Here is a 55,282-nt window from a genome sequence, read left to right on the forward strand (position 1 = left end):
TCCGACAGCACGGCATAGCGGTGGAAATAGGAGCGCGGGTCGTGGAACGCGGTGTCGCGCAGGGCAAGGAAACGCTTGACGTACCACTCGCGCAACACCGGCTCATCGGCATCGATATAGACAGAGAAATCGAAGAAGTCGGAAACCACCGGCACCGCCTTGCCGTCGCGCGGCAAGCGGCTCGTCTGCAGCACATTGACACCTTCGACGATCAGGATGTCGGGACGATCGATCTCGATGAATTGGTTCGGAACGATGTCGTAGGTCAGGTGCGAATAAACCGGCGCGCGCACCGGCCGCCGTCCGGCCTTGATGTCGCTCACGAACGAGAGCAGCAATTGCTGGTCGTAGCTTTCCGGAAAGCCCTTCTTCTGCATCAATCCCAGACGCTCGAGCACGGCGTTGGGATAGAGGAAGCCGTCTGTGGTGACGAGATCGACCTTGGGTCGCGGCGACCAGCGCGCGAGCAGCGCCTGCAGCACGCGAGCCGTGGTGGACTTGCCGACCGCGACCGATCCCGCGACGCCGATGATATAGGGCATCTTGCGGTCCTGGATGCCGAGGAATTGGCGCTGCGCGTAATAGAGCCGCTGCGTGGAGTCGACATAGATCGACAGCAGCCGCGACAGCGGCAGATAGATGTCCTCGACCTCGTGGATGTCGAGCCGATCATGCATCGAGCGCAGCCGCTCGAATTCGCCTGGCTCCAGCGTCATCGGCGTATCGTCGCGCAATTTCGCCCATTGCTCGCGCGAGAAGATCCGGTACGGATTATATTGCTGGTCGGGTGCCTGAATATCCATGGCCGTGCCCTAACTGAACTATTGCTTGGGCATGATCTTTTCGGAAAACCGGTGCCCACTTTTCCGGATCATGCCCTAGATTCTTCTTTTGACGCGTTTTCTTCACGCGAACCGGTGTCCACTTCGCTCGAAAACGCTTTAGTCACGCTTGCGCGCCGCTTTCTCTTCCAAGCCGGACATGGATGTGCGCTGCGCCAGCGCCGCCTCGACGTCCTCGAGCTTCACGCCGCGGGCCTTCAGCAGCACCAGCAGGTGAAACACCAGATCGGCACTTTCGGCGATGAGATGATTGCGATCGTTCTCGATCGCGGCGATCACGGTCTCGACCGCTTCCTCGCCGAGCTTCTTGGCACAATGCTCTGCGCCCTTGTCGAGCAGCTTCTTGGTATAGGACGCCTCTCCCCCCGACGCTGCGCGGGCATCGATGATGGCGGCCAGATCGTGGACCGTGAAACGCGACATACTCAAGCACCCAGACCGGCCGGACGCCGGCAATTTCCCCCGGAGGGGACTTAGCACTTTTGTGACGGCGAGTCCTAGGGATCGAGACGCATGGGCAGCCCTGCACGCACCATGTGCTCCTTGGCTTGGCGAATGGTAAATTCGCCGAAATGGAATATCGACGCGGCCAGGACCGCGGTGGCGTGACCCTTCCTGATCCCGTCGACGAGATGGTCGAGGTTGCCGACCCCGCCGGACGCGATGACAGGTACGGGGACACTGTCAGCGATCGCCTGCGTCAGCTCAAGGTCGAAGCCCTGCCTTGTGCCGTCCCGATCCATCGACGTCAGCAGGATCTCGCCGGCGCCGAGCGAGACCACCTCCTGGGCATATTCGATCGCCTCGATGCCGGTGGGCTTGCGCCCGCCATGGGTGAAGATTTCCCAGCGGTCGGAACCGCCGGCACGATTGACCCGCTTGGCGTCGATCGCGACCACGATGCACTGCTCGCCGAACTTTTCGGCACCCTCTTTCACGAATTCGCGACGGCTGACCGCCGCGGAATTGATCGACACCTTGTCCGCACCGGAGCGCAGCAGCGTGCGGATGTCGTCGATGGTGCGGACGCCGCCGCCGACGGTGAGCGGCATGAAGCAGGCCTCGGCGGTCCGCCGTACCACGTCCAGCATGGTGCCGCGATTTTCATGGGTCGCGGTGATGTCGAGGAAGCAGAGCTCGTCGGCGCCGGCGGCATCATAGGCGATCGCCGCCTCCACGGGGTCGCCGGCGTCGCGCAGATCGACGAAATTGACGCCCTTGACCACACGGCCGTCCTTGACGTCGAGGCAGGGAATGACGCGGACTTTGAACATGTCGTCTCCTAAGCCGCGGCGCTGGCGCTGCGGATCAGTTTTAGCGCGGCGTCGGGATCGAGTCGGCCGTCATAGAGCGCGCGGCCAACAATGGCGCCGGCGAGTTTCTTGGCGCGTGGCTCCAGCAATCCCTTCACATCATCGATCGAAGCAAAGCCGCCGGACGCGATCACGGGGATCGAGATGCTCTCGGCAAGGGCGATCGTGGCCTCGAGGTTGAGGCCCTTCAAAAGACCGTCGCGGGCGATGTCGGTGAAGATGATCGCGGCAACGCCGGCATCCTCGAAACGCCGGGCGATCTCGAGCGCCGTCACCTCAGAGGTCTCCGCCCAGCCCTGAACCGCGACCTTGCCGTCGCGCGCGTCGAGGCCGACGGCGACGCGGCCGGGATACTTCTTCGCGGCGCCCCTGACGAGCTCGGGGTCACGTACCGCCGCGGTGCCGATGATGACGCGCGCCACGCCCTTATCGAGCCAGGCTTCCACGGTCCGGAGATCGCGGATGCCGCCGCCAAGCTGCACCGGCATCGTCACCGCCTTCAGCATCGCCTCGACGGCCCGCGCATTCATCGGCTTGCCGGCGAAGGCGCCGTCGAGATCGACGACATGCAGATATTCGAATCCCTGCTCGGCGAAGGCACGCGCCTGCGCCGCCGGATCGAGATTGAACACGGTGGCGCGCGCCATGTCGCCCTGCTCCAGGCGCACGCACTGTCCGTTCTTGAGGTCTATGGCAGGAAAGAGGATCACGGCTTCCACTTCAGGAAATTCGAGATCAGCGCCAGCCCGAAGCGCTGGCTCTTCTCGGGGTGAAACTGTGTGCCGATCGCGGTGTCTTTTGCAACGACGGCTGTGACCGGCCCGCCGTAATCGGCGCGCGCCAGCACGTCCTGCTCATTGGCCGCGTTAAGGTGATAGGAGTGCACGAAGTAAGCGTGGCGGCCGTCCGGCCCAAGGGGCAGGCGCTCCAGCACGGGATGCTCGCGCAGCACTTCGAGCGTGTTCCAGCCCATGTGCGGGATCTTCAGGTTCTCCTCGCGGGGCTGGATCTTCTCGACGTCGCCGGCGACCCAGTTGAAGCCGTCGGTCGTCACATGCTCCTTGCCGCGCGTCGCCATCAACTGCATGCCGACGCAGATGCCGAAGAACGGCCGCGCCTTGACCCGCACAGCTTCCGTCAAGGCCTCGAGCATGCCGTCGAGCGCATCGAGGCCTTTGCGGCAATCGGCGAAGGCGCCGACGCCCGGCAGCACGATGCGGTCGGCGCGGAACACCGCATCGGGATCGCGCGTCACCATGATCTTCTGCGGATCTTCCATGCTGCGCGCGGCGCGCTCGAACGCTTTCGCCGCGGAGTGCAGGTTGCCCGAGCCATAATCGATGATGGCAACCGTCATCGCGATCCTCCCGGCTCTGGAAACAACCCGATAATGCCGCCCTGCGGCAGCGGCGGCGGCTTGGAGAACGGCTGGCCCGGGCTGTTCCGCGTCGGCGGCGGGCCACCGCGGTCGACCGACCATTGGTCGTTGACGACGCCGCGATGCGCTGCGGTCCAGCGATCGAAAAAGCGGCGCTCGGCGGATTCCTCGTCATCGGCCACAACGATGTCGAGCTGGCGCCATCTGCCGCGCGACAACGTCCAGCGCTTCAGGCTTGCCGCCTCGAATCCCAAGAGCAGCGCCAGCACGACATCGACGGCCAGGATCGTGCCGCGGCCGATGCCGAGCTTTGCCAGGCCGTAATCGACGGCCGCCATCAGCACGACCCAGCCGATCAGCGCCAGCCACAGCCGGTGCCAAGCCAGCCAGATCACGCTCGCAACCGCCGCCCAGAAATGAAAGCCGTCGCGCACGAAAGTGAACTTGTCGGTTGCCGCAAGATCGGCATTGTTCCCTACGGGGGCATGCACTGTGTAGACCGGCATCAAAACTCTCCGCCGCGAAGTTTTGGTTTGGCATGATCTCCGCGCAAACGCTTGGCGTTTGTCGCGAGGGAAAGCCGGGACCGAGTTTTCCGGGCCACGCCCGAAAGATCAGCCGCCGAGCTTGCCCTTGGTGGAGGGCACTTCGCCCGCGGCCTGCGGATCGATCGCGACAGCCGCGCGAAGCGCTCTCGCAAGACCCTTGAAACAGGATTCGGCGATATGATGGCTGTTCTCGCCATATAGGGTCTCGACGTGCAAAGTCACGCCGGCGTTCATCGCAAACGCATTGAACCATTCGCGCACCAGCTCGGTGTCGAACTCGCCGATCTTGTCGCGGGGGAAGGCGACCTTGAACACCAGCACCGGACGGCCCGAAATGTCGATCACCACGCGCGACAGCGTTTCGTCCATCGGCATGTGGATCGAGGCATAGCGGGTGATGCCCGCCATGTTGCCGAGCGCCTGTTTCACAGCCTGTCCGAGCGCAATCCCGACATCCTCGGTGGTGTGGTGGTAATCGACGTGGAGATCGCCCTCTGCCCTGACCGTGATATCGATGCGCGAATGCCGCGCCAGGAGGTCGAGCATATGGTCAAAGAAGCCGATCCCAGTCGAAACCTGGGACACACCCGACCCGTCGAGGTTGACCGCCACCTCGATGTCGGTCTCCTTGGTCTTGCGCTTGATCGTCGCCGTGCGCATGAAAATTGAGCTTTCCCGTGCCGAAAAACGGGCGTCTTTTAACAGGCCGATGACCCCTTCGCTACTGCGGGATGACACCAAAAACGGCCAAGTTGCGGCCATGGTGACCAAACCGGCCTCAAATGACCCGATTGTAAGCCACTGGCCGACCGCCTAAATCTGCTCGGACAATGAGGTACCCCATGCAAGCATCCCCAAACGAGCCGACCGTCTGGCACGGCACCACGATCGTCACCGTCCGCAAGGGCGGCAAGGTGGTGATCGGCGGCGACGGACAGGTCTCGATCGGCCAGACCGTGATCAAGGCCAATGCCAAGAAAGTGCGCAGGATCGGCAAGGGCGACGTGATCGGCGGCTTTGCCGGCGCCACTGCCGATGCCTTCACGCTGTTCGAGCGGCTGGAAAGCAAGCTCGAGCAATATCCGGGGCAACTGACCCGGGCGGCTGTGGAGCTGGCCAAGGACTGGCGGACCGACCGCTATCTGCGGCGGCTGGAGGCGATGATGATCGTGGCCGACAAGGACGTCTCGCTCGTCCTCACCGGAACCGGCGACGTGCTGGAGCCGGAAGCCGGCGTCATGGCGATCGGCTCGGGCGGCAATTACGCATTGGCCGCGGCGCGCGCCTTGATCGACAGCGACAAGGATGCCGAGGCGATCGTGCGCCGCTCGCTCGATATCGCAGCCGACATCTGCGTCTATACCAACCGTAACGTGACGATCGAGACGCTGGGCGGCTGAAGCATGATCCGCAAAAGTGGGAACCGGTTTTCCTCGCGACAAGCGCGAAGCGTTTGCGCGGAGATCATGCTCGGACAAAGAAATGAGATCATGATCCGATTCAACCCAACCGGATCATGATCTCATGGGACTCTACACCTTCCGGGAAATGACGACGGCCGACCTTGCGCTGATCGAGCGCTGGCTGGCGCTACCGCATGTCCGGGAATGGTGGGGCGATCCATCCGAGCAATATGCGCTGGTGAGTGGCGATCTCGATGAGCCGGCAATGGACCAGTTCATCATCTCCGCCGATGGCAACGATTTCGCTTACCTGCAGTGCTACGCGCTGACGGCCTGGAATGAAGGCTTCGGAGCACATCCCGAAGGCACGCGCGGCATCGATCTCTTCATCGGCGAGCCCGACATGATCGGGCGCGGACACGGCTCGGCATTAATCCGCCGCTTCGTCATCGAGCGGTTGGGGCAGGGCGCGCCGCGCATCGTCACCGATCCCGATCCGAACAATGCTCGCGCCGTGCGCGCCTATGAAAAAGCCGGATTTGAGAAAGTCCGCATGATCCACACGCCCGACGGCCCGGCGCTCCTGATGGTCTGTGACGCATGACCGCAGATTACGAACTCGACATGATTTCCAGCCCGACGGCGATCTAACCTCAGCTTGCTCTCGCAGCCTTGAACCCCTAGCTAGGTGACATGACCGACTTCTCCCCCCGCGAAATCGTTTCCGAACTCGACCGTTTCATCGTCGGCCAGACCGACGCCAAGCGTGCGGTCTCCATTGCCTTGCGTAACCGCTGGCGGCGACTGCAGCTTTCCGGTTCCCTGCGCGAGGAAGTGCTGCCGAAGAACATCCTGATGATCGGGCCGACCGGCGTCGGCAAGACGGAAATAGCGCGACGACTGGCAAAGCTTGCCGGCGCGCCGTTCCTCAAGGTCGAAGCCACCAAATTCACCGAGGTCGGTTATGTCGGCCGCGATGTCGAGCAGATCGTGCGCGATCTCGTCGAGGTCGCGATTGCGCTGATCCGGGAGCGCAAGCGGAAGGACGTGCATGCGCGGGCGCAACTTGCCGCCGAGGAGCGCGTGCTGGACGCCCTGGTCGGACCGGGCTCGAGCCCGGCGACGCGCGAATCCTTCCGCAAGAAATTGCGCGCCGGCGAATTGAACGACAAGGAGATCGAGATCGAGACGCAGTCCTCCGGCGGCTTCCCGATGTTCGAGATTCCGGGCATGCCGGGCGCGCAAATGGGCGCGATTTCAATCGGCGACATCTTCGGCAAGATGGGTGGCCGCACCAAGACCCGGCGTCTGACGGTGGCGGGCTCGCACGAAATCCTCGTCAACGAGGAATCCGACAAGCTGCTCGACACCGACCAACTGGTGCAGGAAGCGATCAATGCGGTCGAGAACAACGGCATCGTGTTCCTCGACGAGATCGACAAGATCTGCGTGCGCGAAAATCGCGCCGGCGGCGACGTCTCGCGCGAAGGCGTGCAGCGCGACCTGCTGCCGCTGATCGAGGGCACTACTGTTACAACCAAGCACGGCCCGGTGAAGACCGATCACATCCTGTTCATCGCCTCCGGCGCATTCCATATCGCAAAACCCTCTGACCTGCTGCCGGAGCTGCAGGGGCGCCTGCCGATCCGCGTCGAATTGCAGGCGCTGACGCGCGACGACATGCGCCGCATCCTGACCGAGCCTGAGGCGTCGCTGATCAAGCAATATGTCGCGCTGATGCAGACCGAAGGCGTGAAACTCGAGATTACCGACTCCGCGATCGACGAGCTCGCCGACGTCGCCGTGGCCGTCAACTCCACCGTCGAGAATATCGGCGCGCGGCGGCTGCAGACGGTGATGGAGCGGGTGCTGGACGAAATCTCCTTCACCGCGCCCGATCGCCACGGCGACACCATCACGGTCGATGCCGATTATGTGCGCAAGCATGTCGGCGACCTCGCCAAGAACGCCGATTTGAGCCGGTTCATTTTGTAAGACCAACCGTCATTGCGAGCGAAGCGAAGCAATCCATCTCTCCACTTGCGGAGAGATGGATTGCTTCGTCGCTTCGCTCCTCGCAATGACGGATCGACTAGACCCTCGCGCGCCGCACGCGCACGTAGAGCGCGCCCTCGCCACCGTGGCCGATATGGGCTTCCTCGAAACCGACGACGAGCGCGCGGAATTCGGGCAGGCTCAGCCATTGCGGCACCTGGCGGCGCAGCACGCCACGCTCGGAATCGCCGCCGCCGGCTTTGCCCTTGCCGGTGATGACGAGCACGAAAGTCAGCCCGTCGCTGTGCGCGCGTTGCAAGAACGTGAGCAGCACGCGATGCGCGCGCGTCTGCGTCATGCCGTGCAGGTCGAGCCGGGCGTCGATCTCCTTCTTGCCGCGCGACAGTTGCGCGCGCTCGCGGCGGCCAATCGGTGCCAGTGGCGGCGGCGTCTGCGGACGCGGCGCCGGTGCTGATTTGACTGGGATCGGTTTCGCCGGCGCTGCAGTTTTGGCGGCGGCCTTGGTCTCCGCTTCGGGTCCGGCATGCGTCTTCACAGCGGGTTGGCGTTTGCGCAGCGGCTTGACCTGCTTCGCGACGCTTTCCCACAGCGCACGCTCTTCTTCACTGAGCGCGCGCCTTCGCCGCGGCGGCGCCGGATCTGCAATCGGAACGGGACGCTTCATCTGTAGGTGCGGTAATGGCGGTAGTGCCGATGACGCCGCGGCTCATCAGTCTTGATGGCGGGCCGCGGCTCCGGCATCGGCACCGCGCTGGTCGACGCGGATGCATCCGCGGGCTTCGCCGCGCTCTTTTCCTTCTGCGGATCAGCTTGCGGAAACAGCTTTGCGATCTTTTCCGACGGCCGCTCATCCGGCACCGGCATTTTGCGCCCGCGGGCGACGGGATCGAGGCTCCTCGGCACCAGCATCACGAAGCGCATATTGTGCCGCAGCCGGCCCGACACTTTTCCGGCATCGGCTCCGGCACCGAAATAAAGGTCTGCGCGGGCCGGGCCGACGATCGCCGAGCCGGTATCCTGCGCGATCATCAGGCGGCGGAACGGCGTCTTCGATTGCTCTGACTCGATCGGCAATTCGCCTTCGATGAAGAACGGCGTGCCATAGACGTGCAGCGCCTTGTCGACCGCGATCGAACGGCCGGGCGTCAGCGGCACGCCCTGCGCGCCGACTGCCTCGTCCTTGTCAGAGAGCTGCACCTCACGGAAGAAGACATAGGAGCGGTTCTGCCGCCGCAATTCCTTGGCTCCGTCAGGGTTCTGCGCCATCCAGTCCCTGATCTTCTGCATCGACATCTGCTCTTTCGGGATGATGCCGCGGTCGATCAGGATGCGGCCCACCGGCGTGTAGGGATAGCCGTTGTGGGCATCATAGTTGATGCGCAATGTCGAGCCGTCCTCGAAGCGCACCCGCGCCGAGCCCTGGATCTGCGCGAATAGCAAATCGGTCTGCTCCTTGAGCCAGCAGATCTCGAGGCCGCGGCCGGTGATCGCACCGTCCTCGATCTCGGCGCGATCATAGTAGGGCACGAGCTTGCGGCGGCCGATCTTGCGGAATACCTGGCCCTTGTTCGGCAGGCCGCTCGAACTCTGCTTGGCGCCACGGACGAACAGGTTCGACGGCCGGCGGTAGACCGGCACGTTGTAGACGTCGGTCTGGGTCCGCGACCCATCCAGCACCGGCTCGTAATAGCCGGTGACGAAACCCTCGCCCTCGCCGAGCCGCGAGATGCGCAAGGGCAGGAAATGCTCCTCGAAGAAGGCTTTCGCCTTGGCTTCGTCGGTGAGCTCCGGCCCCTTGGCGATGCGGCAGGGATCGCGCAACGAGGTGCCGAGCGCCTTCGATTCCGAAGGCAGCCCGTGCTCGGCGGCGATAGGCCGGCAGCTCGCGCGAAAGGCCTTATAGGCCGCAAGGTGATCGTCATCGCTCCAGCCCGGCATGTCGGTCCAGGCCAGCGGTTCATACTGGCTGCTGCTGATCTGCAGCGGCAACTCCAGGTTCGGATAGGGGAGGTGACGGGTGTGCTGGACGGCCGAATGCCTGGTCGCCTTCGCTGGCGACCTTGGGCGCGCCTCTAGCGCGGCCGTCGAGCATAGAAGAGCGATTGCGCAGCACGCGGCCGTGGGACGCGCAAGGCGAAGCCGATCAGTGGGCGCTTCCAGTGCCAACCAGTTTCCAGTTCGGATCGCGCGACGCCGTATCGCGGGCGAATGTCCAGACATCGGTGATATCGGCGACCTTTTCCGGGTTGCCGTCGACGATGGTACCGGCCTTGTCGCGGGTGACGGAAATCATCTGCGACACAAAGCGGACCGTGACCTGTGCCGCACGGTCGCGTGCTTCCGCGCTGACAATCTCGGCCTTGTCTATCGAGACGAAGCGGGTTTCGGTCTTCTGCTCGTGCTTCTCGCGATCCTTGATCGCGGCATCGAAGCTGTCATAGACCTCACTCGACAGCAGGTCGCGCAAGGCGCGGCGATCGCCGTTGGCAAAGGCCAGCACGATCATCTCGTAGGCGCTTCGCGCACCCGAGATGAAATGGCGTGGATCGAACGAGGAGTCCTGGGCGACAATGGCGTCCAGCCCCTGCGCCAGCGCCGTACCGGGTTCCGCAATTCCCTTCCAGCGGTCGGACGGCGGCGTCACGTCCTTGCTCGGCAGCGGAGGCGGCTGGTCGATCACCGAGCCCGGCATCGGGACGACATTATTGTCCCGCTGCAGCACATTCGGGGCCGCACGGTCATAGGGGGGCCGCTCGCTGCCGGTGCGCTGTCCGAGGACACTCCGCAGGCGCAGGAAAATGAAGACGGCCAGCGCCAGGAAAATGATGGTGTAGATATCCACGTCGTGTTCGCTTTCTGATCTGCACCGGCAACGGTCCGCCCCCAGCGGGCGTTCCGCTCAGGAAACGGCGGAGATTACCTCGCCAATTGAGTCCGCAGCATGTAGGCACGAAACTCCGCTCGGCCAATGGCGCGTTTTGGCGCGGCCATTCTAGCGCGTTTTGGCCGCGAGGGGAAATCCGATGATGCCTGGAAATCACGCATCTTCAAACATTTAGGGCGCAAATGGTGCCGCCTTTCAGCCGCGATTGACGATCTCGGCGCCAAATCGGCGAAGGTTTGGCAATCAAGGACTGTCGCCTTGTGGTGCAGTGTGGGGCTATGATAGCCACTCGCCCGGCACCAGCATTTCCAAAACCTTAACTGCGGCTTCGGACGTCAGACCGTCTCCGATCGCCAGTGCTCAGGAGAGCTTCCCATGACCAACGGCAACGGCGCACCCCCCGAGCAGGCCCCGCCCCAGCTCAACGTGCTGGCGCAATACACCAAGGATCTCTCGTTCGAGAACCCGAACGCGCCGGCCTCGCTCGGGCCGCAGGAGCAGCAACCGGCGATCAATATCCAGATCAATGTTTCGGCCAGGAATCTCGCCGAGAGCGAATATGAAGTGACGCTGTCGGTCGAAGGCAAGGCCGAGAGTGCCGGCAAGGTGATGTTCAGCTTCGATCTGCAATATGCCGGCGTGTTCCGGATCCTGAATGTGCCGCAGGAGAACCTGCACCCGCTGGTGATGATCGAATGCCCGCGGCTGCTGTTCCCGTTTGCGCGCGAGATCATCGCCACCGCCGTGCGCGATGGCGGCTTCCCGCCCTTGATGCTGGATCCCGTCGATTTCGTCGGCCTGTACCGCCAGAACATGGAGCGGCAGGCAGCGACACAAGCCGCCCCGGCACCCGGCGTGAAACCGAGCTGATCTTAAGGAATCTACGCGGCGGCTTCGGCCGCCGCCGGCAGGTACTCGTTCCAGATCGGCTTGTCGCCGAGGGTCGCGATGAAGGCGCGGTGTGCCTCGCGCTCCGCGTCGGTCACCCGCGGCACCAGCGGAATCTCGCGCTGCCGCCGCGGCATATCGCCATGGCCGACCTGGGTGATCTCGGCTTCCGAGGCCAGGATGAGCTGCGATTGCCGCGCCCCGATCAGGTCGACATAAACCTCCGCCAGCAACTCGGCATCGAGCAACGCGCCGTGCTTGGTGCGGCGGGAATTATCGATCGAATAGCGCGAGCAGAGATCGTCGAGCCGATTCGACACCCCCGGATGTTTCCGGCGTGCCAGGAGCAGGGTGTCGACCAGCCGATCCTTGGCGATCACCGGCCGCTTGATTCGATCGAGTTCGGCATTGATGAAGCTGATGTCGAACGAAGCGTTATGGATCACCAGCGGAGTGTCGGCGATGAACGCCAGGAATTCGTCGACAACTTCGGTGAACACCGGCTTGCTGGCCAGGAATTCGGTCGAGAGGCCGTGAACGGCGAAAGCCTCGGCCGGCATGTCCCGCTCGGGATTGATGTAGACGTGGTAGGTTTGCCCGGTCGGCATGCGGTTGAAGATCTCGACGCAACCGATCTCGACCAGCCGATCGCCGCGCAGCGGATCAAGGCCGGTGGTTTCGGTATCGAGAACGATTTCGCGCATGGATTTTTAGGACCGCAGAATACCAGGCGAATCAGATTCGCCGCTTCGGCATCTTAACGACCTCAGCCAGAATGTCCTTGATTTGCGCGCGCACGGGATCAAGGCCGTGTGAGGTATCCACCACAAAATCCGCCCGCTTGCGTTTCTCGGCATCGGGCAATTGTCGCGCCAGAATCGCATCGAGTTTCTCGTCGTCCATCGTGCCCCGTGCCAGCACGCGCTCGCGCTGTATTTCCGGCGAGGTCGTCACGACGACCACCGCATCGACCCGTTTCTCTCCGCCGGTCTCGAACAGCAGCGGCACGTCGACGACCACGACGGGCGCGCCGGAGGCTTCCGCATCCGCAAAGAATTTCTGCCGGGACGCGCCGAGCATCGGGTGGACGATCTGCTCCAGCTGCTTCATCGCCGCTGGATCGTGGACCACGCGCGCGGAGAGCTTTGCACGATCCACCTTGCCATCAGCGGTGGTGCCGGGGAAGGCAGCTTCGATCGCCGGCACCGCTTCGCCTTCGTAGAGTTGGTGCACGGTCGCGTCGGCGTCATAGACGGGGACACCAGCTTCCGCGAACAGTTTCGCGGTGGTGGATTTCCCCATCCCGATCGAGCCGGTCAGTCCCAGGATCAGCATCTTTCAGTCATCACTCGCAAACATGTCAGATTGCCAGCAAATTCTCGCTGCGCAGGAAGGCTAACAGCGACAATAGCGGCAGGCCGAGGATGGTGAAATGGTCACCGTCGATGCGCTCGAACAGATGTACCCCGAGGCTTTCGAGCTGATAGGCGCCGACGCTGGTGGTCACGGCCTCGCCGGCCTGGCCCAGATAGGCGGTGATCTCGTCCTCGCGAAGCGGGCGCATCGACATGCGTGCCACGCTGGTGTCGGCAAACAGTATTTTGCCGTCTTGGGCGACGGCAACGGCGGAATGCAGTTCGTGAACCCGACCCGCGAGCGCACGCAATTGTTCGGCCGCCTGATCGCGGCCAGCGGGTTTGGTGAACAATCGATCGCCGAGCGCCAGGGTCTGGTCGGCGCCGACGACGAATCGTCCCGGCCGCCCGGAGGAAACGAACAAGGCCTTTTCGCGCGCCAGCAGCAACGCGATGTCCGCCGGCGCCGAAAGGCCTGAATTTTCCTGGATCGCCCGTTCGTCGACATCCGCCGGCATCGCCTCGAACGCGATCCCCGCATTGGCCAGCAGCATTTTTCGCGCACGGCTCTGGGAGGCGAGAATCAGCGGACTTTTTCCGCGCCAGATCGTCATCGCCACCGAATCACTCCAGCGGCCGTTGCCGCTGGCGGTCATTATAGAGCTTCATCACCGCTGCGGCCGTCTCCTCGATCGAACGTCGCGTGACGTCCAGCAGCGCCCAGTTGAACTTTGCGCTCAGGCGGCGCGCGAACGCGACTTCATCGGTAACCGCCTGCCTGTCGATATATTCGTCATTGCCGGACGCCGCGCCCATGCTCAAGAGCCGGTTTTGCCGGACCTGGATCAGGCGCTCCGGCGTCGCATGGAGGCTGACCACCAGCGGTTTCTTCAGGTGCTCCAGTTGATGCGGCAGCGGAATGCCGGGTACGAGCGGGACATTTGCGGTGCGGATGCCGCGGTTGGCGAGATAGATCGACGTCGGCGTTTTCGAGGTGCGGGACACCCCGACCAGAACGACATCAGCCTCCTCAAGGCCTTCGACATGCTGGCCGTCGTCATGCATCATCGTGTAGTTCAGCGCATCGATGCGCTTGAAATATTCCGCGTTCAGCACGTGCTGCGCGCCGACCCGACCCGAAGTGGCCGCACCCAGATACGCCTCGAACAACTGCATCACCGGCCCAATGATCGACAGGCTCGGAATGTTGATCTCCCTGCATTTGGCTTCCAGCCGGCTGACGAGATCTTTCTCGAGCAACGTGAACAGCACGATGCCGGGCGATTCCTCGATTTCATCGAGCACGCGGTCGAGCTGCTTCTGGCTGCGCACCAGCGGATAGACGTGTTCGACCGGTGAGACATTGGCGTATTGCGCGGCCACCGCGCGCGCCACCGTGATCAGCGTCTCGCCGGTTGAGTCCGACACCAGATGCAGGTGAAAGTAATTGCCTGATGTAGGCACCAGAACCTCTGTCTATCCTGTGAATCCCTGTGGAGGTTGCCTACAACTTTTCAGCTGAGATCGCCGCCTTAGGGATATCTAAACCTTTTCTTCACAGCGCCTCCCGCGAGGACAAGTCCGCCGTGCCGGTGGGATGATAGTGAGAATATGTGAATTTGTCTCTTGATAAGCTGGTCAAGGAACGCCGGAAGCGCTTGAGACCTTGGGCGATATTCCGTTGCGCGACAGTGCGGGCCGAATTGTTGAGCGGTGTGAACAAGCACCCGAGAACGGCGGGATCGCGTTGTGTGAGTCAAATTCACGGTCACTTAGACTCAAACCTAAGATTCTAAAATTAATTTGTTTTAAGAGAGCGGTGCTTGCGGATATGTATCCGTAACCTCGCTGGCGGGCCTTCTTTTGAAACGGCGAGGCTGCCCGAGATGTTCCAGGAGCACGGCGATCACGATGTATGAGTGGATCAAGGCGCTGCACATCATTGCGGTCATCTCCTGGATGGCCGGCATGCTCTATCTGCCACGGCTGTTCGTCTATCACTGCGAGGCCGAGAAAGGCTCCAAGCAGTCCGAGACCTTCAAGGTCATGGAACGGCGCCTTCTGAGGGCGATCATCAATCCGGCCATGATCGTCACCTGGCTCGCCGGCCTCTATCTGGCCTGGACTGGTCACTGGTTCAGCTCCGGCTGGCTGCATGGCAAGCTCTTGCTGGTGCTCGTGCTCTCCGGCGTCCACGGATTTTTTGCCCGCTGGATGAAGGATTTTGCCGCCGACCGGAATACCCGAAGCCAGAAATTTTATCGGATTATCAACGAGGTGCCGACTGTCCTGATGATCGGCATCGTCATTCTTGTGGTGGTCAAGCCGTTCTAGAGGAGCCGTTTGCCCAGGAATCAGGCTTCAGTCCTTCTTGCGGAGCGCAAAGCGATTTTCTATATTCGTCCCAATCCCACCCCACGCAGGCGGATGTGATCGCGTTCCGGTTCCATCAACGGCCGGCCGCCACATCAGGTTTGAAGCCCCACCGGCGCTTTCCTTGCTTAGACCTGCGGACCTTCATTTTTGCGTCCGCTTTTTCTCAAAGCCACCTCGCAAGACCCTTCTCAAAAAATGCTCCACAGGACCACCCCCATGCGGGAAATCAAACTTCAAGACCTCAAGTCCAAGACGCCGGCCGAGCTTGTCTCGTTTGCCGAGGAAAATGGGGTCGAAAACGCCAGCACCATGCGCAAGCAGGAGCTGATGTTCGCCATCCTCAAACAGCTCGCGATCCAGGAAACCGACATTATCGGTGAAGGTGTCGTCGAGGTGTTGTCGGACGGTTTCGGCTTCCTCCGTTCGCCCGATGCCAATTATCTGCCGGGCCCTGACGACATCTACGTTTCGCCCTCGCAGATCCGCCGCTTCGGCCTGCGCACCGGCGATACGATCGAAGGCCACATCCGCAGCCCGAAAGAGGGCGAGCGCTATTTTGCGTTGTTGAAGGTCAATTCGCTCAATTTCGAGGACCCTGAGAAGTCCAAGCACAAGGTCAATTTCGACAACCTGACGCCGCTGTTTCCTAATCAGCGGTTTCGGATGGAAATCGATGACCCGACGCGAAAAGACCTTTCTGCAAGGGTGATCGACATCGTTGCGCCGATCGGCAAGGGCCAGCGCGCCTTGATCGTGGCGCCGCCGCGCACGGGTAAGACCGTGCTAATGCAGAACATCGCGCATTCGATCACGCACAATCACCCCGAATGCTATCTGATTGTGCTTCTGATTGACGAGCGTCCGGAAGAAGTCACCGACATGCAGCGCTCGGTGAAGGGTGAGGTGGTGTCCTCGACCTTCGACGAACCGGCCGTGCGTCACGTCCAGGTGGCCGAGATGGTGATCGAGAAGGCCAAGCGCTTGGTCGAGCATGGCCGCGACGTGGTTATCCTGCTCGACTCGATCACGCGCCTGGGCCGCGCCTACAACACGGTGGTGCCGTCATCCGGCAAGGTGCTGACCGGCGGTGTCGACGCCAACGCGCTGCAGCGACCGAAGCGCTTCTTCGGTGCCGCCCGCAACATCGAGGAGGGCGGCTCGCTCACCATCATCGCCACCGCGCTGGTCGATACCGGCAGCCGCATGGACGAAGTGATCTTCGAAGAGTTCAAGGGAACCGGTAACTCCGAATTGATCCTCGACCGCAAGGTCTCCGACAAGCGGACCTTCCCGGCGATCGACATCTCGCGCTCCGGTACGCGCAAGGAAGAGCTGATCACCGATCCGCAGCTCCTGAAGAAGATGTACGTGCTGCGCCGGATCCTCAATCCGATGGGCACGATGGACGCCATCGACTTCCTGCTCGACAAGCTCCGGAACACCAAGAGCAACTCCGAGTTCTTCGATTCGATGAACACGTAAGCGCCGGCCGATAGGTCCGCTTATGTTGCGGTGCAATATATCTGGTTATGCTGCGGTATAGCTGCAGCATAACTGCATGGTTCCAGAATTCCGTTATGTAAGTATTTGATAATTATTATACTTCTTCAATTCGCGGATCTGCCGATGATGGGGCGCCGCCGATCTCGTAGCAAATTGCTGCACGATTGCTGCAGCAAGATTGGCTGATTGTTGCGATGCAGCGTAGGCGCGAATGATGAGACGCGCGAATTGTGCGTTGCCTTCCCGGCCGTTCGCTAACAAATAAGCGATGCATCCGCGCGACCAGACCATCTTTGCACTTTCCTCCGGGCGACCGCCAAGTGCGATCGCTATCGTCCGGGTGTCGGGGCCGCAAGCTGGTCCGGCATTGGTGAAGTTGGCCGGCAAGATTCCATCGGCGCGGATGGCGACCAGAACGCTGCTGAAGGATGCCACCGGCCAGCCGATCGACGATGCGGTGGTCCTCTGGTTCCCAGCGCCCGCGAGTGCCACGGGCGAGGACGTCGCCGAATTTCATGTCCATGGTGGGCGGGCCGTGCTCGGCGCGGTGTTCAATGCGCTCGCTGGCGTTGATGACGTTCGGCCTGCCGAGGCCGGCGAATTCACCCGCCGCGCCTTCGAGAACGGCAAGCTCGATCTGACCGAGGCCGAGGGCCTCGACGACCTCATTCATGCCGACACCGATCGGCAGCGCCGCCAGGCGCTGCGCCAGTTGAAGGGCCTGCTCGGCGATCGTGCCCGCGACTGGCGTGCACAGATCATCGAGGCGTCGGCATTGATAGAGGCTGGTATCGATTTTTCCGACGAAGGCGACGTGCCGGCGGAATTGATCGCGCCGGCGCTCAAGAAGGTCAAAGTGCTGCTGACCGAAATTCAGCAGGTGCTGGCGGCCCAGGCGCAGAGCGAACGACTTCGCGACGGTTTGGTGGTCGCAATCGCGGGTCCGCCTAATGTCGGCAAGTCGACCCTGATCAACCAGCTTGCGCGGCGCGACGTCGCGATCGTCTCGCCGCACGCCGGCACCACCCGCGACGCCATCGAAGTGCAGCTCGATCTCGACGGTTACCCGGTGACGGTGATCGATACTGCCGGGATCCGCGAGACCGACGATCCGGTCGAGCAGGAGGGGGTGCGCCGTGCGCGTGCCCGCGCCGAGGAAGCCGACCTGGTTTTGTGGCTCACCGATAGGACGAGCGCGACAGTTTCAAACGACGGCTCCGCGCCCGTCTGGTTAGTGCGTAACAAGATCGATCTGGATGCTTCGGCATCGGAGCTACAAGGATCTGAACCAGTGTCCGCCACGTTCAGGATCTCTGCTCGGAGCGGGGAAGGGATTTCGGAACTGATCGCGGCCCTTGTCGGCTTTGCGCACGACTGCTTCGGATCTGGCGAGGGCGGTCTGATTACCCGGGCGCGGCAGCGCAAGCTGTTGCGAGAGACGGCCGAATCGTTGCGGCGGGCGATCGATGTGGTCGGGGCAGGCGAAGAACTTGCCGCGGAGGAACTCCGGGCGGCCGCCTATAGTCTCGGACGGCTTCTCGGCCGCGTGGATGTCGAGGACATCCTCGACGTGATCTTTCGGGAATTCTGCGTCGGGAAGTAGGTCGCTGGATCACTAGGCCACTGAGTCAGGGAAGCCGATCCGGAAAACGACACCGTACTCACTCCTCAGGTCCCGCAAATCCTGAACGAGTCTTAACTAAACTGCATCATGTCCGCCCTGGTTATCCATTGTGCTGCCGAACCGTTGGCGGCCGATCGCTCCTCGCACATGCTGGAGAACGGCCATGGCAAAACAGCTAATAGGGCGCACGGAACTTCCACCGGACAGGCCTTCCGGATTCCATCCGCTGGTCTACAAGGCCGCTATCGGGCTCGTCGCAATTCTTCGTTCTGGCGGCCTGGATATTGTTTGATTGTCAGAACGACACCGAACTTCCTCTCGCAATCCGTCAATCTGTTCCTGCTGGTGGCCGTGATGCTGCCTTATCTGCTGTGGCGGACTTGGCACCATCAACGACTGCCACCTTCACTGACGGCTAACAGCGGCTTCCGTAAGTGGACCAATGAATCGGTCGAGGTCTGGCAGAGCCGGCTTAAGGGCTCGGATGCCGCAATCGACATGTTGCTGTCGCTGGCCTCCGTGGCGTTCGGCTTGCTCGCTTTGGGTATCGTCTTCAACCTGAGCTGACGATCCGACCGCGCAGCATCGGCGCCGCGCTTCTCGACGTGAGTTCTCGACCTTCGCCCTGTGCCGGCACTGTTTCATGTGAAACACCCGGCCGCGGGGGTCGGTTGAACACAGGACCGCACCCTGTTTCACGTGAAACAGCGGATCAGGCTCGTTGAAACTTGTCTTTCGACTTTCACCGCTCCGCGCTAGAAGTTTGCGCATGTCTACCCAATCGCTTTCATTCGACGTCATCGTCATCGGTGGCGGCCATGCCGGCTGCGAGGCCGCCAGTGCGGCTGCCCGGATGGGCGCGAAGACCGCGCTGGTGACGCATCGTTTTTCGACGATCGGCGCCATGTCCTGCAACCCCGCGATTGGAGGGCTCGGCAAGGGTCATCTGGTCCGCGAAGTTGACGCTCTCGACGGCCTGATGGGCCGGGTCGCGGATGCCGGCGGCATTCAGTTTCGGATGCTGAACCGCCGCAAGGGTCCTGCCGTCCGTGGGCCGCGCGCTCAGGCCGACCGCAAGCTCTATGCCGCTGCGATGCAGGCCGCGATCCTTGAGACCGTCAACCTGACCGTGGTCGAGGGCGAGGCGGATGATCTCCTGACCTCCAATGGCCGCATCAATGGAATTCGCCTCGGAGGCGGGCGGATGCTCTCTGCCGGCGCCGTTGTGATCACGACCGGCACCTTCCTGCGCGGTTTGATCCATCTCGGCGAGAAGAATTGGCCAGCGGGCCGGGTCGGTGAGGCTCCGGCCATGGGGCTTTCAGCTTCGTTCGAGCGTCTGGGCTTTACGCTTGGCCGGTTGAAGACCGGGACGCCTCCGCGCCTGGATGGCACCACGATCGACTGGTCTGCAGTCGAGATGCAGCCAGGCGATGATCCACCTGAGCCGTTCTCCATCATGACGGACCGGATCACGACGCCCCAGATCCAGTGCGGGATCACTCGCACCACGCCCAAGACCCATGAGGTAATCCGGGCCAATGTGCATCTTTCGCCGATGTATTCCGGTCAGATCAAGAGCACTGGGCCGCGCTATTGCCCCTCGATTGAAGATAAGATCGTCCGCTTCGGGGATCGCGATGGCCACCAGATCTTTCTGGAGCCCGAAGGCATCGACGACAATACGGTCTACCCCAACGGCATCTCGACCTCACTTCCGGAAGAGGTCCAGCTCGCGATCCTCGCCTCCATCCCCGGCCTTGAGCGGGTCAAGATGGTCCGGCCGGGCTACGCGATCGAGTACGACCATGTCGACCCGCGCGAGCTCGATCCGACGCTTGAGACCAAGCGATTGCCCGGACTGTTTCTGGCTGGCCAGATCAACGGCACGACCGGATACGAGGAAGCAGCCGGGCAGGGGATCGTCGCTGGCCTGAACGCGGCACTCGCTGCTGGCGGCACTGATCCAATCGTGTTCGACCGCGCCGACGGCTATCTCGGCGTGATGATCGATGACCTGGTCACGCGTGGGATCACCGAGCCCTATCGCATGTTCACCTCGCGGGCCGAATACCGGCTGACGCTGCGGGCCGACAATGCCGACCAGCGGTTGACGGATAAGGGGATTGCGTTGGGGTGCGTCGGCGAAGCCCGCTCCAAGCGCCACACCGCAAAGATGGCGGCGCTGAATGCCGCCAAGGCGCTGGCCAGGTCCCTCTCGATTACGCCCAACGAGGCCATAAGACACGGGCTGGCGCTGAACCGCGATGGCGTCCGCCGCTCCGCCTTTGAATTGCTGTCGTACCCCGAAGTGGAGTGGTCGACGCTCCGAGGCATCTGGCCGGAGCTGTCGGTCATCGATCCATCGACTGCCGTGCACCTGGAGATCGACGCGAAGTACGATGTCTATCTCAAGCGCCAGATCGCAGACGTCGATGCCTTCCGCCGCGACGAGGGACTTGTCCTGACCGCCGTCGACTATGACGATGTACCCGGCCTCTCCAACGAGGCGCGCGCCAAGCTGAAGGCTGCGCTGCCGCGGACCGTGGGTCAGGCAGGGCGGATCGACGGGATGACTCCGGCGGCGCTGGGCATTCTGGCCGCTTACCTGCGTCGGGAGGCACGGCGGAAGAAGGCGACGGCGACCGCGTAAGCGTTTCACGTGAAACGGCGCGCCACGGTCATTGTGAGCGCAGCGAAGCAATCCATTCATCCGAGCACGACGGCGCCAATGGATTGCTTCGCTGCGCTCGCAATGACAACCTGGCTTCCGACTGACATTGCGAATCATGGTCAAAGCATCGCTAAACAGAGCGCTACCGAGCGCAGCTGCCGACAAGAGGGCGGCCCTCGCCCTCGCCCCCGTTTCACGTGAAACGGAAGCCCGGCTCGACCGCTACGTCGCGCTTCTCCTGGAGTGGCAGGCCAAGACCAATCTCGTTGCGCCGTCGACGCTTCCCGAACTCTGGACCCGCCACATCGCTGATTCGCTGCAATTGCTCGACCTCGCTCCAACTGCCAAGGTCTGGGTCGACCTCGGCAGCGGCGGCGGCTTTCCCGGTGTCGTGCTCGCCTGCGCGCTCGCCGATACGCCTAGCACTAGCGTCCACATGGTCGAGCGCAACGCTAAGAAAGCGGCCTTTCTCCGCGAAGCACTGCGGGTGACAGCGGCGCCGGGGACGGTGCATCTGGCTGACATCGGGGATATTGTGGAAAGAATCAGCGGCCCGATCGATTGCGTGACCGCGCGAGCGCTGGCTCCGCTACATCAGCTCATCGGCTTCGCGGAACCGCTGGTGCGAAAGGGTGCAAAAGCGCTGTTTCTCAAAGGCCAAGATGTAGAGGCCGAATTGACCGAAGCCACTAAATATTGGAAAATTGAGCCGCAGCTTCATCCGAGTCGGACCGGCGGACACGGCTGGATTGTCGAGCTTAGCTCCATCGGGCGCCGTTGAGCTTTACGCAGGGGATTATCAGGGCAACGCTATGACCGTAATTGACGAGATTTATCAAGAGGATAGGGCGCCACAACCGGCTGGCCATCCACGCATCTTGTCGCTTGCCAACCAAAAAGGGGGCGTCGGCAAGACAACCACAGCGATCAATCTCGGGACGGCACTCGCAGCCATCGGCGAGCGGGTCCTGGTCGTTGATCTCGATCCGCAGGGCAACGCATCGACCGGCCTCGGCATCGACCGGCGCAATCGGGGCTGCTCGACCTATGACGTTCTGATCGGCGAGGCGCCGCTGCGCGAGGCGGTCGTGGCGACCGCGGTGCCACGGCTTCACATAGCGCCCTCGACCATGGATCTCTCCGGCCTCGAGCTTGAACTCGGCACGACGCCGGGCCGCGCGTTCCGCCTGCGCGACGCGATCGCGGGGCTCAACAACAACACCTCGCCGGATGCCGATTACACTTATGTGCTGATCGACTGTCCGCCGTCGCTCAACCTGCTGACCGTGAACGCGATGGCGGCGTCGGACGCGATCCTGGTGCCGCTGCAGTGCGAGTTCTTCGCGCTCGAAGGTCTGTCGCAGCTCTTGCAGACGGTCGAGCAGGTGCGCTCGACGCTCAACCCGAACCTGTCGATCCACGGCATCGTGCTGACGATGTTCGACTCCCGCAACAATCTGTCGAACCAGGTCGTCGCCGACGTCCGGCAGTTCATGGGCAGCAAGGTCTACAACACCATGATCCCGCGCAACGTGCGCATCTCCGAGGCGCCGTCCTACGGCAAGCCGGTGCTGGTCTACGACCTCAAATGCGTCGGCAGCGAAGCCTATCTGAAGCTCGCCACCGAAGTGATCCAGCGCGAACGCGAGTTGCGCACGAATTAAGGACCATTCGTAGGATGGGTAGCGCGCGGCGAAACCCATCATCTTTCCATGCGAGGAGCGCGATGGGTTTCGCGGCGCTCTACCCATCCTACGATCCGACCGATCTGAAATTCGAATTCCGGAGTTTGCTACGTGAATCCAAGGGAGCTGGCGACAATGGCCGACGAAGCGCGTTCGCGACTGGGCCGTGGGCTTGCAAGTCTGATCGGGGACGTCGGCGGCGAGGCCGCGCATGTCGAGCGGCCGCGCACGCAGCGCAAGGTGCCGATCGAATTCCTCAAGGCCAACCCACGCAATCCGCGCCGCAGCTTCGCCGATGCCGAGCTCCGTGAGCTCGCCGATTCGATCAAGCAGCGCGGCGTGATCCAGCCGATCGTGGTGCGGCCGGTCAAGGGCGCGCAGGACCGGTACGAAATCATCGCCGGCGAGCGGCGCTGGCGCGCCTCCCAGCTCGCCGGCCTGCACGAGGTGCCGATCGTCCCGATCGAGGTCAACGATAGTGACGCGCTCGAGATGATGATCATCGAGAACGTGCAGCGCGAAGACCTCAACCCGATGGAAGAGGCGCAGGGCTATCATGCGCTCGCCAACGAGTTCAAGCGCAGTCAGGAAGATATCGCGCGGGATGTCGGCAAGAGCCGCAGCCATGTCGCCAACATGATGCGGCTGACGAAGCTGCCCGCCGAGGTGCAGGCCTTCATCGCCAGCGGCGAATTGTCCGCAGGCCATGCGCGAGCGCTGATCGGCGTGCCCGATCCGCTCGCAGCCGCCAAGCGCATCGTCGCCGAAGGTCTCAACGTGCGCCAGGCCGAAGCGCTGGCACATGACGAGGGCGTGCCGGTGCGCAAGCCTCAGAAGGCGCGCGGCGGCGCCGCCGGCAACGAGAAGGACCCGGACACGCTCGCGCTAGAGAAGCGCGTCTCCGATGCGCTGGGCCTGACCGTCAGTGTCAACCACCGCGACCCCGGCGGCTCCGTGCAGATCAGCTACCGCAGTCTCGAGCAGCTAGACGAGGTGATGCGGCGGCTCGAGGGCGGTTAGTCTCGTCATTGCGAGGAGCGATAGCGACGAAGCAATCCATCTCTCCGCATGGGAAAATATGGATTGCTTCGCTTCGCTCGCAATGACGCCTTGGGGTGCATCGCGTCTCATCCCCGCCGTCGCGCATTCGCGGCGATCGAGAGCAAGGTGCGTTGCGCGATCACGGCGGCAAGCGAATTCTGCTTGCGCATATCGAGCGCCGCGGTGCCGAGCTGCTCGATGATGCCGACCAGCCGCTGCGGGCTGAAATTGCGGAGTGCGATTTCGACGGCACCTTTCCGCGAGAAATGCAATCGCGGGTATCCGCCCTCCAGTACCGACGCGGCCGGCGCACCATCGGCAATCGCCAGCGCCGATTTGTGCAGCCAGGCCGCCTGGCGCTGCGCGGCAGCGATGATGACGCCGGGATAGGTGCCGGCGACCATCGCTTTCGCAAACTCCGTCTCGACCGCGGCGGCATTGCCGGCGAAGGCACTGTCCACGATCGGATCGAGTTTCAGCTCGGACGCGTCGGACACCACGGTCATCACGTCCTCAAGCGTGACCTCGCCTTTGCCGTGGGCGTAGAGCGTGAGCTTGCGCACTTCGTTGCGCGAAGCCTGGCGGTCGCCGCCGAGCAATGACATCAGCACGGCACGGGCATCTTGCGCGATGCGCAGGCCGGATGCCTTGAGTTCGTCGTCGATCAGCTTGGCGAGATCGCGCTCAGTGTCGGGATAGCAGCCGATCGCTACCGCATTCTTGGCGCGCTCGCAGATCTTGCGCAGCGGCGAATCCGGCCTGATGTCGCCGGCCTCGATCACGATGCGGCAGTCGTTCACCGGCGAATCCGTCAGCGTCTCGACGCCGCTGGCAAAATTGCGCGAGCCGGCGCGAACGCGGATCGCGCGCCGTCCGCCGAACAGCGGCACCGTCATCGCTTCATCCACCAAACGCGAAGGCTCGGCGGCGAGGTCGTCGCCGTCGAGGCGGACCAGAGAGAACGGATCGTTGGGGTCGTCGACCGCGGATGCCATCAGCGCGTCGGCGCGCTCGCGCACCAGGCCGGCATCGGGGCCGTAGAGCAGGATGATCGGACGGCCGGGATCGGGCCGGGCGAGGAAGGCGTCGATCTCTTTTCCGCGGAGCGCGACCAACGGCGATCAGGTCCCGGCGGTGAAGAAGGACGCCAGCCGGGTATTGATGTTGTCCGCGATCTCCTGCGCGGCGCGATCTTCGGCGTCGCGCAACGCGCGCGTGCGGGTGAAGCGCTGGTAGGAGCCCGGCATGTCGTAGGACACCCGCGAGAAGGTGGAGCCCGTCATCACCGACTTGTTGGAGGCGATCTCGACCAGGTTGTATTGCGCGTCGATGCCAAAATTCTCGCCGGTCGGCAGCGCCGTGTTCGGATCGATCATCAGCGAGGAGCGGCTGGTCGTGAAGCGGATCACCAACCGATGGGTCGGCGGCATGCCGGTGGCGTTGCCATAGAGTTTGAACGCCAGCGCATTGCGGACTTCCACGCCGATGCGGGCCTCGCGGGACGCGTTCGGCTTGTCGTTGATTGGCGGGAGCTCGACGCCCATCAGCTTCTCGCGCAACGCCGGCGTGCCGTCGGTATGCTCGGCATACATCGGCTGGAAACAACCTGCCGTCACCGCAGCCAAAGCGGCCACCGCGACGAGCCGGAGAGCGATCCGGATCCTAGCCGACGACATTCACGATCCTCATGGGCACCACGATCACCTTGCGGACGGGCTTGCCGTCCAAGGCGGCTTTTACCGCATCAAGCGCCAGAACGGCAGCCTCGATCTCAGCATTTTCCGCCGCCCGTGGCACGGTAACATCACCCCGCTTCTTGCCGTTGACCTGGACCACCAGGGTCACGCTGTCTTCAACCAGCAAATCGCGTTCGATTTGCGGCCAGGAAGCCTCCGAAATCAGCCCCTCCTGGCCCAGAACCTGCCAGCATTCCTCGGCGAGGTGCGGCATCATGGGCGCGAACAGTTGAACAAGGATGACCGCGGCCTCCCGGACCGCCCAGGCGACGTCGGGGGCAGGCTTGCCGCCCTTGGCCAGGGTCTCGGCGAGCGCATTGGCGAATTCCCGGATATGGGCGAGGCAGACATTGAAATGCAGCCGCTCGATCCCGGAGGACACCTTGTCCAGCGCGCCATGGGCGGCCTTGCGCAAGACGAGCGCCTCGGGGGTGAATGACGCCGGCCGGGCCACTGGGGCACCCTTCGCGATCTCGGCGGATTCATTCACCAGCCGCCACAGCCGCTGCACGAAGCGTGCCGCGCCTTGCACCCGCTCGTCGCTCCAGATCACATCGCGATCCGGCGGGGAGTCCGACAGCATGAACCAGCGCGCGACGTCGGCGCCATAGGTCGCGATAATGTCGTCGGGGTCGACCGTGTTCTTCTTCGACTTCGACATCTTCTCGATCGGGCCGATCGTGATCGCCTCACCGGTGTCGATCGTCGTCGCGCGCCGCTCGCTGCCGACGACCTCGATCTTCACGTCCGCCGGCATCACGTAGGTACCGTCGGCCTTCTGGTAGGTCTCGTGCACCACCATCCCTTGCGTGAACATGCCGGCGAACGGCTCATCCATCGCGATGTGGCCCGTCGCCTTCATCGCGCGGGTGAAAAAGCGGCTGTAGAGCAGATGCAGGATCGCGTGCTCGACGCCGCCGATATACTGATCGACCGGCATCATCCGGTTGGCGACTTCAGGCGTGGTCGGCGATGTCTCGTTCCAGGGATCGGTGAAGCGCGCGAAGTACCAGGACGAATCCACGAAGGTGTCCATGGTGTCGGTCTCACGCTGTGCCGGCCCGCCGCATTGCGGGCAGGTGACGTGCTTCCAGCTCGGATGGTGGTCGAGCGCATTGCCAGGCTTGTCGAAGGTCGCGTCCTCCGGCAGCGTTACCGGCAGCGCGCTGTCGGGCACGAGCACGACGTCGCATTTCGGGCAATGGATGATCGGGATCGGGCAGCCCCAATAGCGCTGGCGCGAAATGCCCCAGTCGCGCAGGCGGAAGTTCACCTGGCGCTCGCCGACGGGCGCGTTGCCGCGAATCTCGCTCTCCAGCCGCTTCGCGACTTCTTCCTTCGCCTGCTCGATGGTCATGCCGTCCAGAAAGCGCGAATTGATCATGCGGCCGTCACCGTCATAGGCGGTGTCGGTGATCACGAACGTCTTCGGATCCTGCCCCTCCGGACAGACAACAGGCGTGTTGCCGAGATCGTATTTGTTGACGAAGTCGAGGTCGCGCTGGTCGTGCGCCGGGCAGCCGAAGATGGCGCCGGTGCCGTATTCCATCAGCACGAAATTCGCGACATAGACCGGCAATTTCCAGTTCGGATCGAACGGATGGATCGCCTTGATGCCGGTGTCAAAACCCTGCTTCTCGGCGGTGTCGATGACTTCCTGCGCGGTGCCGATCCGTTTGACCTCCGTGATGAACTCGGCAAGCTTCGGATTCTTTGCCGCCGCGGCCTGCGCCAGCGGATGGTTCGCCGAGATCGCCATGAACTTGGCGCCGAACAACGTGTCGGGCCGCGTCGTGAAAATCTTCAATTCGCGCTCGCCGTCCGGCGTGGTTGTGGGATCCAGCGCGAAGCGGATCAAGAGTCCCTCGGAGCGGCCGATCCAATTGCGCTGCATCAGCCGCACCTTGTCGGGCCAGCGATCCAGCCCGTCCAGCGCGTCCAAGAGCTCCTGCGAGTACTTCGTGATCTTGAAGACCCACTGGTTCATCTCGCGCTGCTCGACGACAGCGCCCGAGCGCCAGCCGCGGCCGTCGATCACCTGCTCGTTCGCGAGCACGGTCATGTCGACTGGGTCCCAGTTGACCTTGCGCTTCTCGCGCTCGACGAGGCCGGCGCGCAGGAAATCCAGGAACATCTTCTGCTGATGCTTGTAGTAGCTGGGGTCGCAGGTCGCGAACTCGCGTGACCAGTCCAGCGACAGCCCGATCGAGCGAAGCTGCTTCTTCATCGCCGCGATGTTGTCGTAGGTCCACGCCTTCGGCGCCACCTTGCGCTCGATCGCGGCGTTCTCCGCCGGCAGGCCGAACGCGTCCCAGCCCATCGGGTGCAGCACGTTGAGCCCCTTGGCGCGCATGTAGCGGGCCAGCACGTCGCCGAGCGTGTAGTTCCGGACATGGCCGATATGAATGCGCCCGGAAGGGTACGGGAACATCTCGAGCACATAGTATTTCGGCCGCGGATCGTCGTTTTTCGACGCAAAGATCGCCCTCTCGTCCCACTGGCGCTGCCAGCGCGGCTCGGTTTCACGGGCGTTGTAACGTTCGGAGGTCATGGAGCAGGGCTCTTGAGGGGCTTTTCGGCCGTTTAGAAGACGGCGGACTAGGCCATAGAATTGGCTGCGGGGTCAACGGGTTGGGGCACTCGTGACGGCCCTTGACGGTACGGCATAACGTGCCGGCTCAGCAGATATAGGTCTGCATTCTCGCGGCAGGAGATGCCCGAGCTTTGTTTCACTTTTCGCCCTCGCATCGAATAGAGGGCGCAGGGAAAGCCGGGTGCTGGTTGCACCCGTGGGTCCCGTGCAACAAAAAGCACGGGGTTAGGACCACAGGTTCAACCGAAGCATTCCGGCTTTCCCTGCGCGATGGTTTTAACGGTTTCCTTCGTGCTCTCCTCGGTGACCGGGCTTTCTTGCCACCGTCACCTCTCGCGCGAAGTTGTTCGCGCAAGAGATTTAGCGCCAGCGTCGGGGCGCCAGGACCACACGACTTCGCCGTCCGTGAATGCCACGCTCGTCAGTCGTGACACCCGCGTCCACCGCATCTCACCGCAACGTTCGTGACGATCGCGACCCGCCCCTCATCCGCCGTGAGACGCGCGCAGTCATAGTGCTGATTTGCCCGACGGCGGAAGCGGAATGTTTTTTGTGCGAGGGCTGGACGAGACAAATCAGGTTGGAATTGCTTGCGAATTTTTCTCCGCCGTCATTCCGGGGCGTCCGAAGGACGAACCCGGAATCCATCCAGCCAGGAAGGATGCGGCGAAATGGATTCCGAGCTCGCGCCAAGAGGCGCGCCCCGGAATGACAGAGGATGTGGTGACGTCGTCGCGCCCGAATGACAGCAGCGAAGTTAGCTCGCCATCGCCATCGCTGCCGCACCCTTCGAGCCTCGCACCAGGCCGTGTTCGACGACGGTGTTGCGGCCGAGATGTTTGGCGGCGTAGAGGGCGGCGTCGGCGGCTTCGATCAGGTCACCGGGGAGGAGCGCCGGGCCTGGCTTGGTGCAGGCGACGCCGACGCTGGCGGTGACGATCTGGTAGCTGGAGGTTGCGTGCGGCAGGCGGAGATCCTGCACCGTGGCGCGCACGATCTCGCCGATCTCTTTTGCGCGTGCGGCACCGGTGTTCGGCAACAGCAGGCAGAATTCCTCGCCGCCATAGCGGCAGGCGAAGCCCAGCGTATTGGCGGCGATGCCGGAGAGCGTCTCGCCGAGCCTGGTCAGGCAGGCATCGCCTTCGGGATGGCCGTAGGTGTCGTTGTAGAGCTTGAAATGATCGACATCGATCATCAGGAGCGACAGCTCGCAATCATATTGCTGCGCCTTCATCCACTCGAAATCGAGCCGGCTCTGGAAGCCCCGGCGGTTGGCGAGCCCCGAGAGCATGTCGATCGAGGCCATCACCGTCAGGCGGTCGTTGGTCGCGACCAGGTCGCGTTCGCGCTGGCTGAGCTGCGCGGCCATCGCATTGAAGGCGCGGGCCAGCGGAACGAACTCCGCGGGCAGCTTGTTCTTGGCGACGCGGACCGACCAGTCGCCCTCGCCGAAGCGCTTGGCCGTGCGGGTCATCACGTCGATCGGATGGATGATCAATTTTTCCGCGCCGACCAGCGCACCGAACAGCACGAGCAGGCAGACGAAGCCGAGCTGCAGATAGGCGGTGCGGATATCGCGATCGATCGCCGCCGTCACCTTGGCTTCGTCGATGCTGACGATCAGCCGCGAGCGTGTGCCGGGAATGCGGGCAAAGCTGATCGTGCGGTTCGTGCCATCCGCCGCGGTAAAGGACATCGAGCCGGAGGACTCACCATAACTAAGCGCCTTGTCCGCGACCGCGGACATCAGCGGCACGGTGTCCAGCGAGCGGCCGATCATGCTTGCCTGATCCAGCGGTGCCGCGAGAACCGTGCCAGTGCTGTCGACCAAGACGGAGGAAACACCGGCACGTCCGCCGTAATTGCTCATGATCTTGGACATCCAGTCCAGATTGATCGCGGCCAGAACCACCGAGTCGGTTTCACTGTTGACGGCCGCCACCGGGTAAGCGGCCATCACGACCGGTGTATTGGTGGGGCGGCTCACGATCAAATCGCTCAAGACAAATTCCCGGCGCCTTCTCGCTTCGGTCACATAGGGCCGGTCGCTGAGATCGATGCCGACATAGGCGTTGTCGGTCGAGCACTGGATCCGGTTGTCGCTGCCGAGAAACATCAGGCTGCGGATCCATGGCATGTTGGCGGGCACGCTGGCGCGCAGGATCTCGCAGCTCTTGCCGATGCCGCCGGCGGAGGCACGGATATAGGCGGCGGATTTCAGCACCGTCTCGACCGAGGAGATGACCTCGCGCTGGGCGTCGGCGCTGTGTGCGGCGAGCGCGGCGAATTCCTCGGCGGCGTGTGCGATCTGCTTGGCCCGCGAATCCTCCAGGGTGCGGACGCGGTCCAGCATCATGGGCGCCACCAGCAACAGCGCAAGCAGCGCCAGCCGCCCGCGGATACCCAGAAGAGTCTTGAGTTTGGCGCGGTGGCGGTTGAAATTAATTTTAGACATTAATGTCCCCTAGCCCCACTGGTGAAGGTAGAACGAAGGGTTCAAGAAGGCTTTCCCGGATTTGATAAAATTCGAGGGAACCTCCGCTAAAGCGTTTTCGAGCGGAGTGGATACCGGTTCGCGTAGCAATCAAGTTTACGCAGATTGCGTAGACTTATCTGCGTAGAAAACGCGTCAAATCAAGAATCTAGAGCTTCGGTTCTGATTCAATCAGAACCGAAAATGCTCTAGCCTGCGTTGGTAGATGACATGACACCGGAAAACACAGCGGCGCTAACCGCGCATTCACCAAACGGTCTCGCAGAAGTCGAGGAGGAAATCGCGCGCGCCTGCAAGGATGCGCGTCGCGATCGTGGCTCGGTGACGTTGATCGCGGTGTCGAAAACATTCAATGCGGATGCGATTTCGCCCGTCATCGCGGCCGGACAGCGCGTTTTCGGCGAGAATCGCGTGCAGGAAGCCAAGACGAAGTGGCCTGCCTTGATGCAGGCCCATCCCGACATCGTGCTGCATCTGATCGGACCGTTGCAATCCAACAAGGCGAAGGAGGCGGTGGCGCTGTTCGATGCCATCCATTCGGTGGACCGCCCCAGCATTTGCGAAGCGTTAGCCAAGGAAATCAAAAACCAGAACCGGCAGCCGCAATTGTTCATCCAGATCAATACCGGCGAGGAGCCGCAGAAGGCCGGCATTTCCCCGTCCGAGGCCGATGCCTTCATCGCGCGCTGCCGCGAGCATTACGGGCTTTCGATCTCGGGCCTGATGTGCATCCCGCCGGTGAACGACCCCCCTGCCCCGCACTTCGCGCTGACGGCCAAGATCGCCGCGCGCAACGGCCTGACGAATCTCTCGATGGGCATGAGCGCCGATTTCGCCACAGCGATCCAGATGGGCGCGACCCATGTGCGCGTGGGGTCTGCGATTTTTGGGGCAAGATAGCTGCGTGGTTGCATTGCGTTCGCGCGCAATAATGCGAAGAGGGCCGTGAGCTCCAATCTATCTCCTTACCCTGAGGAGGCCGCGAAGCGGCCGTCTCGAAGGGCGAGGCCACCGGCGGGGCCCCATGGTTCTCCGAGCGATGCGCAGCATCGTCCGGGAGACGCGCTGCGCGCTCCTCACCATGAGGGTCTAAGAGCGGGCCGCGGGTCACAGATCTACCTGCCCTCTAACCAATCACGATCCGCGTCTGCGGGCTCATTCGCCGTAATAGCCGCAGCATCGAGGATTTGGTCATCGAGACGCAGCCGGCGGTCGGCGCGAAATTTGGACGGGCCAGATGCAGGAACACCGCGCTGCCGCGGCCGGCGATGCGCGGGGTGGTGTTGTGGTCGATCTCGATGATGAAGTCGTAGAGACGATCCTCGCGCGTCAGCCGGTCGCCGTTCTGCTCGCGGGTCAGCCGCACCGGCCGGTTGTAATGGCGGTCCCGCGGGTCCTCGCACCAGGCGTCCTCGGGCCGAATGGCACGGGTGGGCAGGAAGCTCGCCGGTCGCGGGGAGCGGTCCGCCCGCCACCATAATTGTCGGGGGCGGAAGACACCCCTAGGGGTGCCGCCGTCGCCCTCGCGCTTATTCGCGAGGATGCCGCCCCGGCCAAGTGCAACCGGTACCGACCAACCGTCGGCGGTCAGCCACCCCCGGCACGGGTTACCGGCGGCGGGTTGGACGCGGACCAGGGACAACGGCCGATCACGCGCGGTTGTCTCATAAGTGATTGAAAAACTGGAACTTCTCATGTGAATCAAAAAGCCCGCGCCTTGCCTGCCCGGCCCCGATTGTTCTATCTGGCGGGATTACAGCACATTCATCCAATCGGCTGCTGATTTGGGATAGACTGTGATCGGCTTGTGAATCGGTAATGAACGACTACCTACACAGCGAGTCTCGCCATCAAGTCTCGGCCAAAGCGCTGTCCGCTTGTGTCCGCTGCTGCCTGCCTCCAAGAGGATCGTTCCTATGGCCAATGCCCGCAAGATTTTGATCGTGGATGACGACACCGACCTGCGTGACACGCTGGTCGAGCAACTTTCCCTTCACGAGGAATTCGAAGCCTCCGCAGTCGATACCGGCGCCAAGGGCGCCAGCGCCGCCAAGACCAACTCTCCCGATCTGGTCCTGATGGATGTGGGCCTTCCCGATACCGATGGCCGCGAGGTGGTGCGGTCCTTGCGCAAAGGCGGCTTCAAGGCGCCGATCATCATGCTGACCGGCCATGACACCGATTCGGACACCATCCTTGGCCTCGAATCCGGCGCCAATGATTATGTGGCAAAGCCCTTCCGCTTCGCGGTGCTGCTGGCCCGGATCCGCGCGCAGCTCCGCCAGCACGAGGCGAGCGAAGACGCGGTGTTCTCCGTCGGTCCCTACAGCTTTCGGCCCGGCTCGAAGATGCTGACCGCCGCCAATGCGCGGAAAGTGCGGCTGACCGAGAAGGAGACCGCGATCCTGCGCTTCCTCTACCGCGCCGGCCAGATGCCGGTGTCGCGCGAGACGCTGCTGCAGGAGGTCTGGGGCTACAATTCGGGCGTCACCACCCATACGCTGGAAACGCATATTTACCGGCTCCGGCAGAAGATCGAGAAAGATGCCGCCAATCCCGAGATCCTGGTGACGGAAGCCGGTGGCTACAAACTGGTGCCGTGATACGATTCGCGACCGAATCGTATCCCCGGTCACCGGCCTGAATGTCGATCGAAGATGACGTAGCGCTGCTCGAACGCGTCTCCACCTTGCGCCTGCTGGGGGATACTGCTTTGCGCATGCTTGCGATCGGCTCCGAACAGCGAAATTTCGAACCCGGCGACGTTATTTTCCATGCCGGCGACCAGGCGGATGCGGGTTATGTCGTGCAGCGCGGCGCTTTCCGCGTGGAAGATGGCGGTGCCGAGATCATCGCAGGCCCCGGCGCGCTGATCGGCGAGCTCGCGCTGATCGTGCCGATGAAGCGGCCGTCGACCGCGACCGCGCTGGAGCGCGCCACCTGTGTTCGAATTTCGCGCAGCCTGTTTCAACGCGTGCTGGAAAGCGATCCCGCCGCGGCGCGAAGGCTGCGCGACGAATTCGCCACCCGCACCAGCCAGCTTGCCAGCGATATCGTGGTGGCGGGCGGGAAGTTGAGTTCGTAGCTCCCTGTCGTCCTCGCGAAAGCGAGGACCCATAACCACAGGCAGCCGTTGTGGCGGAAGCAAGTGGTTGCGGCGGAGCACACCACAAAAGCCTGTGGTTATGGGTCCCGGGTCAAGCCCGGGACGACGGTCAGCTACACCTCCAACGTCACCGTCACCGGCACGTGGTCCGACGGACGCTCCCAGCCGCGCGCGTCGCGGGTGATCCTGAAATCCGTGACGCTGTCCTTCAGCGCGCGCGAGACCCAGATGTGGTCGAGCCGGCGGCCGCGGTCGCCGACGGTCCAGTCGGCGGCGCGATAGCTCCACCAGGTGTAGACTTTCTCCGACAGTGGAATGCGCTCGCGTGCGACGTCGAACCATTCGCCATGCACCTGCGCTGCGAGCAGCTTCTCGGTTTCGATCGGGGTGTGCGAGACGACCTTCAGGAGCTGCTTGTGCGACCACACGTCGTTCTCGTGCGGGGCCACGTTGAGATCGCCGACCAGGACGTGACGGTCGTCGCCGCGCGGATGCAAGGGCTCGCAGGCTTTCATCTCGTCGAGGAATTGCAGCTTGTGCTCGAATTTCGGATTGAGTGCGGGATCGGGGATGTCGCCGCCGGCCGGCACATAGAAATTATGCAGCACCAGCGGCTTTGACAATTGTGCCTTGTCGCCGAACTCGACCGAGATGTGGCGGGAATCGATCTTGTCGCAGAAGGTGCGGATGTCGGTCTTCTCGAACGGCACTTTCGAGATGATGGCGACGCCGTGATAGCCCTTTTGCCCGTTCAGCGCGACATGCTCATAGCCAAGCCGTTTGAACCGCTTCAACGGAAAGGCGTCGTCGATGCATTTGGTCTCTTGCAGGCAGAGCACGTCCGGCCGCGCCTGCTTGATGAACTTGGCGACGAGATCGATGCGCAGGCGCACCGAATTGATGTTCCAGGTTGTGAGGGAGAGACGCATGGGAACTGCGTCTTAGCATGGATTGCGGCGGTGGATAGGATTGTCCACAGGGGACGCGTAGGGTGGGCAAAGCGAAGCGTGCCCACCATTTACGTCGGCGTGTTGATGGTGGGCACGCTGCGCTTTGCCCACCCTACAATCCAGCGAACTCGCTAGCCCGGCGGGGTCGCGTAGTTGGTAAAATCGATCTTGAACAGGCCCGGATCGATCTTCCTGGTGGAATCGAGATTGTAGACGGCGACGGTGGTGTCGTAGCCCTGCGGATCGGTGATGGTCCATTGCTTGAGCTGGCCGTCCTTGGCGCCGACCATCAGCATCAACCGGCTGGTGCCGATCAGCGCCTGCTTCTCCTCGATGATGATCGAGACGAAGACATCGTCGGCGGTGACGCTGACGACGTTGGTGTCCTTCATCAGGTCGATGCGGTCGGATAACAGATAGCGCAGCGGCGTCTGCGACAGCGGATAGATATCCTGCGTGGCGAGCTTGCGGTCGCGCACCGCGACCGAGGAGCCGTCGGCGACGATGTCGATCGGGCTTGGCGGCTCATATTCGAAGCGCACCTTGCCGGGCTTCTGGATATAGAAATCGCCCTTGGTCTTGGAGCCGTCGGGGCCGACCTGCACGAAACTGCCGGCGAGCGATTGCAGCGAGGAGAGATAGCTGCTGATCCTCGCGGCCTGCGCCTTCTGGTTGGCATCGAACGTCGTGAAGATGCTGGCGGGAACGTTGCGGCGCGGATCGGGGATGACAGGGGTCGGCGGCGTCTGTGTCGAGCCTGTCGTCGCGGGGCCTCTCTGTTCCTGCGCGCTCATCTGCGTGCCATCGCGGCCCTTCGGCGCGGGCTTCGGCACCGGCACGTTCTGCGCCGATGAGGGCGCGGCGCCGGCGATCGACGTGGCGATCAGGATCGCCAATCCGGAATGGATGGCGCGATGGACGTGCTGTTTGGCCATTCGGTATTTCGGATTCTGATGCAACGCGTGTTCCGACTTTAGGGGCATGATCTTTTCGGAAAACCGGTGCCCACTTTTCCGGATCATGCCTGAGTTTACCGTGGGTAATGCCGCGGGGATATCGCTTTTCCGTGAAATTCTCGGGGCAGGATCACATGCTGCCTTCTTCTTCGATCAGGACCTCGCGCTTGCCGGCATGATTGGCCTGGCCGACAACGCCCTCGAGTTCCATCCGCTCCATCAATGAGGCGGCGCGGTTGTAGCCGATCTGCAGCCGCCGTTGAATATAGGATGTCGAGGCCTTGCGGTCGCGTTTCACGATCGCCACCGCCTGCGCATAGAGGTCGCCGCCGCCGCCGTCCCCGCCCATGCCGGTGGAGTCGAATACCGCGCCGTCCTCGTCGGTCGGCTCTTCGGCGGTAACGGCTTCCAGATACTCCGGGGCGCCCTGCGTCTTCAGGTGGCGCACCACCTTCTCGACTTCGTCGTCGGAGGCAAACGGGCCGTGCACGCGGCTGATGCGGCCGCCGCCGGCCATGTAGAGCATGTCGCCCTGCCCCAGCAGTTGCTCGGCGCCCATCTCGCCCAGGATCGTGCGGCTGTCGATCTTCGAGGTGACCTGGAAGGCGATGCGGGTCGGGAAGTTGGCCTTGATGGTGCCGGTAATGACGTCGACCGAAGGACGCTGCGTGGCGAGGATCACATGCAGGCCGGCGGCGCGCGCCATCTGCGCCAGGCGCTGCACCGCGCCTTCGATGTCCTTGCCGGCGACCATCATCAGGTCGGCCATCTCGTCGACGATGATGACGATGTAGGGCAACGGATCGAGGTCGAGCTTCTCCTCCTCGTAGATCGCCTTGCCGGTCTCCTTGTCGAAACCGGTGTGCACGGTGCGCGTCAGCTCTTCGCCCTTGCCCTTTGCCTCGACCAGGCGCGCATTGTAGCCGTCGATGTTGCGCACACCGAGCTTGGCCATCTTCTTGTAGCGCTCCTCCATCTCGCGCACGGCCCATTTCAGCGCGACCACCGCTTTCTTGGGATCGGTGACGACCGGCGTCAAAAGATGCGGGATGCCGTCATAGACGGAGAGTTCGAGCATCTTGGGATCGACCATGATCAGGCGGCACTGGTCGGGGCGCAGCCGATACACCAGGCTCAGGATCATGGTGTTGATCGCGACCGATTTGCCGGAGCCGGTGGTGCCGGCGATCAGCATATGCGGCGTGCGCGCGAGATCGATGATGACGGGTTCGCCGCCGATGCTCTTGCCGAGGCAGAGCGGCAGCTTTGCCACCGAGTCGATAGCTTCCTTCGCGACCAGGAGTTCGCGCAGGTAAACCTTTTCGCGATGCAGGTTCGGCAATTCGATGCCGATGGCGTTGCGGCCGGCGACGACGGCGACGCGAGCCGACAGCGCGCTCATCGAGCGGGCGATGTCGTCGGCGAGGCCGATCACGCGCGACGACTTGATGCCGGGCGCTGGCTCGAGCTCGTACAGCGTCACGACCGGACCCGGATTGGCTTTGACGATCTCGCCACGCACGCCGAAATCCTGCAGCACGCCTTCGAGCGCGCGCGAATTGGCTTCGAGCTCGGCCTTGCTCTGCGGCTGGCGGTCGGCGGCTTTCGGCGCTGACAGCACCGAGACCGAGGGCAGCTCGAACTTGTCGGACGATTTCTTCTTCGCGCGCGGCTCGGCCTTCTTGCGCGGGGCGCGGGCGACGGGCGCTTCCTCGGCTTCTTCCTCCTCGTCTTGTTCCTCTTCCTCTTCGATCTCCTCGTCGAATTCCTCGCTCGCCTCCGGCACCACGGACGGCGCGGCACGGCCGCCGAGACTGGGCTCCTGCCGCTCGAACGCGGCTGCGCTGCGTTGTGGCGCGCTCGAGACCAGCGACCGATAGGCGGTGCCGAAGAGCCAGCCGAGCCGCGCCTTCGCGCTCATGACAGCGTGGAACAGCCAGCCGAGCGAGATCGAACTGCGGTCTTCCTCATCGTCTTCTTCGACGAACGGCTCGTCACGATCCTCGATCGCCGTCAGCTCTTCTTCGCTCTCCCTTGCGCCCCAGCCGCTCGCGAACAGGAAGCTCGCGGTCATCGCGACGAACAGGATGGTGCCGAGCACCAGGCGATAGATCATGCCGGCCGGGCCGAACACCACCGCCGGCGCGCGAACCAGCGCATCGCCGACCACGCCGCCGAGCCCGGTCGGCAATGGCCAGGCGCCATTATGCGGGAAGCAGCTCGCAAAGCCCGCGGCGATCACGGTGGTGAGGATCCAGCATGCCAGCCGCAGCGCCTCGCGGTCGAAGGCGCGATGCGTCAGCATGCGCCAGCCCCACACCGCGATGGGGAGGATCAGCATGATGGCGCCGAGGCCCAGGATCTGCATCAACAGATCGGCGCCGATCGCGCCGGGATAGCCGAGGATGTTGCGGATCGGGCGCGAGGTGGCGTGGCTGAGACTCGGGTCCTGCACCGACCACGTCATCAGCGCCGCGGCGGCGACGCCGGCAAGCGTGATCAGGCACAGCCCGCCGAATTCTCGCACCCGCCGCTCCAAGGCTTCGCGGATCGGGACCGGCAGATGGCCGACCAGGGGAATGACACGTTCGATCGCTGGCATACGCTTCCAAAGCCTTGCGATTAACTTAAGGTTTCGACCAGGCGGTGCAGCGCCTCGGCCGTTGATTCACTGTCGGAGACCAACGCGAGCCGGATATAGCCCGCGCCCGGATTGGAGCCGTCGGCCTGCGGCCGCGCCAAATAGCTGCCCGGGATCACGCGCACGCCGGCATCGCGATAGAGTTTCACCGTCGCCGCCTCATCGCCGCCGCGCTCGGAGACGTCGAGCCAGACGCAGAAGCCGCCGGCCGGACGCTGATAGCCGTAGCGGCTGCCGAGGATCTGGTCGGCGAGATCGAACTTGATCCGGTAGAGCCTGCGGTTCTCCTCGACATGCGCCTCGTCGCTATAGGCGGCGACCGCGACATGCTGCAGCGGCACCGGCACTTGCGGCGCCGCCACGTTGCGTAGCTCGTGGAAGGCGGCGAGGAACTTCTTGTCGCCGGCGGCAAAGCCGACGCGCATGCCCGGCAGGTTCGAACGCTTCGAGAGCGACTGGAACACGACCACATTGGTGAAGTCGGGGCCGGCATGTTCCAGCGCGCTGCCGGGAGCTTCCCGGGTGTAGATCTCCGAATAGCATTCGTCGCTCAAAATGATGAAGCCGAAACGAGCGGCGAGCGCCTTCAGACGCGCGAAATAATCGCGCGAGGCGACCGAGCCTTGCGGGTTTGCGGGCGAAGCGATGTAGAACGCCACCGTGCGCGCCAGCAGCGCGTCATCGAGCGCGTCGAGATCGGGCAGGAATCCGTTGGCCGGCGTGGTCGGCAGATAGACCTGCTCGCAGCCGGACGCGCGGGCGCCGGCGCCATAGGCCGGATAGAACGGGTTCGGCATCAAGATTGCCGGCGTCCCCGAGCGCGCGCCGACATAGCGGGCGGCGGTGATGGCGGCGAAGAACAGGCCCTCGCGGCTGCCGTTCAGCACCAGCACTTCGCTCTCGGGATCGACCGGCCGCGGCAGGCGGAACCGGGTCGACAGCCAGTTCGCCGCCGCGCGGCGGAACGGCTCGATACCCTTGGCGAGCGGATAGCGGCCGAACTCGGCCGTGTGCTTGGCCAGCACCGGCCCGACAAAGGCGGGAACCGGGTGCTGCGGCTCGCCCAACGACAGCGTAATCAATGGCTTGCCGGGTTGGTACGGTGCCAGCAGCTCGGCCGTGCGCGCAAAGGGGGAACGTTCGGCCTGACCGGCCGGCATTACACTGCCGGCGTCTTGCGCCACGCCGGAGGGAGCGGTCATTGCCATGTCTAAACGCCAGCACTTTCAACGCGGTCGAGGGGAATCCAGCTCGACCGTAAATTGATCAAGTCACCATAGATACGGCGAGGTTAAGACGCGATTAACCATCGGTGTCGCTGGACAATTTGCGTGGTATTACCATATTTTCTCTGAGTATTACCGGGCAATTGGAGATCAGCGATGACAACGACTGTCACCCGCAAGGGCCAGGTGACAATCCCAAAGCCGCTTCGCGATTACCTGGGTATTGGTCCGGGCAGCGAGGTCAATATTCGCCGTAGCGACGACGGCAGCGTTCTGATCGAGAGAGCGGATGGACCGCGGCCTGCCAGCCGATTTGCCAAGGCGCGTGGCTCCGCGGGGCGGGGCATGACGACTGACGAACTGATGGCCCTTCTGCGTGATGAGCCGGAATGACCCTCGTCGATTCGAATGTCCTTCTCGACCTCGCGACCGACGACGAGAAATGGGCCGACTGGTCGCAGGTGCAGCTCGAACGGGCGGCATCGGCTGGGCCATTGTTCATCAACAATGTCATCTACGCAGAAGTCTCGATACGCTACGACAAGGTCGAAACCGTCGACGCCACACTCTGCGACTTGAAAATCGAGCTGGCAGAGATCCCGCGCGCCGCGCTCTTTCTTGCCGGCAAGGCCTATCTCCAATATCGCGCCGCCGGTGGCAGCCGCACAGGGGCACTATCTGATTTCTTCATCGGAGCCCATGCTGCGGTGGAGCAGCTGCCACTCTTGACCCACGACGTGCGGCGCTATCGCACCTATTTTCCGACTGTCGCGCTGATTGCGCCGGAAGGCGAACGGTAGCACCTCGAGCAGCCCTGCCGCGTCGGCAGCCGTTAGAAGGCCGGCATGCCCTCTCCTTTCTTCGGGCCGCGGTCAAAAAGAAAGGGGCTCCAACTTGCGCTGGAGCCCCTCAACGGTCAGGGCATTGCCGGGTATGTGCCCGAACCGTAGTTCTGGGTGTGATCCCGGGAGAGATCACACCCCGGGAGAACTCACATGTTGTAAGCGCGCTCGGTGTGCTCGGTGATGTCGAGGCCTTCGCGCTCGGTCTCGACGTTCGCGCGCAGGCCGACGATCACGTCGACGACCTTGTAGAGGATGGCCGAGCCGATGCCGGACCACACCAGCGTGGTGCAGACGCCCCAGAGCTGGGAGGTCATCTGGGCGACGAAGTCGTAGTCGCCGATCTTGCCGGCGACATAGTCCATCACGCCGGTGCCGCCGAGCGCCGGGTTCACCAGGATGCCGGTGCCGATCGCGCCGACGATGCCGCCGACGCAGTGGACGCCGAACACGTCGAGCGAGTCGTCGTAGCCGAGCGCATTCTTCACCACGGTGCAGAAGAACAGGCAGACCACGCCGACCACGAGGCCGAGCACGATCGCGCCCATCGGGCCGGCGAAGCCGGCGGCCGGGGTGACCGCCACGAGGCCTGCGACCGCGCCCGAGATGGCGCCGAGCACCGACGGATGGCCCTTGATGATCCATTCCGCGAACATCCAGGACAACGCCGCCGCCGCGGTCGCGACGAAGGAGTTGGTCATGGCGAGCGCGGCGCCACCAGAAGCCTCGAGGTTCGAACCGGCGTTGAAGCCGAACCAGCCGACCCAGAGCAGCGAGGCGCCGATCATGGACATCGTGAGCGAGTGCGGAGCCATCAGCTCCTTGCCGTAGCCCGTGCGCTTGCCGATCAGGATCGCGCCGACCAGGCCGGCGATGCCGGCGTTGATATGCACGACGGTGCCGCCCGCGAAGTCGATCGCGCCCTTCTTGAAGATCCAGCCGGCGTCAGCATTGATCTCGTCGAGCTTGGCCTGCGCCGCGGTCTTGGCCGCGCCGTCAGCCGCAGCCGCCAATGCCTTCGCCGCATCCGTGATCGCGTCCGGACCAGCCCAGTACCAGACCATGTGGGCGATCGGGAAGTAGATCAGCGTCACCCAGAGTGGGATGAACAGCGCGAGCGCGGAGAACTTCATGCGCTCGGCGAAAGCGCCGACGATCAGCGCCGGCGTGATCGCCGCGAACGTCATCTGGAAGCAGACATAGACGAGTTCGGAGATATTGGCGTCGACGCTGAAGGTGGCTGCCTTCGAGTCCGGCGTCACGCCCGCCAGGAAGGCCTTGGAAAAGCCGCCGATGAAGTCCGAGCCGCCGGTGAAGGCGAGGCTGTAGCCGTAGAGCGCCCAGAGCACGGTGACGATGCACACCGTGTAGAACACCTGCATCAGCACCGAGAGCATGTTCTTGGAGCGGACCAGGCCGCCATAGAACAGCGCGAGCCCCGGGATCGTCATCAACAGCACCAGCACCGTCGATGTCATCATCCAGGCGTTGTCGCCCTTGTTGACGGTCGGCTCGGCATAGGCGGCGGTCGCAGCGAACAAGCCGAATGCGAGTGCCGCCAATCCCGCGCCATGGGGACGTTTGAACGTCATGTTATTCTACTCCTGAATTGTAAGGTTTGAGCGCGAAATCAGAGGGCCGCGGCATCGGCCTCGCCGGTGCGGATGCGCACCGCGTGGTCGAGGTTGATGACGAAGATCTTGCCGTCGCCGATCTGTCCGGTCTTTGCCGCCGATGTGATGGCGTCGATAGTCTTGTCGACCTGGTCGGCCGCAACCGCGACCTCGATCTTGATCTTGGGCAGGAAGCTCACGGCGTATTCAGCGCCGCGATAGATCTCAGTGTGGCCCTTCTGACGCCCGTAACCCTTGACTTCCGTCACCGTGAGACCGTGAACGCCAATGGCGGTCAGGGCGTCGCGGACTTCTTCCAGCTTGAATGGCTTAATAATCGCCATAACAATTTTCATGTGTCCTATCCCCGCTTGGGCCCGGTGCAGACGAACCGGGTGTTTTTCGACTGAGATCCACCACGCGGAGAAAATTCACGACGCGGTCACAGCCGCAGGCGTTAGAATCAAATGCCGTGCCAGATCGACGGCACCGCCTAACGGATTATGAATCCGCCCGTTTTCGCGTTTGACGGGAATTGGTCGGACCTGCGCTATTCCGTCGCGCTCAAAACGTAATCAATATTGCCCGATTCATGGGCACGCCAGAGTCCGGACATAATCCTGCCCAGCGCGGCGGCAAATCGACGGTAATAAGGTAGAGGAAATTACTGCAGGGCCTCGCCGTGCTGCGAAATATCCAGGCCTTCCAGCTCCTGCTGCAGCGACACCCGGAGCGGGACGAACGCGCTGACCAGCTTCAGCAGCACGAAGGTGATGCCGCCGCACCACACCAGCGTCACGGCGACGCCGGCGAGTTGGATCAGCAGTTGCTGCGGACGGCCCTCGAGCAGGCCGGCCGTGCCGCCGATGGCGCTGGTGGCGAACACGCCCGCGAGCAGCGTCCCGGCCATACCGCCGATGCCGTGGACGCCGAACACGTCGAGTGAATCATCATACTTGAAGCGGAGCTTCAGCCAGGTGCAGGCCCAGAAGCACACGAAGCCCGCGATGATGCCGATGATGACCGCGTGCCATGGTTCGACGAAGCCCGAGGCCGGCGTGATGGTGCCGAGCCCTGCGACCGCGCCGGAGATCATGCCAAGCACCGACGGCTTGCGTCGCGTCGCCCATTCGATCGCGCCCCAGGTCAGCGCGCCCGCGCAGGCGGAAAGATGCGTGGCGATGATCGCCATCACCGCGCGCGAACTCACGGTCAGTGCCGATCCGCCATTGAAGCCGAACCAGCCGACCCAAAGCAGCCCGGTGCCGATCACTGCGAGCGACAGGTCGAACGGCGACAAGTTCTCGCTGCCATAGCCGTGGCGTCGCCCCAACACTTGCGCGGCGACCAATCCGCTGACGCCGGCCGAAAGATGCACGACGAGCCCGCCGGCGAAATCCAGCACGCCGAGACTTGCGAGGAAGCCGCCGCCCCACACCCAATGTGCGAGCGGAATATAGGCGAAGATGAACCAGCCGACGGAGAACCAGAGATAGGCCGAGAAGCGCATGCGATCGGCGACCGAGCCTGCCACCAGCGCCACGGTGATGATCGCAAACGTCATCTGGTACAGCATGAACAGCGCTTCCGGGATCGTCTTCGCCGCCGGATTGACGCCGTCCATGGTCATGCCGGCGAGGAACCAGCGGTCGAGCGCGCCGATCCACGGTCCATCACCGACGAAGGTGAGAGAGTAGCCGAACATCGCCCAAAGGATCGAGATGATCGCGACGGCCGACAGGCTCTGCGCCATCGTCGCCAGCACGTTCTTCTTGCGCACCATGCCGGAATAGAACAGCGCAAGCCCCGGGATCGTCATCATCAGCACCAGCGCGGTGGCAACGATCATCCAGGCGGTATCGGCGGCGTTGATGGCCGACGTCTCGGCATGCGCCGGCGTCGCCGACAACAGCGTCGCAAGACCAAGCGGCGCGATCAGCCGCGCGGCACGAGAGGATGCCCCCATGGTGTTTCCCCGGCAGAAATGAAATGAGTCTGGTGGATGCGACCGGCGGCGTTGTCGGTCGCGCTCGGAGAGTTTGGAGAAGTTAGAGCGCGTCGCTGTCGGTTTCGCCGGTGCGGATCCGCAGCGCGTGATCGATCGGCGTGACAAAGATCTTGCCATCGCCGATCTGGCCGGTGCGTGCCTTTGCGGTGATGACCTCGACCGCCTTGTCGGCGATGTCGGATGCGACTGCGATCTCGATGCGCAATTTCGGCAGGAAGTTCACGACATACTCTGCGCCGCGGTAGATCTCGGTGTGCCCCTTCTGCCGGCCATAACCTTTGACTTCAGTGACGGTCATGCCGTGGACGCCGATCTCGGTCAGCGCCTGGCGAACCTCGTCCAGCTTGAAGGGTTTGATGATGGCGACGACAAGTTTCATGGCTAGCGGTCCGCATTTTCCTTAAGCACGGCCATCCTTCCTCTTTGGATGACCTTCGATCGCGGGCCAATCTGGCATCTTTCTGAGCAAATGGCACAAAAAAGTTGCAGGTTCAGGGGGAAAACATTGGCAGACCCTGACCTCGCTCCCTGTACAGGGGACATGATCGTCCGTCACAATGCGGCTTTCCTGCTTCGCCCGTTGTTCTACTGGCGTCCGTTCCCAAGAATCGTGTTTTCCAAGGAAATGCCATGGCCGATCGATCCTGGTTTTATGCATCCGAGGGCCAGCAAAAGGGCCCGTTTCCCGAATTCCAGCTCCGTGATCTCATCATGCGGGGCACCGTCGGGCCGGATACGCTGGTCTGGACCGAGGGGATGGCCGGTTGGCAGAAGGCGCGCGAGATTCCCGGACTGATTTCGGATCCTTCCAGTTCGGCGATGCCCTCGCAGGCGGCCGGGCCGCCGATCGTCACTGCGGCCGGCTATGCGGGTGGGACGGTCTCGGCCGATCTGCCGATCTGGGAGCTGTTTGGGCGCAGTCTGTGGTTCGCCATTGGCCAGCTCCTGGTGATCCCGGCGCCGTGGTCCGCCACCGGTTTTTATCGCTGGATCATCCCGCACATCAATGTCCCCGGCCGGCCGAATCTCGGTTTCACGGGACAGGTCGGTGACATCTGGTACGTGTTCGTCGCGATCGGGCTCTTGAGCTATACGGGTTGGACCGAGAGCACGACGGTCGAGCTGCTTGCGCCGTTGCTGCAGGCGTTGCTCGGATGGGTGGTGATCCGCTGGATCGCCAGCCATCTCACGTCAAACGGACAGCAGCTCCCGATCGCCTTCAACGGCAGCGTGATCACCTATATCGGGTGGTACCTGTTGTTGGCGATCTCCTTCATCACCATCATCGGCTGGGCGTGGGTGACCACGGCGTGGATGAGGTGGATGTGCCGCAATATCGAGGGCACGCGCCGCGAAATCATCTTCAAGGCGTCAGGCCTCGAGATGCTTTGGCGAACGGTCCTGTTCACCATCGGCTGCCTATTGCTGATTCCAATCCCGTGGGCCTTGCGCTGGTATGCGAACTGGTACCTGTCGCAATTCGCGCTGGTCGAGCGCAGTACGCTGGCGAATGCTTAGAGCAGGGCAAGACGACCTCGGGTTAGTTTCGCGTCGGAGGCACCTCACCTCTCCCCATCGGGGAGAGGTGGGGCATCGCAACCTTCGCCGCTATCCCAGCTCTACCGCGCGCTACTTCCTCTCGCGCACCGAACCTTCCTGTGCCACTGACGCCACCAGCGTGCCGTCGGGCTTGAAGATCATGCCGCGCGTCAAGCCGCGGCCGCCTTGTGCGCTCGGCGAATCCTGCGCGTAGAGCAGCCATTCGTCGGCGCGGAACGGGCGGTGAAACCACATCGCGTGATCGAGGCTTGCCGGCATCATGCGCTTGTCGAACAGCGTGCGGCCGTAGCGCGCCATGATCGCGTCGAGCAGTGAGAAGTCGGAGGCATAAGCGAGCGCGCACAGATGCAGTGCGGGGTCGTCTGGCAGTTTTGCCGCGGTGCGGATCCAGACATGGATGCGGCCTTCGTCGATCTTCTGGCCGAAATAGCGGCCGAGCTCGACCGGGCGCAGCTCGATCGGCCGATCGGATTCATAGTAGCGGCGGATGAAGTCCGGCATCTCGCGGAACATCGGCTGCTTCGACACTTCCTCCGCGGTGAGCTTTTCCGGCGGCGGCACGTCCGGCATCTTCTCCTGGTGATCGAAGGCGCCCTGCTCCTCGGCATGGAACGACACCATGATCGAGAAGATGGCATTGCCGTGCTGGATCGCGGTGACGCGGCGGGTCGAATAGCTCTTGCCGTCGCGCAGCCGCTCGACCTGGTAGATGATCGGGACCTGAGGATCGCCCGGCAGGATGAAATAGCAATGGATCGAATGCGGCAGCCGGCCCTCGACCGTGCGGCAGGCTGCAACCATCGCCTGGCCAATCACCTGCCCGCCGAACACCCGCTGCCAGCTCGTTTTCGGGCTGTTGCCGCGGAACAGATTCACCTCGAGCGGCTCAAGATCCAGGATGGAAAGCAGGTCAATCAGGCTTTTTGACATGGATGGCCTTCCATTTTGTTGCGCGGCATTAAGTACCTTGTTTGGTGCCACTGTTTCGCCCAGCTATTATCAGGTAGCAAGCATACTCTGAGGGCATGAGCGCGTAAGGGACTTGCATGTCGGCACAACGAGGCATTGTCATTTGCGGGGGCGCTTTTGCGGGCTTGGCGCTGGCGCTGGCGCTGCGGCAGGGGCTTGGGACGGAAATCCCCGTCATCGTGGTCGATCCGGCGCTTGGGCAGCGCCCAAGCCGCGATCCGCGGGCGACCGCGATCGTCGCCGCCTGCCGCCGGCTGTTCGAGGCGATCGGCATCTGGGCCGAGATCGCCGACACGACGCAGCCGATCCTCGACATGGTCGTCACCGATTCGCGGCTCGACGATGCGACGCGGCCGGTGTTCCTGACCTTTGCCGGCGATGTCGAGCCCGGCGAGCCGTTTGCGCATATGGTCGAGAACAGGCTGCTGATCGACGAGCTGGTGGCCCACGCCGAGGCCGCAGGCATTGATCTGCGCGCGAGCGCGGTTTCGACCTATGAGGCCAATGCCGATCTCGTCAGCGTGACGCTCGCGGATGGCAGTGCGATCGAAGCGAGCTTGCTGGTCGCCGCCGATGGCGCCCGTTCGAAGCTGCGCGAGCGCGCCGGCATCGTCACCCATGGCTGGGACTACGATCAGTCCGGCATCGTCGTCACCGTCGGCCATGAGCGCGATCACCAGGGCCGCGCCGAAGAGCATTTCCTGCCCGCGGGTCCATTCGCAATCCTGCCGCTGAAGGGAAAACGCTCCTCGCTGGTGTGGACCGAGAACCGCAAGGAAGCGTCCCGCATCGTCGGCTTGAGCGAGGCCGAATTCCACGACGAGCTGGAGCGGCGTTTTGGTTTGCATCTCGGTGAGGTCAAGGCGCTCGACAAGCCGCGCGCGTTTCCGCTCGGCTATTTCGTCGCGCGCTCCTTCATCGCCGAGCGGCTGGCGCTGGTCGGCGACGCAGCGCATCTGATCCACCCCATCGCAGGCCAAGGGCTCAATATGGGCCTGAAGGATGTCGCGGCATTGGCGGAAGTGGTGGTCGATGCGGCGCGGCTCGGCATCGATCTCGGCCAAGCCGATGTGCTCGAGCGCTACCAGCGCTGGCGCCGCTTCGACACCATGGCGATGGGAGTTGCGACCAATTCGCTGAACTTCCTGTTCTCCAACGAATCGACGCTGCTCAGGACCGTGCGCGACGTCGGGCTTGGCGTCGTCGACCGCCTGCCGCCGCTGAAGAGCTTGTTCATCCGTCAGGCGGCGGGGCTGTCGGGCGAAGTGCCGCGGCTGTTGAAGGGCGAGGCGCTGTAGCTCCGTAGCCCAGATGAAGCGCAGCGTAATCCGGGAAATCCCCTGCAAGCGGACGTTGCGGCCCGGGATTGCGCTGCGCTCCATCCGGGCTACGAACCGGGATCGTCACTGCGAGCCACCGGGTCGGCGCGAAGCGCCGCCCGACGACAGGCTCCGCGAAGCAATCCATCTCCCCGTTTGCGGCGCAATGGATTGCTTCGTCGCTATCGCTCCTCGCAATGACGGCTCAAATCCATCACTCGATCTTGCGCGCTTCTTCCGGCAGCATGATCGGGATGCCGTCGCGGATCGGATAAGCGAGCTTTGCGGAGCGCGAGATCAATTCCTGGCGAGCCGCGTCGAACTCCAGCGGGCCCTTGGTGATCGGACAGACCAGGATTTCCAGGAGTTTTGGATCGGCGGTGCTTTCGAGATGATCGGTCGGGGAGTTCATGATGGTCTTCCAGCTTGACGGCTCGTCTTTATCACATTCGATCAGCGCGCCGCCATCCGCAAAAGCTCGTCGACGATCGCCTGCTGTCTTGCTTTCGGCAGCGGCTGCTCCGTCAGCGCGTGGCCGAGGAATGCCCAATAAAGAATTTGCGCGCGGGCGCGGGCGACGCCCTCGGTGAGACCCGCCCGCTTCAGGAGGCCTTCGACATAGCCGAGCCGCCGCTGGTCGATCGCCTGCACGGCGGCGCGCGCTGAAGCGTTGACGCTCGCCCAGCTTCGCACCGCATTTTCCAGCGCCGGCTTTTCGGAAAACACGCGTCGCAGCAGCACGGCGAGTGCGTCGGAACCTGTCGCTGCCGCCTCGACATCGACGATGATCCGCTCCGCAGCTATCTCGCGCCAATGTTTCAGGATGGCGGCGTGGTAGGCGGCGATGTCGGCAAAGTGCCAGTAGAAGCTGCCGCGGGAGACGCCCATCTCCTTTGCCAAGGGGTCGGCCTTCAGCGCGGTGAAGCCGCGTCTTGCCAGCGCTTTCAGGCCCTGGTCGAGCCAGTCCTTGGCGGAAAGCTGATCGGTCATGTCGCCCACCATACACCAGTGTATTGACAGGCGCCAATGCGCGCGCGATAACCATACACACCTGTATGGAGGCGAACGATGCGCGATATCCTGCTGCAATGTTCCGGCCTCGCCGCGATCGCGGCGGCGCTGATCCACGGTTACCTCGGCGAGTTCAAGGTGTTTCCGAAAATGACGATCGAACCGGCGCGGCTGCGCACGCTGATCCGCCTGGTCTGGCAGGCCGGCACGGTGGCGTGGATCGGCGGCGGCGTGCTCTTGCTCGCCGCGCCCTGGATGGCCTCGGAGGTGGCGCGGCACTGGATCGTCGTCACGCTGGCCTGCGTGTTCGCTTTCGCGGCCCTCGCCAATGCGGTCGCGACGCGCGGCCGGCATTTCGGCTGGATGGCGCTCACCGCCGTGGTGGCGATGGCGGTCGCGGGGTATTAGCCAAATATGACGCTGTCATTCCGGGGCACGCGCAGCGTGAACCCGGAATCCATTGGGCCGCATGCGCTCGTGGAGAAATGGATTCCGGGTTCGTCCTTCGGACGCCCCGGAATGACGGCGGAGGAGAACGACGGGACGCGCGGAAAATCACTGCAGCGGGGGATCGCCGCTGGTGCGCTTCTTGGCGAGATCCATCTCGGTCACCGCGATCAGGATTTCGGCGCGGGTCTTGAGGTCAGGCGCTTCCAGCATCGCCTGCTTCTCCGCCGGGCCATAGGGCGACATCATTGCGAGCGCGTTGACCAGCGCCTCGTTGGGCGCGGCTTCGATGCCGGCCCAGTCGACCTTCAAATTGTTGGCCTTGAGGAAGTCTGTCAACACCGAGAGCAGCGCTTCGCGGTCGACGTCCTCCTCGCCCTTGCGCGCGACGAAGTCACCCGAGAAGGAGAAGAAGTCGACCTTGCACTGGCGGTACGCGGTCAGGACGTTGAGCTCCTCCACCACCTTGAAGCGCGCCACGCCGGTGAGTTCGAGGATATAGCGGCCGTCGCCGGATTCGGCGAGCTGGGTGATGCGGCCGACGCAGCCGACGCGGAACAACGCCGGCTTCTCCTCATTGTGCGAATGCGTCACGTCGGGCTGGATCATGCCGATCAGCCGATGGCCGTCACGGAAGGAGTCGTCGACCATCGCAAGATAGCGGGGCTCGAAGATGTTGAGCGGCATCTGGCCGCGCGGCAACAATAGCGCGCCGGCAAGCGGAAAGACCGGGATTACCTCGGGAAGCTCGGCCGGGCCCCGATATTCGGCATTGATCGGCATCTGTGGCCCCGGTGTTATGCGCGCGCGCTCTAGCTAAGAGAACAGGATCGTCGACAGCCGCTTTCGTCCCTCGACGGTCGCTTCATCCGCCCCGCCCCACGCTTCGAAGAACTGGACGAGCTGCTTGCGCGCGCCGTCGTCGTTCCACTTGCGATCGCGCCTGACGATCTCCAGGAGCTGGTTGGTCGCCTCGCTGCGCTTGCCCATCGCGTTCAGCGCGGTGGCAAGATCGAACCGCGCCTGATGATCGAGCGGATTTGCGGCGACTTTCTCTTCCAGTTCGCCGATCGGACCGACCGACTCGGCCTGCTCGGCAAGGTCGATCGCGGCCTGCACGGCCTTGACGGCCGGATCGTTGCGCTTGGACTCCGGCACCATGCCGAGCGTCTGCTTAGCCTGGTCGATCGCGCCTGTCGTGACATAACATTTGGCGAGACCGGCGAGTGCGGCGATATTGGTGGCGTCGATGCCGAGCACCTCGGCATAGATCTGCGCCGCGGCCGCGGCGTCGCCTTCGGCGAGCACGGCGTCGGCCTCTTTCAGGATTTCCGCGATGTTCGGCTCGCCCGCGGCCGGGACGCCCTTGGTCAGCCGCTCGATGAAGGCGTTGACCTGGCTCTCCGGGATCGCGCCCATGAAGCCGTCGGCGGGCTGGCCGTTGACGAAGGCGATGACGGCGGGGATCGACTGGATGCCCATCTGACCGGGGATCGACGGATGCTCGTCGATGTTCATCTTGACAAGCTTGACCCGGCCCTTGGCGTTGGTCACCACCTTTTCCAGGATCGGGGTGAGCTGGCGGCACGGGCCGCACCAGGGCGCCCAGAAATCGATCAGCACCGGCTGGCGCTTCGACTCCTCGATGACGTCCTTGACGAACGTCTGGGTGGTCGTTTCCTTGATCAGATCGCCTGCCTGCGGCGCCGGACCGCCGCCCTGCTCAACTATCGTCACGATATCCTCGCCTGATGTCCCGAGATTGGCGCCTGTTCTAGCACGGCCGGAACTGAACACCCGTCAGCTAAATGGCGGTTTCGCGTCAAATTTCAATCGGCAGGCGCCCTGCTCGTTCCGCCGCAGGCCGGTCATGCAGGGGCGCGACCAAATGCGGCCGGAGTTTGCAGGGCTGCTCGAGGCGAATCAGCCGTGGCGGCCTGAGGTCGGGAAAAGCGGGTTCCCAGGCGAAAAACGCGGCGAGCCGCCACCGAAACGCTCCTCGCCGCGTTGCTTTTGGGCCCTCGTCCCCATTTCTGGTCAAATGAGGCGATTTAGCCGCCTTCGGGCCTGTTGCATTCGCGGTCCGCTTTTGGCATAGCTCTGCCGTTGCCGGCGAGCGATCGTCGTCATCAGGATGCGGGTGTAGCTCAGTGGTAGAGCACGACCTTGCCAAGGTCGGGGTCGAGGGTTCGAGCCCCTTCGCCCGCTCCAATTTCCCATCCGCCGGACCGGCTTTTACTTGTAGCCCCGCGCCCGTGCCGTGCGCGGTTGCCTTCCCTCCGACGAAGCGAGCCCGTGCTAAGACCTCTCCGGCGAGAGGCGCGGCCCGGCTCGATGGCTGCTCAACCATTCATCCGATGATTGATTTCTCTGGCCAATCGAAATTGTCGGCGGTGACGCTGCGAGAGGCGTTAGCTTCAAACGAATATTGCGGCGCAATGACATCGCTGATGCTTCGCAGGAAAACAGCGTAAGCGAACCTCTCAACTTGTCTTGACCTCGCTCGAATGCGGCGTTGATCGCCTGCGCTTCTCTCGCGCGGGGGATGTGCTAACATTTTCCGCTCTGGCCTATCTCTCGCAGGCCACCACGATCGTCTCGTTAGAATCAATAAAGAGCCAGCCGTCCGGCTGGATTAGGGGAGTAACGCGATGCAATCGGTTTTCAATCGTTCCATTCTTGCGCTTGCCACCATCGCCCTCGTGGCGGGGACTGGCTTTGCCAACGCACAACAGCAGCAGGACAAGGGCAGGGAGCTGAAGAAATACGAATCCGGCACCAAGGAATTCTGGACCCATCCGCCGGATGACTGGTTCCTGGGCGATGAGACCGAAGCGCAAAAGGGCCTCGCCCCACCATCGGGACCGCCGACCGGCGCCTCCGACTCCGAGCTGGCGGCGCTGATCAAGAAGATCAAGCTGCCGCAGGGCTTCAAGATCGAGGTCTATGCCTCGAACGTGCTCGCCGCGCGGCAGATGGCCTGGGGCGACAAGGGCACGCTGTTCGTCGGCTCATTCGGGCTCGGTAACGTCTACGCGATCAAGGACAACAACGGCAAGAAAGAGGTCAAGACCATCCTCAAGGGGCTGAACATGCCCACCGGTCTCGCCTTCCGCGACGGCGCGCTCTACGTGATCGCGGTCGACAAGCTGATCCGCTACGACAATGCGGAAGCCAATCTGGACAATCTCGGCCAGGGCAAGGTGGTCTATGACGACATGCCCTCCTATGCCGCGCATGGCTGGAAATATATCGCTGTCGACAAGGACGGCTGGTTCTACATTCCGTTCGGACCGCCCTTCAACATCGGCATCCCCCCGACCAGCCTCTCGCAGATCCGCCGTGTCGATCCCAAGACCGGCAACGCGGAAATCTGGGCGCTCGGGGTGCGCAACAGCGTCGGCGGCGATGTCGATCCGCGCACCGGCCGCTACTGGTTCACGGAGAACGCGCGCGACTGGATCAGCGACGATCTGCCGAGTGACAAGCTCAACATGATCTCGAGGATCGGCGAGCATTTCGGCTATCCCTATTGCCACCAGGGCGACCTGCCCGATCCGAAATTCGCGATGGGGCATAAATGCTCGGAGTTCACGCCGCCCGTGCTCAACTTAGGGGCCCATGTCGCGCCACTCGGCATGAAGTTCTACACCGGCAACCAATTCCCGGCGGACTACAAGAACAACATCCTGATCGCGGAGCATGGCTCCTGGAACAGGCACAAGTACCAGGGCGCGCGCATCGTGCGCGTGATCGTCGGTCCCGACGGCAAGAACGCCAAGCAGGAAGTGTTCGCGTCGGGCTGGATCGAAGGCGACCAGAATTATCTCGGCCGCCCTGCTGACATCATCCTCGACAAGGACGGCTCGATCCTCGTTGCGGATGATTGGGCCGGTGCGATCTATCGCATCAGCTACAGCAAGAAGTGAGACTGTGACCAACGGGGGCTGCGGCGGCCGGACGGCGGCTGCAGCCTGCAATTCTTGTTACGAATCGGTCCAATCGTCATGCCCGGGCTCGACCCGGGCATCCATCCAGAAAGAACCACTTTTGCGGGATGGATTGCCGGGTCAAGCCCGGCAATGACGAGTGAGAGGAATGAAAATGCGGATTGTATTGGCCGCAATACTGCTAGCAGTGACTGCCTGCGCACTTCCCGCCCGCGCCGCCGATGTCGCGGCCGGCAAGGAGAAGGCCGAGATGTGCGTCTCATGCCATGGCGAGAATGGCGTTTCGCAGACCGAGAACATCCCCTCGCTCGCCGGCCAGCCGGATCAGTTCATCCAATGGCAGCTCGTGTTCTTCCGCGCCGGCACCCGCAAGAACGAGCTGATGCAGCCGATCGTCGAGCAGCTCAACAACGACGACATCCGCAATCTCGGCGCCTATTTCTCATCGCTGCCGCCGCCGAAGGGCCCGAAGGACGACGATCCTGATCTGTCGGAAAAGGGCAAGCAGGCCGCCGCCGGCCGCCGCTGCGCGTCATGCCATACCGACAGCTATGCCGGCAACAAGGCGGTGGCGCGCATCGCTGGCCAGCGCGAGGATTATCTCGTCAAGGCGCTGCACGACTACAAGTCCAGCGCGCGCTCTGGCGGCGGCATGGCCGCGATGGCCGAGGTCGCCTATCCCCTGAGCGACGAAGAGATCACCGCACTGGCGCATTATCTCGCGCATCTTTGACGAGATGCCGTAGCCCGGGTGGAGCGAAGCGTAAGCCGGGAACACTGTACGCCGCGGAGAGACCTGCCCCGGGTTGCGCTGCGCTTCACCCGGGCTACAAGACTACTCGCCCCGCTGCAATTCGTACGCTTTCAGGTGCGTATACGCCGTGCGCAGCTTCGGTACGGGAATCTTGGCGGCGTCGGCGCGGGCGACGAGATCGCCGATCACGTGATCGGCTTCGACCGGCAAGCCGGCTTTGATGTCGCGGAACATCGAGGCGGTCATCGGCGAGCCCGCGGCGGTCAGCATGCCCTTGACGCGCTCGAAGAACGGTCCACCCGGCGCATAGCCTTCAGCGGCCGCTACCGCGCTGCACTCGTCGAGGATGCCGAGCAGGAAATCCTTGCCGCCGGGCGCCGCCAGGATGTTGCCGACGGAGGTGCGCATCAGGCTGGTGGAAGCCGCGAGCGAAGCCAGGAACACCCACTTTTCCCACATGTCCTGCATCACATGATCGCTGGCGGTGGCGCCGTTGATGGCGGAAAACACCTCCGCGATCGCGCGCACGCGGTCGGACATCTTGCCGTCGCGTTCGCCGAAGGTCAGCGACTGCATCGGCTGAAGCTGCACCACCTCGCGTGCTTCATTGAGCGTCGCCGCAATCGCGCAGAGACCGCCGAGCACATGCTCGGCGCCGAATTTCTTGTCGAGTGCGTTCAGGTGAAGCATGCCGTTCAGCAGCGGGATGATGGCGGTGTTCGGTCCGACCGCCGGCGCGAACGACTTGATGGCGTCCTCCAGGTCGAATGCCTTGCAGCTCAATAGCACGACGTCGAATGTCTCGTTCAATTTGTCCGCCTGCACCGTCGGCGGATTCTTCAATGTCACATCGCCGTTCGGGCTCTTGATCACGAGGCCTGCGGCGGCGAGTTCGGATGCGCGCTTGGGGCGGACCAGGAATGTGACGTCACGGCCGGCCTGCAGCAGCCGCCCACCGAAATATCCGCCGATCGCACCGGCGCCGACGACGAGAACGCGCATGGGATGATTCCTTGTTGTTGCTTGAGAGGTGGACGGGTGAACGGACTGTCAAATAGGGAGGCGACCCTCCTGCCCTTCGGTTTTTCTCCTTGGCCCCTATTGTGGCGCGATCCGCGCGGCCCGTCTACTATATGATGATCATCATCATATAGGGATGATCTCCCTTCCCGGTCAAATCAGACGCTCGACCGTCTGCTTCCGCCAGACCAGCATGTAATAGCCCATCTGCAGCAGGAACATGGTGCAGAAGGTGATCGGATAGGCGGCCCACACCCCCTCGATGCCGATCAGCCGGCTGAGGATGATGGCGGACGGGATCTCGACCAGCGCGATCGCGAGGGCGGAGATCAACAGCGGCATCCAGACCGTGCCGCCGGCACGCATCGCCCCCGAAAACACCGTCGACATCCCGAACAGGACCGAGCTCCACAGCACGATATGCAGCAGTCCCTGCGCGAGCTCGAGCACGGCGGGGTCGGTGATGAAAAAGCCCATCAGCGTGCGGGAGAACAGATAGCCGAGCACGGCCAGTCCGCCGGTCAGGACCAGATTCATCTTCAACCCGGTGCCGACGA

The 55,282-nt window shown here is 63.2% G+C and carries 57 protein-coding genes and 1 tRNA gene (2 of these 58 cut by a window edge); 23 read left to right on the plus strand and 35 right to left on the minus strand.

Annotated features, from left to right (window positions below; all coding sequences use genetic code 11):
• The 7 genes from coaA to hisB all read right to left on the minus strand — a co-directional run.
• Positions 1–803: the 5' portion of a type I pantothenate kinase gene (gene coaA, locus ACZIRK_RS11925; RefSeq protein ID WP_028164789.1), read on the minus strand. 154 nt of this gene lie to the left of the window's left edge; 803 of the gene's 957 nt are visible here — the first part of the coding sequence; it begins with the start codon at positions 801–803; its stop codon lies beyond the left edge, outside the window.
• A 138-nt stretch (positions 804–941) separates the two neighbouring features.
• Positions 942–1,265, minus strand: coding sequence for a phosphoribosyl-ATP diphosphatase (locus tag ACZIRK_RS11930; RefSeq protein WP_130225516.1), 324 nt, complete (start codon positions 1,263–1,265; stop codon positions 942–944).
• Positions 1,266–1,339: 74 nt separating this feature from the next.
• A complete protein-coding gene (gene hisF / locus ACZIRK_RS11935) occupies positions 1,340–2,116 on the minus strand; it encodes an imidazole glycerol phosphate synthase subunit HisF (RefSeq protein ID WP_028164787.1) in 777 nt (258 codons plus the stop codon).
• Between the two features lie 8 nt (positions 2,117–2,124).
• Positions 2,125–2,865 (minus strand): 1-(5-phosphoribosyl)-5-[(5-phosphoribosylamino)methylideneamino]imidazole-4-carboxamide isomerase, encoded by a 741-nt coding sequence (hisA, locus tag ACZIRK_RS11940; RefSeq protein WP_130225515.1) that lies wholly within the window; start codon positions 2,863–2,865, stop codon positions 2,125–2,127.
• Positions 2,862–3,512: an imidazole glycerol phosphate synthase subunit HisH gene (gene hisH, locus ACZIRK_RS11945; RefSeq protein ID WP_028164785.1), complete on the minus strand. Its 651-nt coding sequence runs from the start codon at positions 3,510–3,512 to the stop codon at positions 2,862–2,864. The genes hisA and hisH overlap by 4 nt, the downstream gene beginning before the upstream one ends.
• On the minus strand, positions 3,509–4,039 hold the full coding sequence (locus tag ACZIRK_RS11950) for a DUF2628 domain-containing protein (protein WP_130225514.1): 531 nt from the start codon (positions 4,037–4,039) through the stop codon (positions 3,509–3,511). Before ACZIRK_RS11950 ends, hisH begins: the two co-directional genes overlap by 4 nt.
• A 108-nt stretch (positions 4,040–4,147) precedes the next feature.
• On the minus strand, positions 4,148–4,741 hold the full coding sequence (gene hisB / locus ACZIRK_RS11955; RefSeq protein ID WP_130225513.1) for an imidazoleglycerol-phosphate dehydratase HisB: 594 nt from the start codon (positions 4,739–4,741) through the stop codon (positions 4,148–4,150).
• A gap of 182 nt (positions 4,742–4,923) precedes the next feature.
• On the opposite strand from hisB, the gene hslV reads away from it, so the two are divergent.
• The 3 genes from hslV (at position 4,924) to hslU (ending at position 7,479) form a co-directional block, all read left to right on the plus strand.
• Positions 4,924–5,481 carry an ATP-dependent protease subunit HslV gene (gene hslV, locus ACZIRK_RS11960; RefSeq protein WP_027581383.1) on the plus strand — a complete coding sequence of 186 codons (558 nt, stop codon included), beginning with the start codon at positions 4,924–4,926 and terminating at the stop codon, positions 5,479–5,481.
• 124 nt (positions 5,482–5,605) lie between these two features.
• On the plus strand, positions 5,606–6,088 hold the full coding sequence (locus ACZIRK_RS11965) for a GNAT family N-acetyltransferase (RefSeq protein WP_130225512.1): 483 nt from the start codon (positions 5,606–5,608) through the stop codon (positions 6,086–6,088).
• Between the two features lie 89 nt (positions 6,089–6,177).
• Entirely contained in the window at positions 6,178–7,479 is a 1,302-nt protein-coding gene (gene hslU / locus ACZIRK_RS11970; protein ID WP_130225511.1) for an ATP-dependent protease ATPase subunit HslU, read from the plus strand.
• Positions 7,480–7,576: 97 nt separating this feature from the next.
• On the opposite strand, the gene ACZIRK_RS11975 is transcribed toward hslU, so the two are convergent.
• The 3 genes from ACZIRK_RS11975 to ACZIRK_RS11985 are packed head-to-tail and all read right to left on the minus strand — an operon-like array spanning position 7,577 to position 10,342.
• Positions 7,577–8,164, minus strand: a complete 588-nt coding sequence (locus ACZIRK_RS11975; protein WP_130225510.1) for a Smr/MutS family protein — start codon at positions 8,162–8,164, stop codon at positions 7,577–7,579.
• Positions 8,161–9,720 carry a murein transglycosylase A gene (mltA, locus tag ACZIRK_RS11980; protein ID WP_165435185.1) on the minus strand — a complete coding sequence of 520 codons (1,560 nt, stop codon included), beginning with the start codon at positions 9,718–9,720 and terminating at the stop codon, positions 8,161–8,163. The genes ACZIRK_RS11975 and mltA overlap by 4 nt, the downstream gene beginning before the upstream one ends.
• Entirely contained in the window at positions 9,644–10,342 is a 699-nt protein-coding gene (locus ACZIRK_RS11985; protein ID WP_028164778.1) for a Tim44/TimA family putative adaptor protein, read from the minus strand. The genes mltA and ACZIRK_RS11985 overlap by 77 nt, the downstream gene beginning before the upstream one ends.
• A gap of 417 nt (positions 10,343–10,759) precedes the next feature.
• On the opposite strand from ACZIRK_RS11985, the gene secB reads away from it, so the two are divergent.
• Complete coding sequence (gene secB, locus ACZIRK_RS11990) at positions 10,760–11,254, plus strand: protein-export chaperone SecB (RefSeq protein ID WP_028164777.1); 495 nt, start codon at positions 10,760–10,762, stop codon at positions 11,252–11,254.
• Between the two features lie 11 nt (positions 11,255–11,265).
• Here secB and dnaQ read toward each other — a convergent pair whose 3' ends face one another.
• From dnaQ to ACZIRK_RS12010, 4 genes are read right to left on the minus strand one after another with little or no spacing between them, the layout of a single operon-like run.
• A complete protein-coding gene (gene dnaQ / locus ACZIRK_RS11995; RefSeq protein ID WP_130225509.1) occupies positions 11,266–11,976 on the minus strand; it encodes a DNA polymerase III subunit epsilon in 711 nt (236 codons plus the stop codon).
• 31 nt (positions 11,977–12,007) lie between these two features.
• Positions 12,008–12,607: a dephospho-CoA kinase gene (gene coaE, locus ACZIRK_RS12000; protein ID WP_130225508.1), complete on the minus strand. Its 600-nt coding sequence runs from the start codon at positions 12,605–12,607 to the stop codon at positions 12,008–12,010.
• A 25-nt stretch (positions 12,608–12,632) separates the two neighbouring features.
• The gene (locus ACZIRK_RS12005) at positions 12,633–13,241 is read right to left on the minus strand and encodes a Maf family protein (protein WP_463327401.1); all 609 of its coding nucleotides are present in this window, start codon (positions 13,239–13,241) and stop codon (positions 12,633–12,635) included.
• Between the two features lie 10 nt (positions 13,242–13,251).
• Positions 13,252–14,091: a pyruvate, water dikinase regulatory protein gene (locus ACZIRK_RS12010; RefSeq protein WP_130225507.1), complete on the minus strand. Its 840-nt coding sequence runs from the start codon at positions 14,089–14,091 to the stop codon at positions 13,252–13,254.
• Between the two features lie 447 nt (positions 14,092–14,538).
• Between ACZIRK_RS12010 and hemJ the strand changes: the two genes are divergently transcribed.
• On the plus strand, positions 14,539–14,961 hold the full coding sequence (gene hemJ, locus ACZIRK_RS12015) for a protoporphyrinogen oxidase HemJ (RefSeq protein WP_130225506.1): 423 nt from the start codon (positions 14,539–14,541) through the stop codon (positions 14,959–14,961).
• A gap of 258 nt (positions 14,962–15,219) precedes the next feature.
• Positions 15,220–16,485 carry a transcription termination factor Rho gene (rho, locus tag ACZIRK_RS12020; protein WP_130225505.1) on the plus strand — a complete coding sequence of 422 codons (1,266 nt, stop codon included), beginning with the start codon at positions 15,220–15,222 and terminating at the stop codon, positions 16,483–16,485.
• A 93-nt stretch (positions 16,486–16,578) separates the two neighbouring features.
• Here the strand turns inward: rho and ACZIRK_RS12025 are convergent, their stop codons facing one another.
• Entirely contained in the window at positions 16,579–16,893 is a 315-nt protein-coding gene (locus ACZIRK_RS12025; protein ID WP_165435183.1) for a hypothetical protein, read from the minus strand.
• On the opposite strand from ACZIRK_RS12025, the gene mnmE reads away from it, so the two are divergent.
• From mnmE to ACZIRK_RS12055, 6 genes are all read left to right on the plus strand, one after another.
• Positions 16,775–18,109, plus strand: a complete 1,335-nt coding sequence (mnmE, locus tag ACZIRK_RS12030; RefSeq protein ID WP_130225504.1) for a tRNA uridine-5-carboxymethylaminomethyl(34) synthesis GTPase MnmE — start codon at positions 16,775–16,777, stop codon at positions 18,107–18,109. The genes ACZIRK_RS12025 and mnmE overlap by 119 nt on opposite strands.
• A 108-nt stretch (positions 18,110–18,217) precedes the next feature.
• Complete coding sequence (locus ACZIRK_RS12035; protein ID WP_130225503.1) at positions 18,218–18,697, plus strand: hypothetical protein; 480 nt, start codon at positions 18,218–18,220, stop codon at positions 18,695–18,697.
• A 202-nt stretch (positions 18,698–18,899) separates the two neighbouring features.
• Complete coding sequence (gene mnmG, locus ACZIRK_RS12040) at positions 18,900–20,783, plus strand: tRNA uridine-5-carboxymethylaminomethyl(34) synthesis enzyme MnmG (protein ID WP_130225502.1); 1,884 nt, start codon at positions 18,900–18,902, stop codon at positions 20,781–20,783.
• 136 nt (positions 20,784–20,919) lie between these two features.
• A complete protein-coding gene (gene rsmG, locus ACZIRK_RS12045; RefSeq protein WP_130225501.1) occupies positions 20,920–21,585 on the plus strand; it encodes a 16S rRNA (guanine(527)-N(7))-methyltransferase RsmG in 666 nt (221 codons plus the stop codon).
• Positions 21,586–21,616: 31 nt separating this feature from the next.
• Positions 21,617–22,468 (plus strand): ParA family protein, encoded by an 852-nt coding sequence (locus ACZIRK_RS12050; protein WP_130225500.1) that lies wholly within the window; start codon positions 21,617–21,619, stop codon positions 22,466–22,468.
• Between the two features lie 156 nt (positions 22,469–22,624).
• Positions 22,625–23,509 carry a ParB/RepB/Spo0J family partition protein gene (locus ACZIRK_RS12055; protein ID WP_165435184.1) on the plus strand — a complete coding sequence of 295 codons (885 nt, stop codon included), beginning with the start codon at positions 22,625–22,627 and terminating at the stop codon, positions 23,507–23,509.
• A gap of 107 nt (positions 23,510–23,616) precedes the next feature.
• Here ACZIRK_RS12055 and holA read toward each other — a convergent pair whose 3' ends face one another.
• The 4 genes from holA to ACZIRK_RS12075 all read right to left on the minus strand — a co-directional run bounded on the left by holA (position 23,617) and on the right by ACZIRK_RS12075 (position 30,314).
• Complete coding sequence (gene holA, locus ACZIRK_RS12060; RefSeq protein WP_130225498.1) at positions 23,617–24,645, minus strand: DNA polymerase III subunit delta; 1,029 nt, start codon at positions 24,643–24,645, stop codon at positions 23,617–23,619.
• A gap of 6 nt (positions 24,646–24,651) precedes the next feature.
• Positions 24,652–25,206, minus strand: a complete 555-nt coding sequence (gene lptE / locus ACZIRK_RS12065; RefSeq protein WP_028164764.1) for an LPS assembly lipoprotein LptE — start codon at positions 25,204–25,206, stop codon at positions 24,652–24,654.
• A complete protein-coding gene (gene leuS / locus ACZIRK_RS12070) occupies positions 25,193–27,817 on the minus strand; it encodes a leucine--tRNA ligase (RefSeq protein WP_130225497.1) in 2,625 nt (874 codons plus the stop codon). The genes lptE and leuS overlap by 14 nt, the downstream gene beginning before the upstream one ends.
• A gap of 799 nt (positions 27,818–28,616) precedes the next feature.
• Positions 28,617–30,314, minus strand: a complete 1,698-nt coding sequence (locus ACZIRK_RS12075) for a diguanylate cyclase domain-containing protein (protein ID WP_130226315.1) — start codon at positions 30,312–30,314, stop codon at positions 28,617–28,619.
• A 249-nt stretch (positions 30,315–30,563) separates the two neighbouring features.
• On the opposite strand from ACZIRK_RS12075, the gene ACZIRK_RS12080 reads away from it, so the two are divergent.
• The gene (locus ACZIRK_RS12080; protein WP_130226314.1) at positions 30,564–31,253 is read left to right on the plus strand and encodes a YggS family pyridoxal phosphate-dependent enzyme; all 690 of its coding nucleotides are present in this window, start codon (positions 30,564–30,566) and stop codon (positions 31,251–31,253) included.
• A 226-nt stretch (positions 31,254–31,479) separates the two neighbouring features.
• Here ACZIRK_RS12080 and ACZIRK_RS12085 read toward each other — a convergent pair whose 3' ends face one another.
• Positions 31,480–32,049 (minus strand): L,D-transpeptidase family protein, encoded by a 570-nt coding sequence (locus tag ACZIRK_RS12085; RefSeq protein ID WP_130226313.1) that lies wholly within the window; start codon positions 32,047–32,049, stop codon positions 31,480–31,482.
• Positions 32,050–32,269: 220 nt separating this feature from the next.
• Between ACZIRK_RS12085 and ACZIRK_RS12090 the strand changes: the two genes are divergently transcribed.
• Both ACZIRK_RS12090 and ACZIRK_RS12095 read left to right on the plus strand, forming a co-directional pair.
• Positions 32,270–32,956, plus strand: a complete 687-nt coding sequence (locus ACZIRK_RS12090) for a response regulator transcription factor (protein WP_027582830.1) — start codon at positions 32,270–32,272, stop codon at positions 32,954–32,956.
• 41 nt (positions 32,957–32,997) lie between these two features.
• A complete protein-coding gene (locus ACZIRK_RS12095) occupies positions 32,998–33,438 on the plus strand; it encodes a cyclic nucleotide-binding domain-containing protein (RefSeq protein WP_028164759.1) in 441 nt (146 codons plus the stop codon).
• A gap of 134 nt (positions 33,439–33,572) precedes the next feature.
• On the opposite strand, the gene ACZIRK_RS12100 is transcribed toward ACZIRK_RS12095, so the two are convergent.
• The 4 genes from ACZIRK_RS12100 to ACZIRK_RS12115 form a co-directional block, all read right to left on the minus strand.
• Complete coding sequence (locus ACZIRK_RS12100; RefSeq protein WP_028164758.1) at positions 33,573–34,388, minus strand: exodeoxyribonuclease III; 816 nt, start codon at positions 34,386–34,388, stop codon at positions 33,573–33,575.
• Between the two features lie 152 nt (positions 34,389–34,540).
• Positions 34,541–35,344 carry an outer membrane lipoprotein carrier protein LolA gene (locus ACZIRK_RS12105; protein ID WP_051396811.1) on the minus strand — a complete coding sequence of 268 codons (804 nt, stop codon included), beginning with the start codon at positions 35,342–35,344 and terminating at the stop codon, positions 34,541–34,543.
• Positions 35,345–35,495: 151 nt separating this feature from the next.
• Positions 35,496–37,967 (minus strand): DNA translocase FtsK, encoded by a 2,472-nt coding sequence (locus ACZIRK_RS12110; RefSeq protein ID WP_130226312.1) that lies wholly within the window; start codon positions 37,965–37,967, stop codon positions 35,496–35,498.
• Between the two features lie 20 nt (positions 37,968–37,987).
• Positions 37,988–39,214, minus strand: coding sequence for an aminotransferase class I/II-fold pyridoxal phosphate-dependent enzyme (locus ACZIRK_RS12115; RefSeq protein ID WP_130226311.1), 1,227 nt, complete (start codon positions 39,212–39,214; stop codon positions 37,988–37,990).
• A 174-nt stretch (positions 39,215–39,388) separates the two neighbouring features.
• On the opposite strand from ACZIRK_RS12115, the gene ACZIRK_RS12120 reads away from it, so the two are divergent.
• Positions 39,389–39,625, plus strand: a complete 237-nt coding sequence (locus ACZIRK_RS12120; RefSeq protein WP_130226310.1) for an AbrB/MazE/SpoVT family DNA-binding domain-containing protein — start codon at positions 39,389–39,391, stop codon at positions 39,623–39,625.
• Positions 39,622–40,032, plus strand: coding sequence for a type II toxin-antitoxin system VapC family toxin (locus ACZIRK_RS12125; RefSeq protein ID WP_130226309.1), 411 nt, complete (start codon positions 39,622–39,624; stop codon positions 40,030–40,032). Before ACZIRK_RS12120 ends, ACZIRK_RS12125 begins: the two co-directional genes overlap by 4 nt.
• A 191-nt stretch (positions 40,033–40,223) precedes the next feature.
• Here ACZIRK_RS12125 and ACZIRK_RS12130 read toward each other — a convergent pair whose 3' ends face one another.
• From ACZIRK_RS12130 to ACZIRK_RS12145, 4 genes are all read right to left on the minus strand, one after another.
• Positions 40,224–41,666 carry an ammonium transporter gene (locus tag ACZIRK_RS12130; protein ID WP_130226308.1) on the minus strand — a complete coding sequence of 481 codons (1,443 nt, stop codon included), beginning with the start codon at positions 41,664–41,666 and terminating at the stop codon, positions 40,224–40,226.
• A 38-nt stretch (positions 41,667–41,704) separates the two neighbouring features.
• On the minus strand, positions 41,705–42,043 hold the full coding sequence (locus ACZIRK_RS12135) for a P-II family nitrogen regulator (protein ID WP_028164751.1): 339 nt from the start codon (positions 42,041–42,043) through the stop codon (positions 41,705–41,707).
• Between the two features lie 308 nt (positions 42,044–42,351).
• Positions 42,352–43,653 carry an ammonium transporter gene (locus ACZIRK_RS12140; protein ID WP_130226307.1) on the minus strand — a complete coding sequence of 434 codons (1,302 nt, stop codon included), beginning with the start codon at positions 43,651–43,653 and terminating at the stop codon, positions 42,352–42,354.
• A gap of 82 nt (positions 43,654–43,735) precedes the next feature.
• The gene (locus ACZIRK_RS12145; protein ID WP_028164749.1) at positions 43,736–44,074 is read right to left on the minus strand and encodes a P-II family nitrogen regulator; all 339 of its coding nucleotides are present in this window, start codon (positions 44,072–44,074) and stop codon (positions 43,736–43,738) included.
• Positions 44,075–44,325: 251 nt separating this feature from the next.
• On the opposite strand from ACZIRK_RS12145, the gene ACZIRK_RS12150 reads away from it, so the two are divergent.
• Entirely contained in the window at positions 44,326–45,213 is an 888-nt protein-coding gene (locus ACZIRK_RS12150; protein ID WP_463327384.1) for a DUF4339 domain-containing protein, read from the plus strand.
• Positions 45,214–45,324: 111 nt separating this feature from the next.
• Here ACZIRK_RS12150 and tesB read toward each other — a convergent pair whose 3' ends face one another.
• Positions 45,325–46,185 (minus strand): acyl-CoA thioesterase II, encoded by an 861-nt coding sequence (gene tesB / locus ACZIRK_RS12155; protein ID WP_028164747.1) that lies wholly within the window; start codon positions 46,183–46,185, stop codon positions 45,325–45,327.
• Positions 46,186–46,301: 116 nt separating this feature from the next.
• Between tesB and ACZIRK_RS12160 the strand changes: the two genes are divergently transcribed.
• A complete protein-coding gene (locus ACZIRK_RS12160) occupies positions 46,302–47,522 on the plus strand; it encodes a ubiquinone biosynthesis hydroxylase (RefSeq protein WP_130226306.1) in 1,221 nt (406 codons plus the stop codon).
• A gap of 235 nt (positions 47,523–47,757) precedes the next feature.
• Here ACZIRK_RS12160 and ACZIRK_RS12165 read toward each other — a convergent pair whose 3' ends face one another.
• Together ACZIRK_RS12165 and ACZIRK_RS12170 are read right to left on the minus strand one after the other, a co-directional pair.
• Positions 47,758–47,955, minus strand: coding sequence for a Trm112 family protein (locus ACZIRK_RS12165; protein ID WP_028165232.1), 198 nt, complete (start codon positions 47,953–47,955; stop codon positions 47,758–47,760).
• Between the two features lie 41 nt (positions 47,956–47,996).
• Positions 47,997–48,533: a TetR/AcrR family transcriptional regulator gene (locus tag ACZIRK_RS12170; RefSeq protein WP_130226305.1), complete on the minus strand. Its 537-nt coding sequence runs from the start codon at positions 48,531–48,533 to the stop codon at positions 47,997–47,999.
• A 78-nt stretch (positions 48,534–48,611) separates the two neighbouring features.
• Here ACZIRK_RS12170 and ACZIRK_RS12175 point away from each other — a divergent pair, with 78 nt between their 5' ends.
• Positions 48,612–48,962 (plus strand): hypothetical protein, encoded by a 351-nt coding sequence (locus tag ACZIRK_RS12175; RefSeq protein WP_130226304.1) that lies wholly within the window; start codon positions 48,612–48,614, stop codon positions 48,960–48,962.
• A gap of 147 nt (positions 48,963–49,109) precedes the next feature.
• Here ACZIRK_RS12175 and ACZIRK_RS12180 read toward each other — a convergent pair whose 3' ends face one another.
• Together ACZIRK_RS12180 and trxA are read right to left on the minus strand one after the other, a co-directional pair.
• A complete protein-coding gene (locus tag ACZIRK_RS12180) occupies positions 49,110–49,784 on the minus strand; it encodes an LON peptidase substrate-binding domain-containing protein (protein WP_028165229.1) in 675 nt (224 codons plus the stop codon).
• Between the two features lie 33 nt (positions 49,785–49,817).
• Positions 49,818–50,738, minus strand: a complete 921-nt coding sequence (gene trxA, locus ACZIRK_RS12185; RefSeq protein ID WP_130226303.1) for a thioredoxin — start codon at positions 50,736–50,738, stop codon at positions 49,818–49,820.
• 399 nt (positions 50,739–51,137) lie between these two features.
• On the opposite strand from trxA, the gene ACZIRK_RS12190 reads away from it, so the two are divergent.
• The 3 genes from ACZIRK_RS12190 to ACZIRK_RS12200 all read left to right on the plus strand — a co-directional run bounded on the left by ACZIRK_RS12190 (position 51,138) and on the right by ACZIRK_RS12200 (position 53,684).
• Positions 51,138–51,212, plus strand: a tRNA-Gly gene (locus ACZIRK_RS12190).
• Between the two features lie 440 nt (positions 51,213–51,652).
• A complete protein-coding gene (locus ACZIRK_RS12195) occupies positions 51,653–52,930 on the plus strand; it encodes a PQQ-dependent sugar dehydrogenase (protein WP_130226302.1) in 1,278 nt (425 codons plus the stop codon).
• A 175-nt stretch (positions 52,931–53,105) separates the two neighbouring features.
• Positions 53,106–53,684, plus strand: coding sequence for a c-type cytochrome (locus ACZIRK_RS12200; protein ID WP_130226318.1), 579 nt, complete (start codon positions 53,106–53,108; stop codon positions 53,682–53,684).
• A gap of 102 nt (positions 53,685–53,786) precedes the next feature.
• Here the strand turns inward: ACZIRK_RS12200 and panE are convergent, their stop codons facing one another.
• Positions 53,787–54,707: a 2-dehydropantoate 2-reductase gene (gene panE / locus ACZIRK_RS12205; protein ID WP_130226301.1), complete on the minus strand. Its 921-nt coding sequence runs from the start codon at positions 54,705–54,707 to the stop codon at positions 53,787–53,789.
• 171 nt (positions 54,708–54,878) lie between these two features.
• On the minus strand, positions 54,879–55,282 hold the 3' end of the coding sequence (locus ACZIRK_RS12210; protein ID WP_463327385.1) for an MATE family efflux transporter. 943 nt of this gene lie beyond the right edge of the window; only the last 404 of its 1,347 coding nucleotides appear in the window; its start codon lies beyond the right edge, outside the window; it ends in the stop codon at positions 54,879–54,881.

Source organism: Bradyrhizobium sp. Leo114 (assembly GCF_055229415.2).

Bases quoted from the DNA above. Each gene is read 5' to 3' on its own strand.
- ACZIRK_RS11930 (WP_130225516.1), bottom strand. From the start codon at position 1,265: ATGTCGCGTTTCACGGTCCACGATCTGGCCGCCATCATCGATGCCCGC.
- hisF (WP_028164787.1), bottom strand. From the start codon at position 2,116: ATGTTCAAAGTCCGCGTCATTCCCTGCCTCGACGTCAAGGACGGCCGT.
- hisH (WP_028164785.1), bottom strand. From the start codon at position 3,512: ATGACGGTTGCCATCATCGATTATGGCTCGGGCAACCTGCACTCCGCG.
- ACZIRK_RS11950 (WP_130225514.1), bottom strand. From the start codon at position 4,039: ATGCCGGTCTACACAGTGCATGCCCCCGTAGGGAACAATGCCGATCTT.
- hisB (WP_130225513.1), bottom strand. From the start codon at position 4,741: ATGCGCACGGCGACGATCAAGCGCAAGACCAAGGAGACCGACATCGAG.
- hslV (WP_027581383.1), top strand. From the start codon at position 4,924: ATGCAAGCATCCCCAAACGAGCCGACCGTCTGGCACGGCACCACGATC.
- ACZIRK_RS11965 (WP_130225512.1), top strand. From the start codon at position 5,606: ATGGGACTCTACACCTTCCGGGAAATGACGACGGCCGACCTTGCGCTG.
- hslU (WP_130225511.1), top strand. From the start codon at position 6,178: ATGACCGACTTCTCCCCCCGCGAAATCGTTTCCGAACTCGACCGTTTC.
- ACZIRK_RS11975 (WP_130225510.1), bottom strand. From the start codon at position 8,164: ATGAAGCGTCCCGTTCCGATTGCAGATCCGGCGCCGCCGCGGCGAAGG.
- mltA (WP_165435185.1), bottom strand. From the start codon at position 9,720: ATGTCTGGACATTCGCCCGCGATACGGCGTCGCGCGATCCGAACTGGA.
- secB (WP_028164777.1), top strand. From the start codon at position 10,760: ATGACCAACGGCAACGGCGCACCCCCCGAGCAGGCCCCGCCCCAGCTC.
- dnaQ (WP_130225509.1), bottom strand. From the start codon at position 11,976: ATGCGCGAAATCGTTCTCGATACCGAAACCACCGGCCTTGATCCGCTG.
- coaE (WP_130225508.1), bottom strand. From the start codon at position 12,607: ATGCTGATCCTGGGACTGACCGGCTCGATCGGGATGGGGAAATCCACC.
- ACZIRK_RS12005 (WP_463327401.1), bottom strand. From the start codon at position 13,241: ATGACGATCTGGCGCGGAAAAAGTCCGCTGATTCTCGCCTCCCAGAGC.
- hemJ (WP_130225506.1), top strand. From the start codon at position 14,539: ATGTATGAGTGGATCAAGGCGCTGCACATCATTGCGGTCATCTCCTGG.
- rho (WP_130225505.1), top strand. From the start codon at position 15,220: ATGCGGGAAATCAAACTTCAAGACCTCAAGTCCAAGACGCCGGCCGAG.
- mnmE (WP_130225504.1), top strand. From the start codon at position 16,775: ATGCATCCGCGCGACCAGACCATCTTTGCACTTTCCTCCGGGCGACCG.
- ACZIRK_RS12035 (WP_130225503.1), top strand. From the start codon at position 18,218: ATGTCCGCCCTGGTTATCCATTGTGCTGCCGAACCGTTGGCGGCCGAT.
- mnmG (WP_130225502.1), top strand. From the start codon at position 18,900: ATGTCTACCCAATCGCTTTCATTCGACGTCATCGTCATCGGTGGCGGC.
- rsmG (WP_130225501.1), top strand. From the start codon at position 20,920: ATGGTCAAAGCATCGCTAAACAGAGCGCTACCGAGCGCAGCTGCCGAC.
- ACZIRK_RS12050 (WP_130225500.1), top strand. From the start codon at position 21,617: ATGACCGTAATTGACGAGATTTATCAAGAGGATAGGGCGCCACAACCG.
- ACZIRK_RS12055 (WP_165435184.1), top strand. From the start codon at position 22,625: ATGGCCGACGAAGCGCGTTCGCGACTGGGCCGTGGGCTTGCAAGTCTG.
- lptE (WP_028164764.1), bottom strand. From the start codon at position 25,206: ATGTCGTCGGCTAGGATCCGGATCGCTCTCCGGCTCGTCGCGGTGGCC.
- leuS (WP_130225497.1), bottom strand. From the start codon at position 27,817: ATGACCTCCGAACGTTACAACGCCCGTGAAACCGAGCCGCGCTGGCAG.
- ACZIRK_RS12075 (WP_130226315.1), bottom strand. From the start codon at position 30,314: ATGTCTAAAATTAATTTCAACCGCCACCGCGCCAAACTCAAGACTCTT.
- ACZIRK_RS12080 (WP_130226314.1), top strand. From the start codon at position 30,564: ATGACACCGGAAAACACAGCGGCGCTAACCGCGCATTCACCAAACGGT.
- ACZIRK_RS12085 (WP_130226313.1), bottom strand. From the start codon at position 32,049: ATGAGAAGTTCCAGTTTTTCAATCACTTATGAGACAACCGCGCGTGAT.
- ACZIRK_RS12090 (WP_027582830.1), top strand. From the start codon at position 32,270: ATGGCCAATGCCCGCAAGATTTTGATCGTGGATGACGACACCGACCTG.
- ACZIRK_RS12095 (WP_028164759.1), top strand. From the start codon at position 32,998: ATGTCGATCGAAGATGACGTAGCGCTGCTCGAACGCGTCTCCACCTTG.
- ACZIRK_RS12100 (WP_028164758.1), bottom strand. From the start codon at position 34,388: ATGCGTCTCTCCCTCACAACCTGGAACATCAATTCGGTGCGCCTGCGC.
- ACZIRK_RS12105 (WP_051396811.1), bottom strand. From the start codon at position 35,344: ATGGCCAAACAGCACGTCCATCGCGCCATCCATTCCGGATTGGCGATC.
- ACZIRK_RS12110 (WP_130226312.1), bottom strand. From the start codon at position 37,967: ATGCCAGCGATCGAACGTGTCATTCCCCTGGTCGGCCATCTGCCGGTC.
- ACZIRK_RS12115 (WP_130226311.1), bottom strand. From the start codon at position 39,214: ATGGCAATGACCGCTCCCTCCGGCGTGGCGCAAGACGCCGGCAGTGTA.
- ACZIRK_RS12120 (WP_130226310.1), top strand. From the start codon at position 39,389: ATGACAACGACTGTCACCCGCAAGGGCCAGGTGACAATCCCAAAGCCG.
- ACZIRK_RS12125 (WP_130226309.1), top strand. From the start codon at position 39,622: ATGACCCTCGTCGATTCGAATGTCCTTCTCGACCTCGCGACCGACGAC.
- ACZIRK_RS12130 (WP_130226308.1), bottom strand. From the start codon at position 41,666: ATGACGTTCAAACGTCCCCATGGCGCGGGATTGGCGGCACTCGCATTC.
- ACZIRK_RS12135 (WP_028164751.1), bottom strand. From the start codon at position 42,043: ATGAAAATTGTTATGGCGATTATTAAGCCATTCAAGCTGGAAGAAGTC.
- ACZIRK_RS12140 (WP_130226307.1), bottom strand. From the start codon at position 43,653: ATGGGGGCATCCTCTCGTGCCGCGCGGCTGATCGCGCCGCTTGGTCTT.
- ACZIRK_RS12145 (WP_028164749.1), bottom strand. From the start codon at position 44,074: ATGAAACTTGTCGTCGCCATCATCAAACCCTTCAAGCTGGACGAGGTT.
- ACZIRK_RS12150 (WP_463327384.1), top strand. From the start codon at position 44,326: ATGGCCGATCGATCCTGGTTTTATGCATCCGAGGGCCAGCAAAAGGGC.
- tesB (WP_028164747.1), bottom strand. From the start codon at position 46,185: ATGTCAAAAAGCCTGATTGACCTGCTTTCCATCCTGGATCTTGAGCCG.
- ACZIRK_RS12160 (WP_130226306.1), top strand. From the start codon at position 46,302: ATGTCGGCACAACGAGGCATTGTCATTTGCGGGGGCGCTTTTGCGGGC.
- ACZIRK_RS12165 (WP_028165232.1), bottom strand. From the start codon at position 47,955: ATGAACTCCCCGACCGATCATCTCGAAAGCACCGCCGATCCAAAACTC.
- ACZIRK_RS12170 (WP_130226305.1), bottom strand. From the start codon at position 48,533: ATGACCGATCAGCTTTCCGCCAAGGACTGGCTCGACCAGGGCCTGAAA.
- ACZIRK_RS12175 (WP_130226304.1), top strand. From the start codon at position 48,612: ATGCGCGATATCCTGCTGCAATGTTCCGGCCTCGCCGCGATCGCGGCG.
- ACZIRK_RS12180 (WP_028165229.1), bottom strand. From the start codon at position 49,784: ATGCCGATCAATGCCGAATATCGGGGCCCGGCCGAGCTTCCCGAGGTA.
- ACZIRK_RS12195 (WP_130226302.1), top strand. From the start codon at position 51,653: ATGCAATCGGTTTTCAATCGTTCCATTCTTGCGCTTGCCACCATCGCC.
- ACZIRK_RS12200 (WP_130226318.1), top strand. From the start codon at position 53,106: ATGCGGATTGTATTGGCCGCAATACTGCTAGCAGTGACTGCCTGCGCA.
- panE (WP_130226301.1), bottom strand. From the start codon at position 54,707: ATGCGCGTTCTCGTCGTCGGCGCCGGTGCGATCGGCGGATATTTCGGT.